This is a genomic window from uncultured Veillonella sp., from assembly GCF_963543145.1.
Taxonomy (GTDB): Bacteria; Bacillota; Negativicutes; order Veillonellales; family Veillonellaceae; genus Veillonella.
The window spans coordinates 1-57,671 of record NZ_CAUTZP010000002.1 but is presented as its reverse complement, the minus strand read 5'-3'; the positions used below and the strand labels follow the sequence as shown (position 1 = coordinate 57,671).

At 38.6% G+C, this 57,671-nt stretch carries 51 protein-coding genes and 1 tRNA gene (1 of these 52 running past the window's edge); 49 read left to right on the top strand and 3 right to left on the bottom strand.

The window, feature by feature from the left end; all coding sequences use genetic code 11:
* From pheT to RWZ05_RS01895, 3 genes are all read left to right on the top strand, one after another.
* Positions 1-1,822 carry the 3' portion of a phenylalanine--tRNA ligase subunit beta gene (gene pheT, locus RWZ05_RS01905; RefSeq protein ID WP_314641562.1) on the top strand. Its footprint begins 623 nt before the window's first position, so the window shows 1,822 of its 2,445 coding nt (coding positions 624-2,445); the start codon falls outside the window, past its left edge; it ends in the stop codon at positions 1,820-1,822.
* Positions 1,823-1,910: 88 nt separating this feature from the next.
* Complete coding sequence (locus tag RWZ05_RS01900; RefSeq protein WP_314641559.1) at positions 1,911-4,334, top strand: DUF3656 domain-containing protein; 2,424 nt, start codon at positions 1,911-1,913, stop codon at positions 4,332-4,334.
* A 13-nt stretch (positions 4,335-4,347) separates the two neighbouring features.
* A complete protein-coding gene (locus RWZ05_RS01895) occupies positions 4,348-6,726 on the top strand; it encodes an endonuclease MutS2 (protein ID WP_314641556.1) in 2,379 nt (792 codons plus the stop codon).
* Between the two features lie 177 nt (positions 6,727-6,903).
* Here the strand turns inward: RWZ05_RS01895 and RWZ05_RS01890 are convergent, their stop codons facing one another.
* Entirely contained in the window at positions 6,904-8,994 is a 2,091-nt protein-coding gene (locus RWZ05_RS01890) for a penicillin-binding protein 1A (protein ID WP_314641553.1), read from the bottom strand.
* 162 nt (positions 8,995-9,156) lie between these two features.
* Here RWZ05_RS01890 and tyrS point away from each other — a divergent pair, with 162 nt between their 5' ends.
* From tyrS to RWZ05_RS01860, 6 genes are all read left to right on the top strand, one after another.
* Positions 9,157-10,365: a tyrosine--tRNA ligase gene (gene tyrS / locus RWZ05_RS01885; RefSeq protein ID WP_314641551.1), complete on the top strand. Its 1,209-nt coding sequence runs from the start codon at positions 9,157-9,159 to the stop codon at positions 10,363-10,365.
* Between the two features lie 216 nt (positions 10,366-10,581).
* Complete coding sequence (locus tag RWZ05_RS01880; RefSeq protein WP_314641548.1) at positions 10,582-11,223, top strand: CoA pyrophosphatase; 642 nt, start codon at positions 10,582-10,584, stop codon at positions 11,221-11,223.
* Positions 11,224-11,299: 76 nt separating this feature from the next.
* Positions 11,300-13,681: a phosphoenolpyruvate synthase gene (gene ppsA, locus RWZ05_RS01875; RefSeq protein WP_314641545.1), complete on the top strand. Its 2,382-nt coding sequence runs from the start codon at positions 11,300-11,302 to the stop codon at positions 13,679-13,681.
* Positions 13,682-13,778: 97 nt separating this feature from the next.
* Positions 13,779-14,408, top strand: coding sequence for a helix-turn-helix transcriptional regulator (locus RWZ05_RS01870; RefSeq protein ID WP_314641543.1), 630 nt, complete (start codon positions 13,779-13,781; stop codon positions 14,406-14,408).
* A 10-nt stretch (positions 14,409-14,418) separates the two neighbouring features.
* Entirely contained in the window at positions 14,419-15,240 is an 822-nt protein-coding gene (locus RWZ05_RS01865; RefSeq protein ID WP_314641541.1) for a pyruvate, water dikinase regulatory protein, read from the top strand.
* Complete coding sequence (locus RWZ05_RS01860) at positions 15,237-16,226, top strand: deoxyguanosinetriphosphate triphosphohydrolase (RefSeq protein ID WP_314641539.1); 990 nt, start codon at positions 15,237-15,239, stop codon at positions 16,224-16,226. Before RWZ05_RS01865 ends, RWZ05_RS01860 begins: the two co-directional genes overlap by 4 nt.
* 95 nt (positions 16,227-16,321) lie before the next feature.
* Here the strand turns inward: RWZ05_RS01860 and rpmB are convergent, their stop codons facing one another.
* On the bottom strand, positions 16,322-16,510 hold the full coding sequence (gene rpmB, locus RWZ05_RS01855; RefSeq protein WP_008601135.1) for a 50S ribosomal protein L28: 189 nt from the start codon (positions 16,508-16,510) through the stop codon (positions 16,322-16,324).
* A 222-nt stretch (positions 16,511-16,732) separates the two neighbouring features.
* On the opposite strand from rpmB, the gene recG reads away from it, so the two are divergent.
* The 32 genes from recG to RWZ05_RS01695 all read left to right on the top strand — a co-directional run bounded on the left by recG (position 16,733) and on the right by RWZ05_RS01695 (position 46,552).
* Positions 16,733-18,775, top strand: coding sequence for an ATP-dependent DNA helicase RecG (gene recG / locus RWZ05_RS01850; protein WP_314641536.1), 2,043 nt, complete (start codon positions 16,733-16,735; stop codon positions 18,773-18,775).
* A gap of 132 nt (positions 18,776-18,907) precedes the next feature.
* A complete protein-coding gene (locus RWZ05_RS01845) occupies positions 18,908-19,093 on the top strand; it encodes a 4-oxalocrotonate tautomerase (RefSeq protein WP_004696087.1) in 186 nt (61 codons plus the stop codon).
* A 76-nt stretch (positions 19,094-19,169) separates the two neighbouring features.
* Positions 19,170-20,624 carry an IMP dehydrogenase gene (gene guaB, locus RWZ05_RS01840; RefSeq protein ID WP_314641533.1) on the top strand — a complete coding sequence of 485 codons (1,455 nt, stop codon included), beginning with the start codon at positions 19,170-19,172 and terminating at the stop codon, positions 20,622-20,624.
* A 15-nt stretch (positions 20,625-20,639) separates the two neighbouring features.
* Entirely contained in the window at positions 20,640-21,362 is a 723-nt protein-coding gene (locus RWZ05_RS01835; RefSeq protein WP_314641531.1) for a WecB/TagA/CpsF family glycosyltransferase, read from the top strand.
* A gap of 13 nt (positions 21,363-21,375) precedes the next feature.
* The gene (locus tag RWZ05_RS01830; protein ID WP_314641529.1) at positions 21,376-22,017 is read left to right on the top strand and encodes a phosphatidylserine decarboxylase family protein; all 642 of its coding nucleotides are present in this window, start codon (positions 21,376-21,378) and stop codon (positions 22,015-22,017) included.
* On the top strand, positions 22,010-22,681 hold the full coding sequence (pssA, locus tag RWZ05_RS01825) for a CDP-diacylglycerol--serine O-phosphatidyltransferase (protein ID WP_314641526.1): 672 nt from the start codon (positions 22,010-22,012) through the stop codon (positions 22,679-22,681). The genes RWZ05_RS01830 and pssA overlap by 8 nt, the downstream gene beginning before the upstream one ends.
* 19 nt (positions 22,682-22,700) lie before the next feature.
* A complete protein-coding gene (locus RWZ05_RS01820; protein ID WP_314641524.1) occupies positions 22,701-23,963 on the top strand; it encodes a glycosyltransferase family 2 protein in 1,263 nt (420 codons plus the stop codon).
* Between the two features lie 17 nt (positions 23,964-23,980).
* Positions 23,981-24,742 carry a 5'/3'-nucleotidase SurE gene (surE, locus tag RWZ05_RS01815; RefSeq protein WP_314641523.1) on the top strand — a complete coding sequence of 254 codons (762 nt, stop codon included), beginning with the start codon at positions 23,981-23,983 and terminating at the stop codon, positions 24,740-24,742.
* A gap of 54 nt (positions 24,743-24,796) precedes the next feature.
* Positions 24,797-24,880: transfer RNA gene (locus RWZ05_RS01810), tRNA-Leu, on the top strand.
* Positions 24,881-24,972: 92 nt separating this feature from the next.
* Positions 24,973-25,764, top strand: coding sequence for a hypothetical protein (locus RWZ05_RS01805; protein ID WP_314641521.1), 792 nt, complete (start codon positions 24,973-24,975; stop codon positions 25,762-25,764).
* Positions 25,765-25,831: 67 nt separating this feature from the next.
* The gene (gene acpS, locus RWZ05_RS01800) at positions 25,832-26,203 is read left to right on the top strand and encodes a holo-ACP synthase (protein WP_314641519.1); all 372 of its coding nucleotides are present in this window, start codon (positions 25,832-25,834) and stop codon (positions 26,201-26,203) included.
* Position 26,204: 1 nt separating this feature from the next.
* Positions 26,205-27,776 carry an NAD(P)H-hydrate dehydratase gene (locus RWZ05_RS01795; protein WP_314641518.1) on the top strand — a complete coding sequence of 524 codons (1,572 nt, stop codon included), beginning with the start codon at positions 26,205-26,207 and terminating at the stop codon, positions 27,774-27,776.
* A gap of 2 nt (positions 27,777-27,778) precedes the next feature.
* Positions 27,779-28,723 (top strand): ComEC/Rec2 family competence protein, encoded by a 945-nt coding sequence (locus RWZ05_RS01790; protein WP_314641516.1) that lies wholly within the window; start codon positions 27,779-27,781, stop codon positions 28,721-28,723.
* A 245-nt stretch (positions 28,724-28,968) separates the two neighbouring features.
* The gene (locus RWZ05_RS01785; RefSeq protein ID WP_314641513.1) at positions 28,969-30,066 is read left to right on the top strand and encodes an N-acetylmuramoyl-L-alanine amidase; all 1,098 of its coding nucleotides are present in this window, start codon (positions 28,969-28,971) and stop codon (positions 30,064-30,066) included.
* A 3-nt stretch (positions 30,067-30,069) separates the two neighbouring features.
* Positions 30,070-30,630: a GerMN domain-containing protein gene (locus RWZ05_RS01780; RefSeq protein WP_314641511.1), complete on the top strand. Its 561-nt coding sequence runs from the start codon at positions 30,070-30,072 to the stop codon at positions 30,628-30,630.
* A gap of 114 nt (positions 30,631-30,744) precedes the next feature.
* Entirely contained in the window at positions 30,745-31,725 is a 981-nt protein-coding gene (gene thiL, locus RWZ05_RS01775) for a thiamine-phosphate kinase (RefSeq protein ID WP_314641510.1), read from the top strand.
* Positions 31,715-32,209, top strand: a complete 495-nt coding sequence (gene tsaE / locus RWZ05_RS01770) for a tRNA (adenosine(37)-N6)-threonylcarbamoyltransferase complex ATPase subunit type 1 TsaE (protein WP_314641508.1) — start codon at positions 31,715-31,717, stop codon at positions 32,207-32,209. The genes thiL and tsaE overlap by 11 nt, the downstream gene beginning before the upstream one ends.
* Positions 32,193-32,951, top strand: coding sequence for a tRNA (adenosine(37)-N6)-threonylcarbamoyltransferase complex dimerization subunit type 1 TsaB (gene tsaB, locus RWZ05_RS01765; RefSeq protein ID WP_314641505.1), 759 nt, complete (start codon positions 32,193-32,195; stop codon positions 32,949-32,951). The genes tsaE and tsaB overlap by 17 nt, the downstream gene beginning before the upstream one ends.
* On the top strand, positions 32,951-33,400 hold the full coding sequence (gene rimI / locus RWZ05_RS01760) for a ribosomal protein S18-alanine N-acetyltransferase (RefSeq protein WP_314641701.1): 450 nt from the start codon (positions 32,951-32,953) through the stop codon (positions 33,398-33,400). The genes tsaB and rimI overlap by 1 nt, the downstream gene beginning before the upstream one ends.
* Positions 33,397-34,428, top strand: coding sequence for a tRNA (adenosine(37)-N6)-threonylcarbamoyltransferase complex transferase subunit TsaD (tsaD, locus tag RWZ05_RS01755; RefSeq protein WP_314641504.1), 1,032 nt, complete (start codon positions 33,397-33,399; stop codon positions 34,426-34,428). The genes rimI and tsaD overlap by 4 nt, the downstream gene beginning before the upstream one ends.
* A gap of 2 nt (positions 34,429-34,430) precedes the next feature.
* Positions 34,431-35,819 carry a sensor histidine kinase gene (locus tag RWZ05_RS01750; RefSeq protein WP_314641500.1) on the top strand — a complete coding sequence of 463 codons (1,389 nt, stop codon included), beginning with the start codon at positions 34,431-34,433 and terminating at the stop codon, positions 35,817-35,819.
* Positions 35,820-36,386 carry a response regulator gene (locus RWZ05_RS01745; RefSeq protein ID WP_314641499.1) on the top strand — a complete coding sequence of 189 codons (567 nt, stop codon included), beginning with the start codon at positions 35,820-35,822 and terminating at the stop codon, positions 36,384-36,386.
* Positions 36,387-36,588: 202 nt separating this feature from the next.
* Entirely contained in the window at positions 36,589-36,870 is a 282-nt protein-coding gene (groES, locus tag RWZ05_RS01740; protein WP_004696047.1) for a co-chaperone GroES, read from the top strand.
* A 113-nt stretch (positions 36,871-36,983) separates the two neighbouring features.
* Positions 36,984-38,609 carry a chaperonin GroEL gene (gene groL / locus RWZ05_RS01735; RefSeq protein WP_314641496.1) on the top strand — a complete coding sequence of 542 codons (1,626 nt, stop codon included), beginning with the start codon at positions 36,984-36,986 and terminating at the stop codon, positions 38,607-38,609.
* 335 nt (positions 38,610-38,944) lie between these two features.
* Positions 38,945-39,361 (top strand): DoxX family protein, encoded by a 417-nt coding sequence (locus RWZ05_RS01730; protein ID WP_314641493.1) that lies wholly within the window; start codon positions 38,945-38,947, stop codon positions 39,359-39,361.
* A 58-nt stretch (positions 39,362-39,419) separates the two neighbouring features.
* Positions 39,420-40,676, top strand: a complete 1,257-nt coding sequence (locus RWZ05_RS01725) for a diaminopimelate decarboxylase (protein WP_314641491.1) — start codon at positions 39,420-39,422, stop codon at positions 40,674-40,676.
* Positions 40,677-40,969: 293 nt separating this feature from the next.
* Positions 40,970-41,713, top strand: a complete 744-nt coding sequence (gene sufC, locus RWZ05_RS01720; RefSeq protein WP_314641489.1) for a Fe-S cluster assembly ATPase SufC — start codon at positions 40,970-40,972, stop codon at positions 41,711-41,713.
* 8 nt (positions 41,714-41,721) lie between these two features.
* On the top strand, positions 41,722-43,131 hold the full coding sequence (sufB, locus tag RWZ05_RS01715) for a Fe-S cluster assembly protein SufB (RefSeq protein ID WP_314641487.1): 1,410 nt from the start codon (positions 41,722-41,724) through the stop codon (positions 43,129-43,131).
* 9 nt (positions 43,132-43,140) lie between these two features.
* Positions 43,141-44,187: a SufD family Fe-S cluster assembly protein gene (locus tag RWZ05_RS01710; protein ID WP_314641484.1), complete on the top strand. Its 1,047-nt coding sequence runs from the start codon at positions 43,141-43,143 to the stop codon at positions 44,185-44,187.
* Between the two features lie 11 nt (positions 44,188-44,198).
* The gene (locus RWZ05_RS01705) at positions 44,199-45,428 is read left to right on the top strand and encodes a SufS family cysteine desulfurase (protein WP_314641482.1); all 1,230 of its coding nucleotides are present in this window, start codon (positions 44,199-44,201) and stop codon (positions 45,426-45,428) included.
* A 13-nt stretch (positions 45,429-45,441) separates the two neighbouring features.
* On the top strand, positions 45,442-45,867 hold the full coding sequence (gene sufU, locus RWZ05_RS01700; protein WP_296003641.1) for a Fe-S cluster assembly sulfur transfer protein SufU: 426 nt from the start codon (positions 45,442-45,444) through the stop codon (positions 45,865-45,867).
* Position 45,868: 1 nt separating this feature from the next.
* Entirely contained in the window at positions 45,869-46,552 is a 684-nt protein-coding gene (locus RWZ05_RS01695) for an HAD hydrolase-like protein (RefSeq protein WP_314641478.1), read from the top strand.
* Between the two features lie 106 nt (positions 46,553-46,658).
* On the opposite strand, the gene RWZ05_RS01690 is transcribed toward RWZ05_RS01695, so the two are convergent.
* Positions 46,659-47,165 carry an S-adenosylmethionine decarboxylase gene (locus RWZ05_RS01690; protein WP_314641477.1) on the bottom strand — a complete coding sequence of 169 codons (507 nt, stop codon included), beginning with the start codon at positions 47,163-47,165 and terminating at the stop codon, positions 46,659-46,661.
* 328 nt (positions 47,166-47,493) lie between these two features.
* On the opposite strand from RWZ05_RS01690, the gene RWZ05_RS01685 reads away from it, so the two are divergent.
* From RWZ05_RS01685 to gltX, 8 genes are all read left to right on the top strand, one after another.
* Positions 47,494-47,973, top strand: coding sequence for a CtsR family transcriptional regulator (locus RWZ05_RS01685; RefSeq protein WP_005386381.1), 480 nt, complete (start codon positions 47,494-47,496; stop codon positions 47,971-47,973).
* 6 nt (positions 47,974-47,979) lie between these two features.
* Positions 47,980-48,519 carry a UvrB/UvrC motif-containing protein gene (locus tag RWZ05_RS01680; RefSeq protein WP_005386382.1) on the top strand — a complete coding sequence of 180 codons (540 nt, stop codon included), beginning with the start codon at positions 47,980-47,982 and terminating at the stop codon, positions 48,517-48,519.
* Between the two features lie 9 nt (positions 48,520-48,528).
* Complete coding sequence (locus RWZ05_RS01675) at positions 48,529-49,590, top strand: protein arginine kinase (protein WP_005386385.1); 1,062 nt, start codon at positions 48,529-48,531, stop codon at positions 49,588-49,590.
* Between the two features lie 109 nt (positions 49,591-49,699).
* Positions 49,700-52,147, top strand: a complete 2,448-nt coding sequence (locus RWZ05_RS01670) for an ATP-dependent Clp protease ATP-binding subunit (RefSeq protein ID WP_314641474.1) — start codon at positions 49,700-49,702, stop codon at positions 52,145-52,147.
* A 163-nt stretch (positions 52,148-52,310) separates the two neighbouring features.
* Positions 52,311-53,684: a DNA repair protein RadA gene (gene radA, locus RWZ05_RS01665; protein WP_314641472.1), complete on the top strand. Its 1,374-nt coding sequence runs from the start codon at positions 52,311-52,313 to the stop codon at positions 53,682-53,684.
* 15 nt (positions 53,685-53,699) lie between these two features.
* Positions 53,700-54,851: a TRAM domain-containing protein gene (locus RWZ05_RS01660; protein ID WP_314641470.1), complete on the top strand. Its 1,152-nt coding sequence runs from the start codon at positions 53,700-53,702 to the stop codon at positions 54,849-54,851.
* Entirely contained in the window at positions 54,835-56,010 is a 1,176-nt protein-coding gene (ispD, locus tag RWZ05_RS01655) for a 2-C-methyl-D-erythritol 4-phosphate cytidylyltransferase (protein ID WP_314641468.1), read from the top strand. The genes RWZ05_RS01660 and ispD overlap by 17 nt, the downstream gene beginning before the upstream one ends.
* A gap of 2 nt (positions 56,011-56,012) precedes the next feature.
* Positions 56,013-57,482 (top strand): glutamate--tRNA ligase, encoded by a 1,470-nt coding sequence (gltX, locus tag RWZ05_RS01650; protein ID WP_314641465.1) that lies wholly within the window; start codon positions 56,013-56,015, stop codon positions 57,480-57,482.
* Positions 57,483-57,671 lie beyond the last annotated feature (189 nt).

Sequence of the window (57,671 nt, the reverse complement as noted above, 5' to 3'; positions counted from 1 at the left end):
AAATGGTGAGTCCATCGGAGGTAAAGCATCTGTATCTATTGAAGCTGATGATCTTTGTACTCGTTTCACTGCTCGCGTAGTGACTGATGTTAAGGTAGAACCATCTCCATTGTGGATGCAAAACCGTTTACGCAATTGCGGCATTCGTCCTATCAATAATGTGGTAGACGTAACAAACTACGTCATGTTAGAACTTGGTCAACCTATGCACGCATATGACTATGACCATGTCAAAGGTCATCAATTAGTGGCAAGACGTGCTAAAAATGGCGAAGTGCTTGTTACTCTTGATGGTTCCGAACGTGAGTTAAATGATTCTATGCTCATTATTGCTGATGCTGAACGTCCTGTAGGCGTAGCTGGTATCATGGGCGGCTTTGATAGCGAAGTAACAAATGAAACTACTACTGTTATGTTTGAAGCTGCTGTATTCAATGGTCCATCTATTCGTCGCACAGCTAAAGCATTAGGTATGCGCTCCGAAGCATCTGGTCGTTTTGAACGTGGTGTAAACCATAAATATACTGCTTATGCTATCGATAGAGCGGCTCAATTATTACAACAAATTTGCCCTAGTTGTAAAGTTGATGTAGGTGTTATCGATGTATATAAAAATCCTGTAGAGCAACATACAGTTACTTTTACAGCAGAACAAATTAACGATTACTTGGGGACCAATATTGAAAAAGACGAAATGGTTCGCATTTTGACAGCCCTTGAATTCGTTGTAACAGAAGACGGTAATCAATTGTCTGCCCTAGTACCAACATGGCGTGGCGACGTAACAGTGATGCCTGATATTGCTGAAGAGGTAGCTCGTATTTATAACTACGATAATATTGCTCCTACAATTCCTGTAGCCGTATTATCCTCTGGTGGTATGACTCCTAAAAAAGCTCTTATTAAACAGGTAACACATGCATTGGCTAAGCTAGGCATGACTCAAATCATTACATTTAGCTTTATGCATAAAGACGGCCTTACAAATATGATGCTTCCTGAAGGGGATAGTCGTTATACGGCCATTCAAATCTTGAATCCTATTTCCGAAGAGTTCCCTTATATGCGTACTACATTGGTACCAGCTGTTATTGACGCAGCAAAACGCAATATTGCGCAACAAAATAAGGATCTTTGGTTATTTGAAACAGCGAATGTATATGAGCCAAAATCATTGCCTTTGACAGAGTTACCTCATGAGCGCCCTATGGCTTGTGGTATTTTGATGGGCAAGGTGAATCAAGTTAGTTGGAATCAAGCAGAACGCTCTACAGACTTCTATGATGTAAAAGGCATCATAGATGCGTTGTTGGTAGAACTTGGCGTTACAGGTTACGATATTAATCGTGGCACTGAACCATATTTCCACCCAGGCGTAAGTGCTCAATACCTTGTAGATGGTAAAATGATTGCTCAATACGGCGAATTACATCCACAAGTGAGCAAAAACTTTGATTTGCCTGGTAAAGTATATATGTTTGAAATCGACTTGGAAGCAGTATTATCCTTGACGATTCCAGCATTCCGCTATACAACTTTCAGTAAATTCCCAGGCACTAGCCGTGACCTTGCTATCGTAGCACCTGCGTCCGTTGCTAGTGGTGAAATTTTATCTATCATTAAAGCGCATGGTGGAGAATATTTAGAAAATGTATCTATCTTCGATGTTTACGAAGGTGAACATATCGAAGCTGGTTATCGCAGTCTTGCGTACAACTTGCAATTCCGCTCTATGGAAGGTACGTTGAACGATGAAGATATTGACGGTAATATTCAAGCAATTATCGATGCATTAGCTGAAATTAACTGCAGATTACGTTAATCTCAAGCAGTATATTGAAAGGGTTTACCGCATGGTAAACCCTTTTAGTACTATAGTTATACCTTTAGTTAGGTAGAAAGGATTGTCCATGGAATTATTGGCTCCTGCCGGTACGATGGAAAACTTTATGGCCGCCTTAGAATCTGGAGCGGATGCGATTTACCTTGGTGGTAAAGGCTTTAATGCCCGTGCTCATGCAGCTAATTTTGGAATTGAAGAATTGGCTGAGGCTATTCGCTTGGCTCACATTCTAGATGTGTCTGTATATGTAACAGTAAACATCCTCATAGGTGACTCTGAACTTACGGCTCTCGAGGCGTATTTAAAAGATTTAGAACGCATTGGTGTGGATGCAATTATCGTTCAAGATTTAGCTGTTGCTAAATTGGCACAACGAGTGGCTCCCAAATTGCATTTACATGGTAGTACGCAAATGACAGCAGCTACACTTGATGCAGTTCGTTTTTATGAAAGCCTCGGTTTTACCCGTGTTGTATTGGCCCGTGAATTGAGCCTCTCTGAAATTGAACATATTTGTAAGAACTGTATAGCTGAAATTGAAGTCTTTGTACATGGTGCCTTATGCGTATGTTATTCTGGCCAATGCTTGATGAGTTCCTTTATAGGTGGTCGTAGTGGTAACCGTGGTGCTTGCGCACAACCTTGCCGTTTACCTTATGAATTACTAGACTCGTCGGGTACTAGTTTATTACCTAAACACGAAGCTTATGTATTGAGCCCTAAAGATCTTAACTATAGTGAGTATATGAATGAGCTTGTAGCAGCTGGTGTAACATCCTTCAAGGTAGAAGGGCGGATGAAGAAGGTTTCATATGTACGTCAAGTTATTGGTACTTATCGACATATTTTAGATACGGCTCATATGGATGCCTCTGATGCTAAGGCATTGGCCTCTGGCTTTAACCGTGGATTCTCGACAGATTATTTAACAGATCATGTAGGGAAATCCATGATGACCGTGGTGGCCCCAAATAATCAGGGGAAACCAATTGGCAAGGCAGAGGTAAAAAAAGGACAAGTTCATTTATACTTAACCGAACCTATTGAAAAAGGCTCACTCTTAAAGGTTATGCAAGCCTCTGGTAGTATTACTTACTATCAGATTGATCAAAACTGGTCTCTTCTAGATGAGAAACATTTTGTAGGGAAACCAGATGAAGGTTTTGCATCGGGACAAGTATTCCTTGCATCACCACCTAAAGCTCAAAAGCAGAGAGGTCTACAAGATTTCAGTGCTAAATTAGAGGTACATGGATATCTATCTATTAATGCAGACCGAGAAAAGCCTTGCACAGAACTTACCTTTGTATTAAATGATGGTCGTACTGTGACCGTATCTAATGAGTTTGAACCTGTTTATGCTAATAATAAACCGACTACATTAGAGAAGGTTACAGATCAAGTAGGTAGATTAGGGAATACATTGTTTACCTTAGGCTCTATGTCTATTCCTGACGGGCCTTATATGTGGCCAGCGAGTGTGTTAAATGCATTGCGCCGCGATGCTGTAGAGGCTCTAGAAAACTTGTTAATTACCGACCATGAAACGGCTTGGGCTGAACTGGCTGCAGAGCCTCAAGATATGTCATCTATGGTTGCAAAGTCAAAGATTCAATATTCTGAGCCTATAGTGAGTGCTCGCGTTGATGAGCTGGATGGTGTGAAAGCAGCAATTGAAGGGGGCGCTAAGAAGATTATCTTCGGTGGTGACCGTTTACAACGTAAGCCTTATGAACTTAGCATATACGAGCAGATAGCCAAGCTTTGCAAAAACCATCATGTGCTTTGTGTATTCGGTACGCCTCGTGTCGTAAAAGATGATGAAGTAGAGTCGTACATGAATACTTTTAAGGCCATGGTTCAGGCCAAACCAGATAGCATTTCTATTCACGTTCCACAAGCTTTATTGTGGCTTCGCGATTTAGGCTATACAGGTGCTATTGAAGCTGATACAGGTCTTAATATATTTAATAGATCTGCACTACAAGTATGGCAAGATTTTAATATGAGTAGTATAGCTCCATCCTTAGAGTTAACATTGACGCAACTAGTAAGCTTACAAAAATCTAGTAATCTCCCATTAGAGGTTATGGTTCATGGGTATACGGAAATGATGATTTCTGAATACTGTGCCATCGCTAGCTTTGTTGGCACTGGTAAAAAGGAAAATTGTCCTATGCCGTGCGTTACAGAAGATTACGCATTAAAGGATCGTAAAGGGGAAGTGTTCCCACTTCGTACTGATCCATATTGCCGCATGCATATTATGAACAGTCATGAAATGGACATGCGTGCCTATGTGCCAGAGTTACATCGAAAAGGGTTACATATTTTACGTATTGATGGACGTCATATGGATCCAAAGAGATTGCGTACTTTTGTAGCTGATTATGTATCCATTCAAAATGGAACTCAACAGGCTCCATCTAAGAGTGTAGGCAAAGATGATACGCCTATTACAAGGGGCCACTATTTTAGAGGTATTTTATAAAAGAGGTAGTACATTGTTTAACGAAGATGTATTAGACTTTCACCATATAAAAGAACAATTACAACAGCATTGTAGCTCTACTATAGCTAAAGAATTGGCTATGAACATTGAGCCAATGATTGACGGGAAACAAATTCAAGAGAATCTTGACGAAACGGCAGAGGCAATGCGGTCATTGCAAACCGAGGTAGAACAACCGCTAGGTGGAACACGAGATATTCGTGAGTCCTGTAAAAAGAGTCGCAAAGACTTTGTTCTTACTCGTGAAGCACTATGGGATATTTACTTGTCCATTGGTGCTTATAAGCGCATGACAAAGTTCTTTAGAACGAAATATATGGAATATCCGTTGCTATCCTTATGGGTGCAGGATATGCCAAATACAGATCGCATTGAGAACCGTTTTAAACGGGTCTTTGATGATAAAGGGGAATTGCTAGATACAGCATCTCCTAAATTGGCGAGCCTTAGAAATACGATTATTAAAACTCGTGAAAAGATTAAAAATGATATTCAAGCTATCTTACACGACAAGGATAATCAGAAGTATTTCCAAGAAACGATCATTACACAGCGTAACAATCGCTATGTAATCCCTGTAAAACAGGAATATCGCCAATATTTTGACGGTCTTATTCACGACCGTTCTGCAACGGGTCAAACACTCTATATTGAGCCGATGCGTTTGGTGAATCTAAATAATGAATTACAAGAGGCACTGATTGGTGAAGAGCAGGAGGTATTGCGCATTTACCGTGAATTATCTGCCCTTGTAAAACAGCATAGTAATGATTTGATGGATGCCTGTGAAAAGGTATCCCATATCGAATTTGTATATGGTAAGGCAAGCCTTGCTATTTCTTATAAGGGTGTACCAGCCATATTGAGTACTGATAGAACAGTTAATCTCATGAGAGCTCGTCATCCATTAATTCCACCGAATGTGGTAGTGCCTACGAATATTTTATTAGGCACATCATATCGTATTTTATTAATTACTGGTTCTAATACAGGAGGTAAAACAGTATCCCTTAAAACATTAGGCTTATTAAGTTTAATGAACCAATGTGGTTTATTTATCCCTGCAGATCACGGTTCTATGTTGCCTGTATTCCATAATATCTTTGCCGATATTGGGGATGAACAAAGTATTGAGGCTAGCCTTAGTACATTCTCCGCTCATATGACGCAAGTGATTTCCATCATTAAACATTGTGGTCCTAATGATTTGGTATTACTAGATGAGCTTGGTTCTGGTACTGATCCAGAGGAAGGTAGTGCTTTAGCGGTATCTATCCTTGAGTTCTTCCGTAAAAAAGGCGCTCTCATGATGGTGAGTACTCATTATAACGAGCTCAAGAATTATGCGTACCATACGGAAGGTATTGAAAATGGCCATGTTGAGTTTGATGAGCGCACCTTAAAACCAACATATCGATTACATATTGGTGTAGCGGGTAGTAGTCATGCATTAAGCATTGCTGCCCGTCTAGGATTGCCAAAAGATATCGTAACTCGTGCGGCAGAATATAAATCTCAATTTGGTAACCATGAGATGGAAGAGGTTCTTTCAGATTTAAATGAACAACTTCGTAAAGCGTCTGAACGTGAAAGAGCATTAAAGAAAGAGCTCGATGAAACACGTCGTATGCGTGGCCAATTAGAGAAAGAAAAGAAACAGTTTAACGAAAAACGTAAACAAATCTTAGCCAAAGCCCAAGCTGATGCTGAAGCTATGAAGCGCAGTTTACGTGTTGAAGGGGAAGCGATTATCAAGCAATTGAAGGCGCAATTCTCTGAAACGAATAAGGATAAACGACAATCTGCTATCAATGCAGCGCGTAAAGGTATCTCTAATGTTCATGTGCCAGATGCACCAGTAGATGACGATCGTAAGACCTTAACGGCGGATGAAGTCAAGGTAGGGCAAGTTGTATTCGTAACGACCTTACGTTCTTTAGGTACCGTATTATCTATGAAAGGCAATCGTGTAAATGTAGATATTAATGGACTAACAGCTACTGTTAAAGTTAGCGAATTACAATCTACTACACGTGAAGAAGGCAATAAACTAGAACGTGAACAAAAAGCAGCTATGCCTAAAACGAGAAAACGTATGGGCGGTTCTGCTGTACAACGTCAAAAAGAGGTGCGTACAGAAATTAATATTCTTGGTCAAACTGTAGATGAAGCGACAGTTTCTGTCGGTAGATTTATCGATCAAGCCTTGCTGGGTGGTGTTAATCAAGTGCGTATAATTCATGGTAAGGGAACTGGTGCATTGCGCGAAGGCGTTCACCAATATTTACGCACCTTACCTCATGTAGCCCACTTTGAAACCGCTGGTTATGATGAAGGTGGTGCAGGGGCTACTAATGTAGTGCTTAAATAACATATAAGGTACATACAATAGTAAGGCTATATGTGGCATATTGTATGGATAAAACAAAAAGGTAGTAAGTTCAAAAAAACTTACTACCTTTTTGTAATGTGTAAAAACTAGTTGGGAGATATAAAAAGAAGGGGCGGAAGAAATTGTTCCGCCCCTTCTGTAAGGACCCTATTAAAGTTAGTTTTCCTTTTTAGATTTTTTGTTTTTCGATGAATTAGATTTAGATTCCGTTACCTCTTCCTTTTGAGGCTGTTCTTCTTCTTTTACCTTTTCATCTTTTTTATCTGCTTTCTCGTCCTTTTTATCAGCCTTCTCATCTTTTTTATCATCCTTTTTAGGTTGTACTTTCGCAGGATTGTAATAACCTTCAGAAACAGCTGATTGAGCGCTAGCAGGAACGGAAAAGTCAGATGCAGGGGTGTTGGCAAGTGCATTAGCCATGAATTGACCCCACATAATAGCAGGTGTGTCACCACCTGTCATACCGTGTAATGTTTCAGAACCGTAGTCGTCACCAATCCAAACGGCAGCTACAAGATCAGGTGTATAACCAACAAACCAAGCATCCTTGGAATCATCTGTTGTACCTGTTTTACCAGCTGCAGGACGACCGATTGCTGCATTACCACCAGTACCACCATTAATAACAGATTCTAGCATACTTGTGATGATGGCTGCATCTTTTTCATCTACAACGCGTTTTTCTTGAATGGAGTTTTCTTCCACAACTTGACCATTGCGGTCTACAATTTTGAGGATTGCTGTAGGTTGAACCTTGATACCACCATTAGCGAGTACACCATAAGCTTGAACCATTTCAAGAGGTGTTACACCATGAGTTAAACCACCAAGTGCAGTAGACAAGTTATTATCTTGATCTGTAAGGGTAGTGATACCCATTTCTTTGGCAAGTTTAATAATCTTAGACATGCCTACTTCATCAGCAATTTTTACGGCAGCTACGTTACGAGAATGTTGTAATGCATAGCGATATGTAATATTACCTACGAAGTCATTTTCATAGTTTTTAGGGCTCCAGCTACCAAATGTAACAGGGCTGTCATCTACGATAGAACCAGGAGTTTTACCAGCCTGAATAGCTGCTAAATATACAAATGGTTTCATAGAGGAACCTGGTTGACGTTCTGCTTGTGTAGCACGGTTAAATGCATCATCGCCACGACCACCAACCATAGCCATAATATAACCATTATGAGGATTCATAGCTACGATAGCACCTTGTGGTTGATGTAAACCATTGCTATCTGTGTAGTAGTTAGGCAAGTTTTGCATTGCTGCTACAGCTGCATTTTGTGCATCCATATCGAGAGTAGTATAAATTTTTAAACCATCTTTATAGATTGCATCATCACCATATTTTTCAGAAACTTGTGCAATAACATAGTTAATGAAGTAAGACGCATTAGATTTTTCATGCGTTTGTTCTTGTTTTGCCACTAAGCCTAAATCTGCTTGACGCGCTTCATCGGCTTGCTCTTGTGTAATGTATCCGTATTTAACCATTTGGCCTAATACAACGGCTTGACGTTTTTTACTAGCTTCTAAATCATTGAATGGAGAGTAGTAGTTAGGACTTTGTGGTAAGCCCGCAATGAGCGCTGCTTGAGCAAGCGTTAATTGGCTAGCATCCTTGCCAAAGTACACATGAGCTGCAGATTGTACACCGTATGCACCTTGGCCAAAGTAAATTTGGTTCATGTACATTTCTAGGATTTCATCCTTCGTGTAGTGTTGTTCAATTTTTAGTGCTAGTAATGCTTCAGAAATTTTACGTTTAAATGTTCTGTCTTGAGACAAGAATGCATTACGCGCTAACTGTTGAGTGATAGTAGAACCACCTTCAGATACGCCACTATGAACAAGGTTAACCCATACAGCACGCAAGATACCAACTGGGTCGATACCGTGATGGGAGTAGAAGCGAGAGTCCTCAGTAGCAACAAAGGCGTTTTGTAAATCCTTTGGTACATCTTTTAAAGGCACTGGCAATCTGTTTTCTGTGGAATGAACCGTTGTGATGAGATTACCATGGACATCGTAAATTTGAGACGATGCGGAAGGACGTACATTGGATACATCTGGTAGGTTAGACAGTGTGGCACTGATAAAACCACAGCCACCTCCGGCTACGATGAGTATAAGGAGAAGGGCACAAATCCAAAATAGACGCTTCGGACTTGTTTTCTTCGGTGTAGAGCCGCTACCGTTAGTACGGCGGCTGCTTCTCGCATTTGAGTTATTACTCATAGAGTCACCTCTTTTTTCTTTTGTTAGTAAATATAACGTAAATTCTATTACCCAGTTATAAATATTATATCATAAATGGCTTAAAACCAATACTATATATATAATTGTGAAAGTTTTTAGATAATGGTATACTAAAACAATAGTATTTCGAGGAGGATTATCATGGTTAGTGCTCAAGAACAAGTGCGCCAAATTAAACACGGCGTAGCAGATTTAATTAACGAACAAGATCTTGTAAAGAAAATAGAGAAATCCATTAAGGAAAATAAACCGTTAGTTGTAAAATTAGGTTTGGACCCAACGGCTCCAGATATTCATTTGGGCCATACAGTACCACTTCGTAAACTACGTTTGTTCCAAGAATTTGGTCATCAAGTAGTGATCGTTATCGGTGGTTTCACTGCGCGTATTGGTGATCCTACTGGTAAAAGTGTAACTCGTCCACCACTTACAAAAGAAGAAGTATTGAAAAATGCTGAAACGTATAAAACACAAATCTTCAAAGTGTTAGATCCTGAAAAAACGATCGTCCGCGACAATAGTGAATGGCTAGAATCTATGAACTTTGCGGATGTTCTACGTTTGGCAAGCTCTTATACTGTAGCACGTATGATGGAACGCGATGATTTCAATAAACGCTTTAAAGAAGGTCGTGCTATTGGTGTTCATGAGTTTATGTATCCATTGATGCAAGGTCAAGATTCTGTAGCATTACATGCTGACGTTGAATTTGGTGGTACAGACCAAACTTTCAACTTGTTAATGGGCCGTCATTTACAAGAATTAGAAGGTCAAGAACCTCAAGTTGTTATCACAATGCCATTGCTTGAAGGCCTTGACGGTGTTCAAAAAATGAGTAAATCTTTAGGCAATTACATCGGTATCGACGAAGAACCTAAAGAAATGTACGGTAAAGCAATGTCTATTCCTGATGAATTGATGATGCGCTACTTCATGCTCGTTACAGATATGCCAATTGAAGAACAAGAGGACATGGAAAAACGTCTTGAAAGTGGTGAATTACATCCACGTGACGCTAAAATGCAATTAGCTCGTACCATCGTTCGTTTGTACCATGGTGAAGAGGCTGCTCTTGAGGCAGAAGAGGAATTCAAACGTGTATTCCAACAACGCGCATTGCCTACAGATATTCCTGAATGCGCTATGGATGCGCCAACAGAACCAATCTTTGTACCACAATTCTGTACAGATGCTGGTTTGACTGCTTCTAATGGTGAAGCACGTCGATCCATTAAAGCCGGTGCTTTCAAAGTAAACGGTGAAAAATATAGCGATGAAAACCTTACCCTTGAAGACGGCATGATCGTTCAAGTTGGTAAACGTAAATTTGTAAAAATTAAATTTAACTAATATAAAACTGTGATGAGATAGAAACCTCATCACAGTTTTTTCTGTCTATTTTCTTATAAGATTTTTTCTCTGTTATATCTACTAAGAGTAATTCCAAAATTGACGTACAAGTTAATGTATAATGAATATAAAAGATAAATATAAAATACAAATTTGATACATAATAGATTTATATGGATATCATATAAATTTTACTATAAAGTAAGAGGACTATATATGGACAAGAAACTATCTAATTTCCTAGAAAAACGAGAACATACTGTTCTCACCGATATTGATGTTATAACTGCGGCCGTAGCCGTACCATTACTAGAAATAGATGGGGAAGACCATGTAGTGTTTACTGTACGCAGTAATAAGCTACGCCGTCAGCCTGGTGAAATTAGCTTTCCTGGTGGCCACTGTGAGCCTAATGATAAAAGCAGTGCTCATGCTGCCATGCGTGAATGCTCTGAAGAACTGGGAATTAATCTAGATCAAATTGAACTTCTGGGCAATTTAGACTGCTTTGTATTTGCTATTGGGGTAAAACTATATGCAGTAGCCGTACGCCTACATACAAGTGATTTAAAACCAAATCCTGATGAAGTAGGAGAAGTGTTTACCGTACCTTTACAATATCTATTAGAGATGGAGCCAACTGTAGGTCATCTAGATATAGCTACAAGACCATTAAAGGACTTTCCATTCCATTTATTAGAAGGCTACAATATCGATTGGAAAATTAGACAGAACTACTCTGTCTATTTCTATCCCTATGAAAAATACACCATATGGGGATTAACAGGACGAGTGCTGAAAAACTTTTTAGATATATATAAGGAGATTTATTTGCATAATAACCCTCATATAAATTGACAGATTTTAAATTAAGGTATACTATTTATGTGTAAAAGGTTTAATGTGTTGCACTAATTGACTAGGAGGTTCTCACATGAATCGCGAAACAGCATACGTACTTTGGTTTGATGAATTACAACGTGAAGATGTTAATTTAGTTGGTGGTAAGTCTTCTTCCTTAGGGGAATTGACATCCTCCACTAATGTACCTGTACCTTACGGTTTTGCTACAACTGCTCATGGTTATCGTGAGTTTATGAAAGCAACAGGTTTGGAAGATAAAATCCGCGCTGAACTTGATGCGTTAGATGATGTAGAAAATTCTGCATTATTGCGTGAAGTATGTGCTAAAATTCGCCGCATGATTTGCGAAGAAGAAATGCCTAAAGAATTGGCAGATGCTATCCGTAATGCTTATGAAGAACTTGGTAAAAAAGTAAACGAAGAAAATCCGTTCGTAGCAGTTCGTTCTAGTGCAACAGCAGAAGACTTGCCAGATGCAAGCTTCGCAGGCCAACAAGATACGTATTTAAATGTACGTGGTGCTGATGTTATCATCGAGAAAGTAAAGGAATGCTACGCATCTACTTTCACAGACCGCGCAACATATTACCGTGTAAAACAAGGTTTCGATCATATGACAGTTGCTTTGAGTGCTGCTGTTCAAATGATGGTATTCTCTAAAGCGGCTGGTGTAATGTTCACTGTTGACCTTGTAACAGGCAATGATAACAACATCCTTATCGAAGGTTCTTGGGGCCTTGGTGAGTACGTTGTACAAGGTACAGTAACACCAGATAATTTCCATGTAGATAAAGCTAAAATGGAAATTACTGATCGCATGATTAATGACAAACATATCCGTTTAGTTCGTAAAGCTGATGGCGATTGCGTCGAAGAGGTCGTTCCAGCAGATGAAGCTAAAAAACAAGTAATTACAGATGCTCAAGTATTGGAACTTGCTGAATACGCTAAAGCAATCGAAAAACACTATGGTTGCTACATGGATATGGAATGGGGCGTAGACGAACGCAATGATAAGATTTGGATTTTACAAGCTCGTCCAGAAACAGTATGGTCCCGTAAAGAAAAACCTGAAACAACTGAAAAAGCTAGCACATTAGATGCAGGCAATCGTGATATTATCGTTAAAGGTTTGCCAGCTTCCCCTGGTAATGCAGCAGGTAAAGCCCATGTTATCATCAACCCTGAAGATATTGATGAGTTCAAAGAAGGAGAAATCCTTGTTACTGCTATGACTGCTCCTGACTGGGTTCCAGCTATGAAAAAGGCAAAAGCAATCGTTACTGATGCTGGTGGTATGACTTGTCATGCGTCCATCGTTAGCCGTGAGCTTGGTATTCCTTGTATCGTAGGTACTAAGAGCCGTAGCCATGAAGCAACAACATCCATTAAAGATGGTCAAATGATTACTGTTGATGCTACAAATGGTATTGTATACGATGGCGTCTTAGAAGATATCGTTAAAAAGCCAGAAGCACAAGCTACTGTAAGTGTTGCTACTGAATATGTTCCTGTAACAGGTACTAAAATTTACATGAACCTAGGCAATCCTGATTTGGCTGAAAAACATGGTGTGTTGCCATGTGATGGCATTGGTCTCATGCGTGAAGAGTTCATTTGGACTACGTTCATTCATGAACACCCATTACACCTTATCGAAACTGGTCGCAGTGATTTTGCTGTAAATACATTGGCAGAAGGTATGCGTAAAGTGTGTCAAGCATTAGCTCCTCGCCAAGTAGTAGTTCGTTTGAGCGACTTCAAATCTAGTGAATACCGCGATCTTAACGGTGGCGATAAATATGAACCACATGAATCCAGTGCATTACTTGGCTGGCGTGGTGCAGCCCGTTACTATGATCCAAAATACACACCTGCTTTTAAATTAGAATTAGAAGCAATCAAAAAAGTACGCAATGAATTTGGTTTCAAAAACTTGCAAGTTATGATTCCTTTCTGCCGTACTGTAGAAGAAGCTGAATTAGTAACTAATTTAATGGCTCAAGAAGGCCTTGTACGCGGTAAAGACTTCAAAGTATGGCTTATGGCTGAGATTCCATCCAATATTATCTTAGCTGATCAATTCAATAAATACGTAGATGGTTATTCCATCGGTTCTAACGATTTGACTATGCTCGTTCTCGGTTGTGACCGTGATAATGAAACTGTTCAACATATCTATGATGAACGCAATTTAGCAGTTCGTAGAGCAATTCGCCATCTCATCGAAGTGGCTCACAAAGATGGTAAAACCGTATCCATCTGTGGCCAAGCGCCAAGTGTATACCCTGAACTTTGCGAATTCCTCGTGAAGAGCGGTATCGATTCCATTTCTGTTAACCCAGATGCGGTTGTGAGCACTAAGAAAATGGTGGCTCAAATCGAACAACGAATTATGCTCGATGCTATGACTGGTCGTGGTCGTCAAGAAACTGATGACTTAACTTGGTAATCATATAGTGGTATTGAAAGAGGAGGCCCTAGGTCTCCTCTTTTTCTGAATGGAAACTTAGGATATAATACAAACAGAGATGAAAGGGGGTTACCGTGTGAAACTGTCGAAACGACAAGAACAAATTGCTCAAATCGTTCGTGAAGAAGGGCCTGTAACAGGTAGTGCCATTGCTGAGCATTTAGAGGTTACGCGATCTGCATTGCGTTCAGATTTATCTGTATTAACTATGCTAGGTGTTCTCGACGCGCGTCCAAACGTAGGGTATTACTATGTGGGACTTTCAAAGGAAACACAAACAGCAGAGCGATTAAAATCATTTCTGGTAAGTGATGTATTATCTCAAGCAGTCGTAGTTAATGGGGATACGAGTTTGTATGATACAATTGTCACTATCTTTACAGAGGACGTAGGGACAATTTTAGTGTGTGATGACTCGTATTTAGTAGGTGTTGTATCTCGAAAAGATTTATTACGAGCATCTATGGGGCAAACAGATTCGCACGCTATGCCTATATCTATGATTATGACCCCTGTTAGTAAGGTTATAACTGTGGAGCCTACCGATACCTTGGTAGAGGCAGCACAGAAGATGATAGATTATGAGGTAGATTGTTTACCTGTTATCGTTCGTGAGGACGTAGGTAACAAAAAGCGACTCAAGGTTGTGGGCCGCGTATCTAAAACGACGGTAGCAAAAGTATTTTTAGAATGTAGCATACATTGAGGTTGATAGAATGGCAGAAAAAATTATTTATGCAATATCGGATTCCTTGGGGGAAACCGCAGAGGCTGTAGCACGTGCTACGGCGAGTCAATATGATAAGGAACAAATTGAGATTGTGCGCATTCCTTATATCGATAGTGAAAGTCAAATCGATGAAATCATAGATGATGCAAAACGTGGCCATCACGTTATTTGTCATACTATCGTGTCCGAGTCTTTACGCAAATATCTTCATGAGAAGGTAGCAGAATATAAAATTCCAGCTGTAGATATCATGGGGCCTGTTCTCGATGCAGTAGGTACTGTAGCGACTACAAAACCACGTATGACAGCAGGCATGGTTCATAAACTTGACCAAGAGTATTTCAAAAAGGTAGAAGCTATTGAGTTTGCCGTAAAATATGACGATGGTAAAAATCCATCTGGCTTTGAAAAGGCAGATGTAGTTATTATTGGTGTATCTAGAACAAGTAAGACACCATTGTCTATGTTTTTGGCGTATAAAAAGATTAAAGCTGCCAACTTACCATTAGTTCCAGAGGTACCATTGCCAGAGGAGCTATTTAAGATTCCAGCAAAGAAAATTGTGGGCCTTATTATTGACCCATTCAAATTAAACAATATTCGTAGTGAACGTTTGCGTGCTATCGGTCTTGAAGATGAAGCAAACTATGCATCTATTGAGCGTATTCAATCTGAATTGGAATATGCAAAAGCTATTATGCGTCGTTTGCATTGCCAAGTGCTAGATGTTTCTAATAAATCTATCGAAGAAACAGCATCTTTAGTTATGCAATTGATCGATAAAAACCGCGCTTCGGAGGGTAAATGAATATACGGGAACAAATAGAGGAACGGGAGTTTTTACTCCTGTCCCCCTATGCAGCTAAAAGCCGCGATGCCATCCGTGATACAGCAGAAGCTCCTGATCCTCTTAGAACTGCATTCCAACGAGATCGGGATCGCATTATCCACAGTAAATGTTTTAGACGGTTAAAGCATAAAACACAGGTGTATATTGCACCAGGTGACCATTATCGGACGCGTATGACTCATACCCTTGAGGTAGGTCAAATTGGGCGTACTGTGGCTCGTGCGTTGCGTTTAAACGAAGATTTAGTAGAGGCTATTGCTATGGGTCACGATGTGGGCCATACGCCTTTTGGTCATGTTGGAGAATACGCTTTACGTGATATGGTGGGTCATTTTAACCATAATGAGCAAAGTTTGCGCATGGTTGAGGTCTTAGAAAAGCATGGTGACCAACAAGGTCTTAATTTAACCACTGCTGTACGTGATGGCATCTTAGGCCATACGGGCTCACATATTCCAGTTACTTTAGAAGGTCAAATCATTCGTATCGTAGACCGCATTGCTTATTTGTGTCACGATTTTGACGATGCACAACGGGCAGGGATGTTGACTGCTGAGGAACTACCTTTTGAAGTACGCGAACATTTTGGTATGACTCCATCTAGTATGATTACAGCCATGGTTGAAGATATGGTACGGGAGTCCTTAGATAAACCAGTAATTTCTATGTCCGGTGATGTGGAAATGACTATGAATCTATTCCGCCAATTTATGTTTAAAAACGTTTACTTGGCGCCAGCGTTAATTCCAGATCGGAACAAAGCATCTCACGTAGTAAAAAACTTATTTACTCATTTTATGGAGCACCCAGATGATATGGAAGGGTGTGAAAGTGGTAAGGAATTTTATTCTACACTCGATATAGTAGACTATGTGGCAGGCTTAACAGACCAATATGCAATTAAGCTATTTAAACAATACTATATTCCAAACATCACACTTTAATATAGTTAAAGATAACAAAAAAAGCAGTTAGTTCATTTGAACTAACTGCTTTTTTTGGGGCTCTAGAACCCCAAAGAGTACATGTACTTTTTATTTTACGCGCGTGTAACTTTATTAGAACGAAGGCAGCGAGTGCATACATTTACTTTTTTAGTAGCACCGTCTACAACCGCCCGTACTCTTTGAATGTTCGGTTTCCAAGTTTTTCTTGTGCGAATGTGAGAATGACTCACGTTCATACCGCTAGATGTGGATTTGCCACATACTTCGCAAAGGTTTGCCATAGTTTCCACCTCCAAGCTTAATCTATAACATAACAAAAGTATATTATCATAAAGAGTAGGTTAAAGCAAGTGTTTTATCGTACATATTGCTCTTTTTATGAAATATACTACAATATAAGGTATACTATATATCATATTCTATGATATGAGTGGGCTTTTACACAAGGATATACAGAAATTGGATATATCTCATGTGTTTATCGTATATTTAAAGGAGTTTCTATGGATGAACGGTTGACGACCATAAAGGGGATTGGTCCTGGTCGAGAGAAACAATTACATAAGTTGGGAATTACAAATATAACATCCTTGTTGACATATTTCCCGAGAACCTATGAAGACCGCCGTACGATTTATAGAATTGGTGATTTAAAATCAGGCATGACTGGTGGAGTGGTAGGTAATGTTATAGCCGTACAAGAGAAACGTCCTCGCCCTCGATTGTCTATCTTAGAGGTTGTTATTGCAGATGGTACAGGTCCTTTAAAAATTGTCCTATTTAACCAAGGCTATAAGAAGAACTTTTACAAAAAAGGGCAACGTCTATATGCGTACGGCAAAGCGGAATTTCAATATGGCTCAATGCAAATGAATACGCCACAAATAGAAAACTTGGGTGATGGTGGGCAGCCAGATCGAGGTATCGTTCCTATTTATGCTTTGGCTGATGGGGTATCTCAATTTGTTGTGCGTTCATCGGTGCGAAATTGGTTTGCCGCTAATCATGAGTTACCTGAGATTTTACCTAAAGAGGTTCGAGAGGCTCACCATTATATGAGTCGATATGATGCATTTAAGATGATGCATTTTCCCGATTCCTCTGAACGTTACGAAGAAGCTCGCCATCAATTAGCTTATGAAGAGCTATTTGTCATGCAGGCTGGCTTAGCCTTGTTGCGTAATAAAGAGCAGTGCCATAGAGGTCCGAAAATGGGGCCTAATGGAGAATTAATGGCTAAATGTATTGAAAATTTACCATTCTCTTTGACCGGTGATCAACAGCGTGCATTAGAGGATATTCGTATCGATATGGAAGATGAACGTCCTATGCAGCGGTTGTTACAAGGTGATGTAGGCTCCGGTAAAACTGTTGTAGCTACGTTGAGTTTGTTGAAAGCCATCGAAAATGGTTACCAAGGGGCATTAATGGCTCCAACGGAGATTTTGGCGGCTCAACATTACGAAGGAATAACAGAAGTATGTGGTAATTTGGGGATTACCATAGAGCTATTAACGGGCTCTACTACAAAAAAAGAAAAAGAACGTATCTATGAAGGGTTAGTTGATGGATCGATTCATATGGTTATTGGCACCCATGCTCTTATTCAAGAAAGTGTTAACTTCCAAAACTTAGGGCTTGTTATTATAGATGAACAACATCGCTTTGGTGTAGAACAACGGGCTCGGTTGCAACAGAAGGGGACATACCCTCACGTACTTATAATGACGGCTACACCGATTCCTCGAACTATGACCTTATCTGTATATGGTGATTTGGCAGTATCCTTGATTAAAGAGATGCCACCAGGTCGTAAGCCTGTAAAAACCTATGCTGTAGATAGTTCTTATAAAGATCGACTACGGGCGTTCTTTGGTAAGGAGATGGCGGAAGGACGGCAAGTCTACGTAGTGTGTCCACTCGTAGAAGAGTCTGAGAAATTAGATTTACAAGCTGCAGAAGAATTGTATTTAGAACTAAAAGAGTACTTTTACAAGACCTATGAAGTAGGACTCGTTCATGGTCGTATGAAACCTAGTGAAAAGGATGAAGTAATGAATGCGTTCCACAAGGGCGATATTTCATTATTAGTTTCCACCACGGTTATTGAGGTTGGGGTCAATGTACCTAATGCGACCATCATGTGCATTGAAGGGGCTGAGCGATTTGGCTTGTCTCAATTGCATCAGCTGCGTGGCCGTGTAGGTCGTGGTTCTGATCAGTCCTACTGTATTCTTGTAAGTGATTCAAAAAATGATGTAAGCCAAGAGCGTTTGAAGCTGATGGAACAAACGCAAGATGGTTTTGAATTGGCGGAGCAAGATTTATTATTGCGCGGATCCGGTCAATTATTTGGATTAGCTCAATCGGGTTTACCTGATTTACGAGTTGCTAACATCATCAAAGATATCGAAATTCTAGTAGAGGCTCGCAAGGATGTACTAGACTTTGCAAGTCAATTTGGGATGGAAACATTAGAATCTGTAATGAAAGAAGAATTAGAAAAAAGATTTGGTGAAAAATTCCTTAGAATATTGTATAATTAAGAGGCAGGAATAATAAGTACATAAGTATCGATAATATTAGATTTTATCTAGCTTTTTCCCTTGTGTATATGTTCCTCATACCGTATAATAGAACAAACAATTTATTTCATTTTTTCATCTATGGAGGTCAATATGCCAATTATCCATGTAGAGCTCGTTGAAGGGCGTACAAAAGAACAAAAGAAACAATTAGGTGAAGCTATCACTAAAGCTGCGGTTGATATCGTAAATGTTCCTGCTGATGCAGTAAAAGTTATCTTCGTAGATATGAAAAAAGATGATTATATGGAAGGCGGCATTTTGCGGTCTGAACGCTAAGCTACGACTGACCGCCTAGTCCCTATGGACTAGGCGGGTCGTAGTTTTGTTTTATTATACGGAAAGGAATTAAATAATGAGAGACGATAAATTCGGTATGCGTGGACTAACTTTTGATGATGTATTATTAGTACCAGCGGCTTCTGATGTGCTGCCAAATCAAGTGGAGTTAAAAACTCAACTGACTCGCGACATAACATTAAATATTCCTATGATTAGTTCTGGGATGGATACGGTTACTGAATCTCGTATGGCGATTGCTATGGCTCGTGAAGGGGGCCTTGGTGTCATCCATAAGAATATGTCTATTGAAGAACAAGCCCATGAAGTTGACAAGGTAAAGCGCTCTGAACATGGTGTTATCGTTGATCCTATTTTCTTAAGCCCTCAAAATTTACTATCTGATGTAGCAGAAATTATGGAAAAATATAAAATTTCTGGTGTACCTATCACAGAACATGGTAAACTAGTAGGGATCATAACAAATCGCGATATGCGTTTTGAAACTGATTTAACTCGCCAAATTGGAGACTGCATGACAAAGGATAGCCTTGTTACTGCGCCAGAAGGTACGTCTCTAGAAGCGGCGAAAGCTATTTTAAGTGAACATCGCATTGAAAAATTACCTCTCGTAGATAACGATGGTAACTTAAAAGGTTTAATTACTATAAAAGATATTGAAAAAGCGACAAAATATCCAAATGCAGCTAAGGATGTTAGCGGTCGATTATTAGTTGGTGCCGCAGTAGGTGTATCTCAAGATATGTATGATCGTCTGGATGCCCTTGTATCTGCTAAAGCTGACGTAATTATCGTCGATACTGCTCATGGTCATTCTGCAGGTGTACTACGTACATTGAAGGAAATCAAACAAGCCTATCCTCACATTCCAGTAATTGCTGGTAACGTGGCGACTGCAGCAGGCACAGAAGCCCTCATTGAAGCGGGTGCTGATGCTGTTAAGGTTGGTATTGGCCCTGGCTCTATTTGTACAACGCGCGTCATTGCTGGTATTGGGGTACCTCAAATTACAGCGGTCTATGAATCCGCTCAAGTAGGTCGTCGCTATGGCATTCCTATCATCGCTGATGGGGGCATTAAATACTCTGGCGATATTGCTAAAGCTATTGCAGCTGGTGCCAATGTAGTTATGATGGGCAATATTTTAGCTGGTACTGATGAAAGCCCAGGGGAACAAGTGATTTATCAAGGTCGTTCCTATAAAGTATACCGTGGCATGGGTAGCTTAGGGGCTATGAAGCTTGGTAGTAAAGATCGATATTTCCAAACAGAAGCTAAGAAATTAGTTCCTGAAGGTATAGAAGGTCGCGTACCATATAAAGGTATGTTGGCCGATACAATTTTCCAAATGGTTGGTGGTTTGCGTGCAAGTATGGGGTATTGCGGATGTCATAACATCCAAGAAATGATTGAAAATACTCAATTCATTCAAATTACAGCGGCTGGTTTGAGAGAAAGTCATCCGCATGATGTAAGCATTACCGTTGAGGCACCAAATTATAGTGGTTGATAATGGAGTATTACATTGAATAAACGTATTTCTGTTTTATCTGTGCCTATCGATTGTGTAACAATGGATGAGGCAGTCCAACGAATTTTACAATTGACTGAACAGCCGGGGCTACACTTAGTAGCCACGGCTAATGCAGAAATGGTTATGTTGGCTAATAAAAATCCTACATTGCACACCATATTGAATAATGCTAGTCTCGTCGTCCCTGACGGGGCTGGCATTTTGTGGGCTGCAGAACGTCAAGGTGAACATGTACCTGAACGTGTAACAGGTGTAGACGTAACTAAGGAGTTATTCAAAGTTGCGGCTACCCATCAAATTCCTGTATACTGCTTAGGGGCGGCACCTGGTGTTGCTCAGCGTGCAGTTGATAATTTAGTGGCTCAAGTGGGTGAGTTAAATATAGCAGGAATTCATGATGGATTCTTTGATAGCGCAGAGGAACAAGAAATCATTAACAATATTGGCGAATCTAAGGCAAAATTAGTATTTGTTGCCTTAGGTGTACCAAAGCAAGAGCAATGGATTGTAGAAAAATTGAGTCATCTTGATGGCGTTGTGGCCATCGGTATTGGTGGTTCCTTTGATGTCTTGGCAGGTAATATTCCTCGGGCTCCAGAATGGATGCAACGGAATCGACTTGAATGGTTGTATCGATTATATTTAGAACCTCAACGTCTTGGCCGCATGTTGGCTATTCCAAAGTTTATGTGGACCGTTATTAGAAATAAATAGGGAGTGTTGAATTGTGCCTACAGGACCAATTATTAAGGAAGGATTTCCGCTGATAGGGGCTATGCTTGTTATTACAGTGGTATTAGGATTTTTAGGACATTATGTAATTGCGATTATTTCATTTATTTTGGCATTATTTTTCGTCAATTTCTTTAGAAATCCTAAACGTGTAATCCCTCAAGATCCAGAATTGATTTTATCCCCTGCAGATGGGAATATCATGGATATTTCTGATGTATATGAAGATATTTACTTACATAAAGAATGTAAAAAGGTGACTATCTTCTTATCTGTATTTGACGTACATGCTAATCGTGCGCCTATTGATGGTAAAATTACGTACCGTCATTATACGATGGGCAGTTTCTTACCTGCCTTTAAAGATGATGTAGGCTTTGAAAATGAACGTCATACTATTTGTATCGAGAATGGTCGTACCTCAGTTTTGGTAACACAAATCGCAGGACTTTTAGCAAGACGTATCGTATCTTGGATAGACCTAGATAGCGAGCTTAAACGCGGTCAATTGTACGGAATGATTAAGTTCGGTTCCTGTACTGAGCTCTATATGGATAAGAATGTAGAGTTATTCGTGGAAAAAGGTCAACATATTACAGGTGGTGACACTGTTATCGGGAGGTTACGTCATGAATAAATCTATAATTCCAAATTTATTTACTAGTGCTAATTTAGCCTTTGGTGTAATAGGTATTACCTTATCTGCTACAGGAAATACTTTTTATGCTGCTATTTGCGTATTATTATCTCTCGTAGCGGACGGATTAGATGGTCGTGTAGCAAGAGCGTTAGGTGTTGCAGGTCCCATGGGGCGTGAACTAGACTCTTTGTCTGATGTAGTGGGCTTTGGTGTAGCACCGGCTTACATGCTCTTTATGAAAGAACTCTACGGTTTAGGCTGGGTAGCCTATGTACCATTACTAGCTTTTACTGTCCTTGGTGCATTCCGCCTTGCTCGTTTTAATATTAAAACCGACGAAGTACATGGTTATTTTGAGGGGTTACCAATTCCAGCTGCAGGCTGTTTGGCAGCAACGTACGTATTGTGTGGCGTACCAGTTCCTCAATTTGTGTTGGTAGTTTGTATGATTGGTGTAGGCATCCTCATGGTTAGTGGTATTAAATATCCTGACTTTAAAGGTAAGAGCGAAATTTACATTAATAAACTTTCTTATGTGCTTACAGCAATTTTCGTAATAGCCTGTCTCGTGTATGATTGGCATACTTGGGCTGTTATGATTTTTGCAGGCTATGTAATGTTTGGTCTCATAAATGGGGCTTTAAATATAGTGCGTAAATAGGTGTGTGGAGGAAAATAGTATGAATTACCTACTGGATCTACTACTGATCCCTATGCAGGTAATAATCGTAATCTATACGGTTTATTATTTTATACTCGCCGTTGTTGGTATGTGGCGGTCGCGAGTACATAAAAACTATACCCCTAAAAATACCTTTGCCATCATTGTATGTGCTCATAATGAGGAAGCTGTAGTTGGTGAGTTAGTTAAAAACTTACGTGGCTTAGATTATCCTGATGAGCTGTACGATATCTTTGTAGTAGCAGATAACTGTACAGATAAGACCGCAGAAGTGGCTAGTGCTGCTGGTGCTAATGTGCATGTGCGCGAAAACAAAAAAGAAGTAGGTAAAGGTTATGCCATGGGGTGGATGTTCGATCGGGTAGAGAAAATGGAAAGGAAATACGATGCCTTTCTTATCTTTGATGCCGATAATTTAGTACATCCACAATTTATGTTAGAAATGAATAATCACCTTGAAAAAGGTGAGTCTGTCATTCAAGGTTATTTGAACTCTAAAAATCCAACTGACTCTTGGGTAGCAGGTACGTTTTCCATTGCGTTTTGGACGGTAAACCATATGTGGCATTTAGCAAAATATCGCATTGGTTTGTCTACAGCTTTGGGTGGTACAGGTATGTGTATCCGTACGTCTATCATTCGTGAGTACGGTTGGGATTGTAATAGCTTGACTGAGGATATGGAATTCTCTATGAAGTTATTAACTCATGATATTCGTACGTGTTGGGCCCACGATGCCATCGTATACGATGAAAAGGTAACGACCATGATGGCCTCCTGTAAACAGCGTTTACGTTGGGCTCAAGGCCAATTTGATTGTGCAGGTCGATATATTCCTAAATTGTTTGCTACAGGCATTAAGACAGGGAATATTATGATTTTGGATGGTATTTTCCAAGTGAGTCAACCGTATTTCTTGTTGTTGACTACTGTATATTTAGTGTTGTCTTACATTAATGCGTATACTCCAATTTATACAAACATTTTGTATCAAATCATGCCAATGTCTGTTTGGACGATTATTGGTGTTGGTCAATATTTATTCCCATTAATCGTGTTATTGAAAATTAAGGTACCACCAAAGATTTGGTTCTACTATTTACTATATCCATTATTTGTATATTCTTGGATTCCAATAAATATTTTAGGTTGGTTCCGCCGTCATAACAAAGTATGGTCTCATACAGTTCATACGAAAGCTGTTGGCTTACATGACGTAAAATTAACACGTATGGGAAATATGAATAAGAATAGAAAATAGAATCTGTAGGAGTGACTATGCATATTTTAATGTGTAATGATGATGGTATTTTAGCAGATGGTTTACGCCATCTTGCATCGTACTTAAGTCAATATTATCGAATTACCGTTGTAGCACCTGCGAATGAGCAAAGTGCTAAATCTCATGCATTGACGACCGAGGTTCCGTTAAAACTAGATGCGTACAATGGCGAGGATGAAAATCCTCGCCTTTATGCTCTAACGGGAACACCGTCTGATTGTATGAAGTTTGGCCTTAGTTATTTATTGACCGATGATATGCCTGACCTTGTAATTTCTGGTATTAATCACGGTTTTAACTTAGGCTCTGATGTATTGTATTCTGGTACTGTATCAGCTGCTATGGAAAGCTGTTTTTACGGTATTCCAGGATTAGCTCTGTCTGTAGAGCGCTATTCTGCTGAACGGGGCGATGAAATGCATCCCTTTATTCATAAATTGATTGATAAAATTTATGTTAAGGGCCAGTTTAGTGGTTTGCTTAATGTGAACTTCCCATTGCGTGGCATTTGCGATTGGGATCATTTTAAAATGGTGAGCCAAGGCTTGCAGACTTATAGTAATATTATTGATGCTCGTATCAATTCGAGAGGGCAGGATTATTATTGGCTAGCAGGTGAATTAGATTATGGTGCTGAAAGTGTGCCTACTGATGTAGAATATGCCCGAAAAGGATATATAACAGGGGTAGCACTTACGTGGAAACAACAATGTGATTCCGATATGGAAGTTGTTAAAAATATTTTAGAGAAAATATAAAAAATAGGTTGACATTGTTTAGGGATATCTGTATAATAACAAATGTTCCGAGACGCCGGAGTGGCGGAATGGCAGACGCACTTGACTCAAAATCAAGCGGGTAACACCGTGTGGGTTCAAGTCCCACCTCCGGCACCAACTTTAGGCGGTAAGACTTTTGTCTTACCGCCTATTTTTATATTTATTGAATTTATATACTTAATATACATTTTTCTTTTTGAGGTGATATTATGGATCAAGGTGTAATTGATTACATTGCTAATGTCTTTGACATTCCAAAGCTAACACAACATGTGAGTGCTGTTCAAATGCCATTGCCTTTATCTCGTTTAGCTGAAATCCCATTAGATGCGGGCGTAAATCAATGCCAAGGATTTTGTTATAACTCTAAAAAAGATGTCTTTGTGTTAGCTTGTATTAACTCTGAAAATACAAAACAAATCATTTATGAAATTAATCCTACAACCTTTGAGGTGGTTGAAAAATATGAATATAGTCACAAAAAGCTGTTAGGTCATATGAATACCTTAACTTATAATCCTAACAATAATCGCTACTATACGACCAATGCCGTTGTAGATGGTTATATTGTTACGCCTATAGAGGCGGATAGTATGATTGTAGAAGCACCTATTAGATTAAAAGAAAAGGTATTTAATTTTGCCTTTGATAAGGAACGTAATGAATACGTATCTATTGTGCCGTTAACAAATTCTCATCGTACGATTAATTTTTATGACTCTAATTTTAATAAGATTAAAACTTATAAAATCGACGCAGAGCATACAGATTTAAACAATAATGGTGCTTATGCTAGCAATGGGAATACTATTTTTACAACCTTAACGACCTTTGTTTTTGTCGATGAAGAAGGGGTTGTAAAAAATATTAGTCCTTATACATCTGGTATGGAGGTTGAGGATATGGATTATCGGAATGGTCAAATGTATATGGCTGTAAATCGTAAGGGGAAAGTTGAAATTTACAGCTTGCCTAGTTTACCATTCTCTGTAAACGCCTAGATATTATCATGTTTTTATCCCTTTTAAGAGTGTATAATAATAGTGTTAAGGTATTTTAGGAGCTATTATGAAATTAGGGAATGATATTATAGAAATTGAACGCATCCGCCAAGCTATAGAGCGGTCTAGTTCATTTGTAGAGCGTGTTTATACGCCTCATGAGATAGATTATTGTAAAAGTCGCAATAAAGGACGTTATGAATCTTTCGCAGGTATTTATGCCGCAAAAGAGGCATTTATTAAAGCCTTAGGAACGGGGATGCGCCATGGATCTTGGCAAGATATAGAAATTTATCATAATGAGTTGGGTGCACCACTGATAAAATTACAAGATACTTTCAAAAATATCTATGAACAGTCTGGATGTACGCAAATTCATGTGTCTATTAGTCATTGCAAGGAGTATGCAATGAGTACGGTTATACTTGAAGGAGCATAAGATGAATATTTTAACAACTGAAGATGCTCGATACATAGATAAAGAGGTGCCTAAACAGATAGGCGTTTCTTTAGAAATTCTAATGGAAAACGCAGGACGTGGCATTGTAGATGCTTTGTGGGGCGAATATGATTTGTTTTCGTTAGATACTGCCCACTCTATTAATAGTTTTGTTCTATTTATCTGTGGTACAGGAAATAATGGAGCAGATGGTCTTGTAGCAGCTCGTCATCTATTAGAGCAAGGCGTATCTGTACAGATTGCAATAGTAGGGAATACAAGTAAATGTAGTGACCTATTTAGGGTTCAATTAGAACGTTGTGAATCAATGGGTTGTATCATTGATATGTATGATGAATTCAATGATTGGTCAAATGTATCCATCGTTGTAGAAGGCATTATGGGAACAGGATTAACTGGACGTCTTCGAGATATGACGATAGACATATTACACGATATAGATACTATGCGTAGTCAATATAATTTTGATTTATGGGCCATTGATGTACCTGCAGGCCTAGATGCATCTTCTGGTCAAATTTCAGAAGGCACATTGACGTATGATTATACGGTTACATTTGGCGCTATTAAACAAGGCTTATTATTATATCCTGGTAAGGCTGTAGGGGGAACAGTTATTGTGGCACCTCTAGGAGCGCCTTGGCAACAAGTTTTAGTTAATCGTGATAGTACTGTAACTATTGATTCAGATTTAGCAAAAACACTTATAAATTATCGGATTCCTATGGCTCATAAAGGTGTTAACGGTAATACCTTAATTATTGGGGGCTCAAAGGATATGATTGGTGCTGCCATTTTAGCAGCGGAAGCAGCCGTTCATAGTGGTGCTGGTAAGGTGACATTAGGTGTTCCAGAATCGATTAAACAGACTGTACAAGGTCGCATCATACCGGAAGTGATGGTTACCTCTACAGAGGCTAATAAAGCTATGTTAGAAGGGCGCCAAGCGGTAGCTATAGGACCCGGGTTAGGTCGCACATCTGATATTCCCGAAATAATAAACGATGTGCTAGCTGGTTATGATGGACCGTTAGTCATTGATGCAGATGCTTTATATGCATTAGGTCATGTAGGCACTGTAGATAAAGATGCATTGCGAGATGGTGAAGTTGAGTCCATGTATAAGGTGGAACAACATTTACCATATTGTGTGATGACGCCTCATTTAGGTGAGTTTAGTAGGCTCATTGATTTGCCTATTAAATGGATTGAGCGTCATTACATTACGTTAGCAAGAGAATTTGCTAAGGCACACCAAGTTGTTTTAGTATTAAAAGGGATTCCTTCTGTTGTAGCATTACCGGATGGAACAGTATATATTAATACAATTGGCAACGCCGGTATGGGGACCGGCGGCATGGGGGATGTGCTTACTGGTGTAATCGCGGGATTCATTAGCCAAGGCTATACCTTACAAGATAGTGCTGTTCTCGGTGTGTATGTACATAGTCGAAGTGCAGATATATTAAGCGATACTAAGAGTTGGGGATATACACCTAGTGATGTAAGTGCCTCACTAGGCTGTGTCATTAGTGAATTATTGGGAGAGTAAGAATGACAAATAAGATACAACGGTTTATAGCCTTTTTATTAGTGCTCTGTATTCCGCTCTTTGCCATTGCAGGGTGTACGAATAAAGATGTAGCTAATGCTGCTAATCAAGCAATGTCAAGTGCTAATGGAGGGTACTCCATTGAAACTAAAACGACTACTCCTGAAGGCAAGTTAGATGTATATATGCTAGATATTGGCCAAGGGGATGCTATATTGCTTAAGGTAGGCGATGAATATAGCATGATCGATACTGGCGATATTGAACATCGAGAGAATATTGTAGCTCAGCTAAAAGCTATGGGTGTTACAAAGTTAAAAAATATTATTATTACCCATCCTCATGCAGATCACATGGGTGGTTTTTATGCCATTGCTAAAGCAATGCCTATTGAAAATGTATATGATAATGGTATTTCTGTTGATAATAATATGTTCAAAACCTATGAAAAGTGGATTGAAAAAAATAAAATCAAACGTTCTACTTTGAGAAGTGGTGATGTAGTTGATTTTGGTCATGGAGCCGTATTTGTTGTGTATGCTCCTTGGACGGAGGTCTTAACTGATAAAAAAGGGGAACCAGACCTCAATAATAACTCTATTGTAGGAAAATTAATCTTTGGTAAATTCTCAATGCTCTTTACGGGGGATGCAGAATTACAAGAAGAGAAAAAACTGGTAAAAGAGCAGAACTCTAAACTGTTTGCCCGCGTTCTTAAGGTAGGTCATCACGGTTCTCGTACAAGTAGTTCTGAAGATTTTTTGAAATCTATTAAACCAGAAAGTGCATTAATTTCAAATGGCATGTATAATAAGTATGGTCATCCTCACGATGTAACATTACGTCGTTTACAGGAAAATAATATTGCCATTTACCGTACGGATACGATGGGACGTATTCACATTAGTACGGATGGGAATGAATGGCAGATTACAACTGAACGATAGTATCGATTATATAGCATATAAAATAATTTTAAGCAACTGTTTTTTATGTGTTTAATATAAAGACTTTATATAGTAATATGTATAATCGGCATACTTATCTTCATGTTTGTATGAAATAATCTATTTATAATCTAACATTAGTTTATGGATAGATTGGAACGATGAGATTTTGATAGACAAAGATATCATCGACTCATCTCTATGGTTTGGACACTACGTATGTCAGTTAGATTGGAGTGAATGTATTGCGTAAACTTTTTTTTATGTGCCTTGCAGTCTTGATGGCGATACCTTTATTACTGACTCAAGCGAAGGCCGCTAATCTTGATGATGCCCGATGGGTGACGAGAACAGATGCACCTGTACCATATGTTCGTATGGTTATGGATTTGTCAGCGCCGGTGAAAGCGTCCGCATCGATTAGCAAAGATGGGAAAACGACGACTGTTACCTTGAAAAATACAAAGCTAAAAACTGCAAAAGAGAACATTACAATGGACTCAAGCATAGCTAGTTCTGCTAAACTCTCACAAGACGGCAGAGATGTTAAGGTTACAATCAAGACACCTTCATCTATCGATACGAGTGATATAAAGGTATTTTCCTTGAAAAAAGATACGGTTACTAAGAAACCATATCGCATCGTTGTAGATGTTCAGAAAAAAGGTGTAGCACTTAAACCTGCTTACTATGGTAAACGACCATCTCCTTCTGCACATCCTGCAAAAAATGTACCGCCTGGATCTGGTAAATACTCTAGTAGCGGTGGTCTATCTGGAAAAACAATCACTATCGATCCTGGTCATGGTGGTAGTGACTCTGGTGCTATTGGACCAAATGGTTTACAAGAGAAAAATGTAACATTACCAATTTCTAAGTATTTGAAATCTGCTTTGGAAAGCCGTGGTGCTAAAGTAGTTATGACACGTACTACAGACGTAGACGTATATGGCCCTAATGCAAGTGGTGTTGAAGAATTAGGTGCTCGCGTTAATATTGCGAACCAAAACAGTTCTGATGCTCTTATAAGTGTTCATATCAATGCTTTCACTAACCCAAGCGTGGGTGGTATTGCGACATACTACTATAGTAAAACTGGTAATGATGCTAGATTGGCACAAAAGGTTCAAACTCAAATTGCTAATACACCTGGTTTCAATGGTGACCGTGGCATTCAAGAGGGCAACTTATATGTGTTGAGACATTCTAATATGCCTGCAATTCTCGTAGAGCTTGGCTTTATCTCCAACCCTAGCGAGGAACGAGCATTACAATCTGCTCAAACACAACAAGACTTTGCTAATCGCATTGCAAATGGTATTGCAAGTTACTTTGGAGGTTAATCGATGAAATTACGTAAACAAGTTCTTTCGATCCTCTGTGTAGGTATGCTAGCATTTGCAGCAGGTTGTACACCTAATCAAGCTCCTACAACAGGTAAAAGCGAGCCTGTGCAAGAGGTGAAAGTCAATAAGGATGCAGAAACTACAAAGGTATCTCAAGAAAAGGTTAAGATGGTATTCTTTGTACCAACAGATGATGGTTCTGGGGTAAAACAACAGACCGTTGAGATGGAGGCGGATAAAGTAACGCCGAAAGTAGCTCTTCTAGCGATGTTAAAAGCTGATAGAGCTCAAAAATATCCAATATTCACTAAGGATATTGAAATTACATCTGTTACTGTGAAGGATGGCATTGCTTCTGTTGAAGTAAACAATGCCTTCGTAAAAGGTAATGGTGGGGACTTAACTGTTAAATTGCAAATGGCTGCCATTGTAAATACATTGACATCCTTTGATAATATTAATGGTGTTCTCTTCGTCAGCGATGGTAAAAAGGTTCCTACAGTAGGCTCCTTTGATACTAAAGATCCAGTTAAACGGATGACGAACTTAATTAAAAAATAATTCCCTTAGGAACATTGATAGCAGATAGTTGATATATCAACTATCTGCTATTTTTGTTGTCTTTTATATATGTTACAATACAATGAGTATAATAATCAGAAACTAGGTGATCAGATGCAATTAAAAGATATAGGGGAATTTAATTTCATTCGCCAAATTCAAGATAATACAATATATGACTCTAGTACCGTAGTGTATGGTGTTGGTGATGATTGTGCAGTATATACTGCGGCGCCAGATATGGATCAACTCATTAGTACGGATACGATGGTGGAAGGCGTTCATTTTAGCTTTCACTATATGATGCCTTATGATGTCGGATATCGGCTCATGACTGCTAATTTAAGCGATATTGCGGCTATGGGGGGAAGCCCTAAACAAATTGTTTTATCTGTTGCAGCTCCCCAACATATAGACACAAAAATTTTAGATGAAATATATAGAGGTATTAAAGCTCAATGCCAACGATATAAGCTAAATATATTAGGTGGTGACACGGTGCGCACGGAAGGCCCTATGGTGTGGACCGTAACGATTATTGGTGAGGTACCTAAAGGAACTGCGGTTATGCGTAGTGGAGCTCAAGTAGGTGACGTTGTGGGCATAACTAATTATGTAGGCTATGCTGCCACTGGATTAGGCGCACTTTCATACAATCTAGAAGGCTATGATATGACTAAGATAGGTCATCAACGACCAGATCCTCAAATTGAATTAGGGGAACAGTTGAGACAGTTAGGTATTCATAGTATGAATGATATTAGCGATGGTCTTGGTAGTGAATTAAATGAAATTGCATCGGCTAGTAATGTATCGATTGTGATAGAGGAGAAAGCTATTCCTCTTCATGAGGAAACGTATGAACTCGCTAAGTATTTGCAAACTAATCCAGTGGATTATGCATTATATGGTGGTGAGGACTTTCAACTGGTATTTACGGCACCTAAATCATTAGTTCCAAAGTTAGAACAATTAGCAGGCATTACATTAATTGGTGAAGTTGTATCTGGTTCCCCTAAGGTGCAGATGGTAACACAGGATAGAACGATTAAGACCATAGAAGCGAAAGGATATAATCATTTTCATGAATCATAAAGCACAGGTCCAATTAGAGACACATACAGTAGAAGATACACAACAATTTGGACAGACACTAGGTAAATGGGTACAACAGCATGGAGATCCTTTATGTATTGCCTTAATTGGTGATTTAGGAACGGGTAAAACTCATTTATCCCAGGGCATAGCTAAAGGCTTTGGCGTAACAGAAGAGATTACGAGTCCTACCTTTGCCATTATGAATACCTATGATGTGAACCGAACGCATTTATACCATTTTGATGTGTATCGCTTGGATGATATTAGTGAACTAGAAAATATTGGCTTTTACGAATATACAGAAGATTGTGTATCCATTGTGGAATGGGCAGATAAATTCCCCGATGAATTGCCTGATGAAACATTGTGGATTTATTTAACGTCCGTTGATGATACAAGCCGATCTATAATTTTAGGTAGTGATTACCTTACAGAGGACGATTTAGCAGAGATAGGAGGTCCATATGTGGTTGGGAATTGAGACGAGCTCACTCGTATCGAGTGTGGCCTTGATGGACGAACATAACCTTATTGGGGAATTGACCATCCAATCTGGATTGACTCATTCCGAGCAATTAGTTCCTCATATCGATATGTTGTTACGTGCCTCTCAAGTTGAAAGAAATGAGTTAAAAGGCATCGTAGTTAGTATTGGTCCTGGTTCCTTTACAGGCTTACGTATTGGCATGGGTACAGCAAAAGCAATGGCTTACGCCTTACAAATTCCTTTATATGGTGTGATGACCATGGATAGCTTAGCACGTAATGTATCCTATACGGACCGTACAATTTGTACCGTTATTGATGCGCAGAAGAAACATGTTTATGCGGGTATGTATCAATATGAAGGTAATGAACTAGTGTGTGTGGAAGAGCCATTTGTTATACCTGCAAATGATTTGATAGACCGTTTTAGACAAAATGGAGACAAGGTGTTATTCCTTGGCGATGGCATTAAACGTATTGAAAAGCTGTTAGAGGAAAGGGATACGAATTTAACAATTCTAGATATATCACAACGTATTCCGAAGGCTAGTTCGTTATTGTTAGCTAGCCGTAAGTTAATCGATGCTAATGAAGTATCTGATCCTATGGACATGGTGCCATATTATATTCGCCGATCAGAAGCGGAAGTATTATGGGAAGAACGGCATAAGGATAATCCTCACATGTTGAGCCAAAATCCTACCGTAGTAGTGACAGAGGCAGCAGGTGCAGAATGATAGAGATACGTTTAGCCACTATTGATGACGGTCATGCCATTTATGAGATTGAGCAGCAGTCCTTTTCTGTTCCTTGGAGTTTAGAATCTGTTCTCGCTGAGTTGGAAGGTTCATCCAATAAACTATATATGGTAATTTGTGAAGGGAACCACATTGTGGGATATGCAGGTGCTTGGCTTGTATACGATGAAGGTCAAATCACGAATATCGCTATTTTACCTTCTGTCCGTGGTAAAGGATACGGATCAAAACTTACAAAGCAATTAATTGATGAATGTTTTTCGCGAGGCATGCACGAAATCTTTTTGGAGGTGCGCACATCTAATTTAGCCGCATTGGCTATGTATAGAAATTTAGGTTTTTCTGTAAAAGGAATCCGTAAAGAGTACTATTCAGAGCCTACGGAAGATGCGTATATTATGTCTCTTGTTTCAGAGGAAATAGAATGAGTATATACACATTAGCCTTGGAAAGTAGCTGTGATGAAACATCAGCCTCTGTCTTAAAGGATGGGCGAACTGTTTTATCTAATGTTATTTCTAGCCAAGTGCCGATTCATAGAAAATTTGGTGGCGTTGTGCCAGAAATCGCATCGCGTCACCATATAGAACAAGTTATACCTGTTATAGATCAAGCACTGCGAGATGCGAATGTGACCTTACAAGATATCGACCACATTGGTGTTACCTATGGTCCAGGGCTTGTTGGTGCACTATTAGTAGGTGTAGCAGCAGCAAAGGGGTTATCCTTTGCTACAGGCATTCCTTTGGTTCCCGTTCACCATATGGAGGGTCATATATTTGCTAATTTCTTAGCTAATCCAGAACTAGAGCCTCCATTTTTGAGCCTCGTCGTATCTGGTGGTCATACAATGTTAGTCCATGTAAAAGGATATGAAGAATTTGATATTCTTGGCCAAACACGAGATGATGCAGCTGGTGAAGCTTTTGATAAAATTGCTCGTGTTATGGGCTTCCCATATCCAGGTGGTCCTCATATTGATGCTCTCGCTATGGAAGGAGATGCTGATGCTATTGAATTTCCAAAGGCTTTGAGCGAACCTGGTAATTTTGAATTTAGTTTTAGTGGCTTGAAATCTGCAGTTCTAAACTATTTAAATAGCAAACAACAAAAGAATGAGCCTATCAATCAAGCCGATGTGGCGGCGTCCTTTCAAAAGGCTATTGTCGATGTACTTGTAGAAAAAACAAAAGATGCAGCTCATACATTAGGCGAAACGCGTATTACTATTGCTGGTGGCGTATCTGCTAACAAGGGGTTACAACAAGCATTAGAAGCTATGTGCGAAGAAGAAGGCTTTACGTATTACAAGCCGCATAAAATTTTGTCTACCGATAATGCGGCTATGATTGGTTGTCGAGCTTATTATATGGCACAAGCTGGTAAATTTGGCGATTTAACATTGAATGCAAAACCAAGTGTAGAAATTGGTCATGTATCTTGGAAAGAGGATTAATTGTGGATATTGGTCAAGATATTTTAAATTCAACACCATTAGGACCATTACAAACCTCATTACTTGAGCACATTAGTAAACTTATATCCTTTGGCGAGTCTTTGACCCGTCAAAGGATACAGATTTTTACGCCCTTGCTTAAGAAATCACAAGGTGATGTACAGCAGCGTGCTGATATGTTATGTATAGAACGCAGTGAAAGTGGAATTGTTACACGTCACTTAAAAGGCAATCATACTTGGCATGTGATGATGGAAAGTGGACAGCCACTCATTGGGGTAGATAATGAGTTTAGGCAGCATGTTTTTCCTGTGGTAGATAATGGAGGACGTATTATTGGTGGTATTTCCTTTACACTGTCTCCATCGATTAAGGTAGAGCAATATGAACAAGAATATACTTTATCTGATACGATGCAACGTCTTATGCTGACTGCTACGGATGAACAAATTCAATCTTACGAACCTATTTCTTATTTTGATGGTTTAATTATCTTTGATGATTCTCATAAAATTCTATACGGCAATGATGCTGCCTTACAATTGGTAGATTTGTTAGGCTTTGATAGACGATTAGTAGGTTCATCTATTTATAGCAGTACTTTAAAAATATCGGCTATCCAACAAGTCTTGGCAGATCGGACTATATATACTAGTGAAGAAATATATCAAGATATGGTGATTCGCCAGCATATGATTCCTATTGCCATGGGCCGCAATGAAACGAGATGTTTTTTAGTGTTACATGATTGTACTCGTGAAAGTAAGCAACAACAAGAATTATTGGTGAAAAACTCGATTATAAAAGAGGTCCATCACCGCGTAAAAAATAACTTACAAACTGTAGCTGGGCTATTGCGTATGGAGGCGAGACGTTCAAGCTTACCAGAGGTAAAACAAGCTCTTCAAGAGGGGATTAATCGTATTGAAAGTATGGCTTTAGTTCACGATATAGTGTCGCATTATGATGAGGACTACATTGGTATACGATCAATTTATGATGAGTTATGTCGATTATTGCGTATGAGTATGGTCAGACAAGATCAAAATGTTACCTTTACTTATAGTGGGGAAGATATATTGATTTCTTCTCATATGGCAAGTTATGTATCACTTATTATTAATGAATTAATCACTAATAGCTTAGAACATGGCCTAGACGGGGAGCATGGAGCAATTCATCTTCATGTTTATGACATCGGTGGAAACATTAAATTAGCTTTCACAGATAATGGAAAAGGATTGCCCAGTGATTTTTCTATTTCCTCTAATAAACGATTGGGGCTTACAATTATAAATAATTTAGTTACTCATGAATTAAAGGGAAGTTTATCCATAGAGAATACTGATCATGGTGTATTGGCCACAATACATATGAAGAAGGAGGCGTAAATGCGCGTTTTAATCGTCGATGATGAATCCCTTATACGCATGGATTTGCGAGATATTATTGAGTCTTGCGGTCATGAGGTCGTAGCAGAGGGCACCAATGGCGTTGAAGCTATACAACTCTGTAAACAGCATAAACCAGATATTATTTTGATGGATGTAAAAATGCCAGAATTAGATGGTATTGAAGCTGCTCGGCAGATTGGCTTTCACCATGAAGCACCTGTTGTGTTATTAACTAGTTATAGTCAACAAGATTTAATCGATAAAGCTAGAGACTCTGGTGTATATGGATACCTAATTAAACCGGTACGAGAGGAACAATTGGTACCTACTCTAGAAATGGCGTTAGGTCGTTATACAAGCGATGCTCAGCTACGTGAGAAGATGGCTGAATTAGAACAGTCCTTAGAAGATCGTAAAATCATTCAAAAGGGGACGGGACTATTAATGGAGCTATATTCTATATCTGAAGAGGAAGCCTATAATCGCATTCGCGCCCTAAGCATGAAGAAACGGGATAGTATTGTTAATATCTGCAAAGCCTTGATTCATCAAGTTTCAAAATAGTAGAAAAGACTAGTATGAGGATTAAAACTTTATACTAGTTTTTTGGCTTCTAACATCATATAAAGACTAAAAAGTCAAAAAATCAAAAATTTTACTTGCAATTATTTTGACATAGGTTATAATAATACATGTGATTAGCACTCAATCGGTTAGAGTGCTAATAGAGTATAAAGAATATCTAGTACATAAGGAGTGACATCATATGTTAAAACCATTAGCTGACCGCGTTCTTATCCGTTTAGAAGCAAAAGAAGAAAAAACTAAAAGTGGTATCTTCCTTCCTGATACAGCAAAAGAAAAACCTCAAGAAGGTGTTGTCGTAGCTGTAGGTGCTGGTAAAGTATATGACAATGGTCAACGTGTAGCTCCAGAAGTTAAAGTTGGCGACACTGTTATGTTCGCAAAATATGCTGGTAGCGAATTAGAAATCGATGGCGCTACTCACTTGATTATTAGTGAACGCGATATTTTAGCAGTACTATAATAGGCAATCTGTAGTCTATTAAGACTATAGACACTGATGATACATTCTATATTGCTTAAGAACACATATATTTCGTTACATTCGATAGTGTTACTATCTAGGAGGTAATACATATGGCAAAAGAAATCTTGTTTAATGAAGAAGCTCGTCGTGCTTTAGGCCGTGGCGTTGATCAATTGGCAAATGCTGTAAAAGTCACATTAGGTCCAAAAGGTCGTAATGTTGTTTTAGATAAAAAATTCGGTTCCCCTACAATTACGAATGATGGTGTAACTATTGCTCGTGATATCGAACTTCCAGATCCATTTGAAAACATGGGTGCACAATTAGTAAAAGAAGTTGCTACTAAAACTAACGACGTAGCAGGTGACGGTACTACTACTGCAACTGTATTGGCACAAGCTATGATTCAAGAAGGTATGCGCAACGTAGCAGCTGGTGCAAACCCAATGATCTTGAAAAAAGGTATTGAAACAGCAGTAAAAACTTTGGTTGAAGAAATCAAAAAACGTTCTATCAAAGTTTCTGGTAAAGCTGAAATCGCTCAAGTTGCTAGCGTATCCGCTGCTGACGAAGAAATCGGTGGCTTAATTGCTGAAGCTATGGAAAAAGTTGGTAACGATGGCGTTATCACTGTAGAAGAATCCAAAGGCTTGCAAACTGCATTAAATGTAGTAGAAGGTATGCAATTTGACCGTGGCTACATTTCTCCTTACATGGTAACTGACCCTGACCGCATGGAAGCTGTTATGGACAACCCATACATCTTGATTACTGACCGTAAAATCAGCGCCATTGCTGATATGTTGCCAACACTTGAAAAAGTGGTAAAAGTAGGTAAAGAACTTCTTATTATCGCTGAAGATGTAGAAGGCGAAGCATTGGCTACTTTAGTAGTTAACCGCTTGCGTGGTACATTCAAAGCTGTAGCTGTTAAAGCTCCTGGTTTCGGTGACCGTCGTAAAGCTATGCTTGAAGATATCGCTATCTTGACTGGTGGTACTGTAATCACTGAAGATATGGGCCGTAAGCTTGATTCCGTAGAACTTGAAGATCTTGGTACAGCTCGTCAAGTACGCATCACTAAAGATGAAACGACAATCATTGATGGTGTAGGCGATAAAGACGTAATCGCTAAACGCGTTAGCCAAATTCGTGCACAAGTAGAAGAAACAACTTCTGAATTCGACCGTGAAAAATTACAAGAACGTCTTGCTAAATTGTCCGGTGGTGTTGCAGTTATCGAAGTAGGTGCTGCTACAGAAGTTGAAATGAAAGATAAAAAACTTCGCATCGAAGACGCATTGAATGCAACTCGCGCTGCCGTTGAAGAAGGTATCGTAGCTGGTGGTGGTACTACTTTCATCGATATTATCCCTGCATTGAATACATTGGAAGCTACTGGTGATGTTCAAACTGGTATCAACCTTGTAAAACGTGCTGTAGAAGAACCACTTCGTCAAATCGCTTACAATGCTGGTCTTGAAGGTTCTGTTGTAGTAGAAAAAGTTAAAAACACTGAAGCTGGCGTAGGTTTCAATGCTTTAACTGAAGAATATATCGATATGGTTAAAGCTGGTATCGTAGACCCTGCTAAAGTTACACGTTCTGCTCTTCAAAATGCTGCATCTATCGCATCTCTTGTATTGACTACTGAAACAATCGTAGCTGACAAAGTAGAAGAAAATGCTGCAGTTCCTGCAATGCCTCCAATGGGTGGCATGGGCGGTATGATGTAATCAACTGCTTAGAACTTAATATATAAGATCTATAATAATCCTAATGAATTACGAATTATATGTTCTCACATTCATTAGGATTATTTTTGTAAGTCTATTATCAACAAATATAGTAGGACATCACACTATATGGTACGATGTAATCATCTGTTTGACATTTATATATTAGTTCGTGACTTTTTATTCACATCGATAAAATTGATTTTTGTATATAATTTATGATATAATTCTATAGAATTTAATAGTGAGTCTTGTTGACATGGTAATTTCTCAGTAGTATAATTCTTTTATCGAATTTATTCGATGTTGTAAGATTAACTGAAAGAAAGGTTACTATGTTGAGTTTTATTTTTAAAAGTAAACCTAATTATGTAAATTTTGGCTTATTAGTTTACCGTTTGGCACTTGGTATTTCTATGTTTTATCATGGCTACCTAAAGTGGTTAAGCGGTCCTGAAGGTCTTTATAAAGTCGGTGCTATGTTAGCACCATTAGGTGTATCTGGTGGTTATGAAATCTTAGGTACTATGGCTGCATTTGCTGAAATGGCAGGTGGTATTCTTGTAGCAGTAGGCCTATTCACTCGAATTGGATCTCTTATGCTCATCAGTACATTGGCGATGGCTACAACTTTAAGTATTAATGGTAGCTTCTTTAGCTGGGATTATCCATCTCAAATGGGCTTTGGTGCGCTTATGTTGTTCTTTGTTGGCCCAGGTCGCTTTAGCTTAGACAAAGCTTTTTTTAAATAATAATTAGGATAAAAGGCTCATCCCTTGATGGGTCTTTTCTTTATTTAGAGAGGTTGTTATGAACAAAAAAACAGTTCCCTTTACGGCAGAACAATTAGAAAATATTATCGCTCAATATCCAACTCCATTCCATATTTATGACGAAGAGGGCATCATTGAGAATATGAAATCCTTCATTAACGCATTTTCTTGGAATAAGGGCTTTAAGCAATATTTTGCTGTAAAAGCAACGCCAAATCCATATATTATGCGTGTATTACAAAAGCTTGGGGTTGGTGCAGACTGCTCTTCCTTAGCAGAGTTACTCTTATGTGAAAAGGTTGGCATTACTGGCCACGATATTATGTTCACATCTAATGACACTCCATATGTGGAGTATAAAAAAGCATTAGATATGGGCGCTATTATCAATCTTGATGATATTACGCATATTGAATACTTAGAAAAAAATCATGGTTCTTTACCTGATACATTCTGCGTACGCTATAACCCAGGCTCCTTAAAGGAAGGTGGTAACACAATTATTGGTCTTCCTGAAGAAGCTAAATACGGTATGACCCGTGACCAAATTTTTGAGGCTTACAAACAATTACAATCTAAAGGTGTAAAACACTTTGGTATTCATACAATGGTTGTATCTAATGAGCTTGATATTGACGGTTTAGTAGGTACTGCAGAACTTTGCTTTAACCTTGCTGTAGATATTAAGAATGAACTTGGTATCAATGTTGAGTTTATTGATCTAGGTGGTGGTGTAGGTGTTGCTTACAAACCAGAACAAACACCTGTAGATTTCAAGGCACTTAGCAAGGGTGTAGAAGAAGCTTATAATAGAATTCTCGTAGCTAATGGTCTTGGTAATGTTGCTTTAGCTTATGAATGTGGCCGTATGGTAACAGGTCCATTTGGTTACCTTGTTTCTACAGCTATTCACAAAAAGGATATTTATCGTAAATATATTGGTTTAGATTCTTGCATGGCAAACCTCATGCGTCCAGCTTTATATGGTTCTTATCATCACATTACAGTAATGGGCAAAGAAAATGCTCCTAAGGATCATGTATATGATGTAACTGGCTCCTTATGCGAAAACAACGATAAATTTGCTATTCAACGTGAGTTGCCAAAAATTGATATTGGCGATCGCATTATCATTCATGATGCTGGTGCGCATGGTCACTCCATGGGCTTCAACTATAATGGCAAATTGCGTTCTGCAGAGTTATTGTTACATAAAGACGGTTCTGTTACACAAATTCGTCGTGCTGAAACGTATGATGACTTGTTTGGAACCCTTGATTTTTCCAACTTATAATTTAATATTGAGAATCGAATAGGATGAGAATGAATATTAAATAAAACCTATCAATATATGTAATACTTGATATTCTTTTAATTCCTGTATATTTTAGTAGGAATATCTTGCTATCATTTAGATAAGAATGTATAATAATTGTAGATTGTTATGCACATACTTGCTAAGTTGGCGAGAATTACGGCGGTATTCACGTTAGTGCGTACCGCCTTTTTATATGTGTCAGTATATACGTTTTACATATAATACATGTATGTTCTTATGGAATATACAAATTAAAAGGAGTGAACATTTTGGCTGAATTACTTCAGATAAAAGATTTAAAGGTATCCGTTGAAGACAAACAAATCTTAAAAGGTATCGATTTAACAATTAATAAAGGTGAAATTCACGTAGTAATGGGCACAAATGGTGCTGGTAAATCCACACTTGCCAATGCAATCATGGGTAACTCTACTTATACAGTAGATAGCGGTTCCATCATTTTTGATGGTAAAGATATTACAGAAGATGCAGTAAACGATCGTGCGAAAGCAGGTATCTTTATGTCTTTCCAACATCCAATCTCCATCCCTGGTATTACTGTAGAAAACTTCATTCGTACAGCTAAATCCACAATTACTGGTAAAAACGTTCGCGCTTTATCTTTCAAAAAAGAATTGAAAGAAAAAATGGATGAATTGTCCTTCGACACATCTTATGCACAACGTTATGTTAATGAAGGTTTCTCTGGTGGGGAACGGAAGAAAAATGAAATTCTTCAAATGTCTATTTTGAATCCTAAATTGGCTATTCTTGACGAAACTGACTCCGGTCTTGACGTAGATGCGGTTCGTATTGTGTCTGAAGGCGTACAACGTTTCCATAACGAAGAAAATGCTGTATTAATCATCACTCACCATAACCAAATCTTACAAAAATTGAAACCTGACTATGTTCATGTATTGATCAACGGTAAAATCGTTAAAACTGGTGATGCTTCTCTTGTACGTGAAATCGAAGAAAAAGGTTACGACGCATACAAAGCATTAGCATAGGAGGCATAATGGAAGAAAGAAAGAAAACCCAAGTCGCGGATATGGACCGTGGTGTCTACGACATTAAGAATGACTTTGAATATTCTTATATCGCTGATGCTGGTTTAACTGAAGACATTATCCGTGAGATTTGGTCTAATAAAAATGAACCGGAATGGATGCTAGAGTTTCGTTTGAAATCTTTAGAAATCTATAATCGTATGGGCATTCCTAACTGGATCCCTGATATTTCTGGCTTAGATATGGCTAATATCCATACCTATGTTAAGCCAAAAGTAGATATGAAAGAAAACTGGGACGAAGTTCCAGAAGAAATTAAAAGTACCTTTGACCGTTTAGGCATTCCTGAAGCAGAAAAAACATCTCTAGCTGGTGTTGGTGCTCAGTATGACTCTGAAGTTGTTTATCACAGTATTCAAGAAGATCTTGTAAAACAAGGTGTTATTTATACTGATATTGAAACAGCTCTTCATGAGCATGAAGAAATCGTTAAAAAATACTGGATGACATTGATTCCTCCAACTGACCATAAATGGGCAGCTCTTCACGGTGCTGTTTGGTCTGGTGGGTCCTTCGTATATGTCCCAGCAGGCGTACAAGTAGATATTCCATTGCAATCCTACTTCCGCTTGAATGCACCAGGTGCTGGTCAGTTCGAGCATACTATGATCATCGTAGAAGAAGGTGCTAAATTGCACTTTATCGAAGGTTGTTCCGCTCCTAAATATGATGTATCTAACCTTCATGCAGGTGCCGTTGAATTGTTCGTAAAAGATAATGCTACATTGCGTTATTCTACAATTGAAAACTGGTCCAAAAATATGTACAACCTTAATACAAAACGCTGTGTTGTAGGTAAAGGTGGTACAATTGAATGGGTATCTGGTTCCTTTGGTTCCAAAGTATCTTGCTTGTATCCAATGAGTATCCTTAACGGTGAAGGTGCACATGCAGAATTTACAGGTGTAACATTTGCTGGTGAAGGCCAATTCCTTGATACAGGTTGTAAAGTGGTTCACAACGCACCATATACGACAAGTAATGTAAACTCTAAATCTATTTCTAAATCCGGTGGCGCAGCTATCTACCGTGGTCTTTTGAAAATTGGTCCTAATGCTGAGCATGCAAAAGCAACAGTTTCTTGTGAATCCTTGATGCTTGATGCTGAGTCTCAATCCGATACAATTCCAGCAATTATTGTTGAAAACGATAATGTGGACTTAGGTCATGAAGCAAAAATCGGTCGTATTTCTGACGAAGCGATTTTCTATCTCATGACTCGTGGTATCAGTGAAGAAGAAGCTCGTGCTATGCTTGTTCGTGGCTTCGTAGAACCAATCTCTAAAGAATTGCCACTTGAATATGCAGTAGAAATGAACAACCTAATCAATCTTGAATTAGAAGGTTCTATCGGTTAAGGAGGAATTATGAGCGAATTACTATTTAATGAACTCCCTAGACCGACGTTCAGATGGTTACGTGTTAACCATACTGTAAGCTCTCTAGTTGGAGAAGATACAGCAGTACAATCTATCGCTGTGGAAGCGAATGAAAATATACTTTCACCATTGCCTGTAGGTACAGCATTATTAGATGACAAGTATGAAGGCGCTAATAAAGAAGCGGTTCAAGGTTTGGTGGAAAAAGCAGAAGGGTATGCTATTAACGTTCCTGCAAATACTAAAGAAGTTGTAGGTATCCGTATCGATGCTACAGCTCGCGTAGCAAATCGACTCCAATTTATCGTTGGTGAAGGTGCTGAATTAGAAGTTCAATTCTTTATTACTGGTTCTGGTGATACAGCAAATAATGTAAGTTACCTTAACGAATACGATGTCAAAGCAACTGGTAAAGTTGTAGTGAAAAAGGTAAATCTTTTACCTGAGCATGTACAACATATCGAGCATCGATACACTAAATTAGAAGATAATGCTGATGTTGAATATATCAATATCGAAATTGGTGGCAGCGAAAATATCTTGAACTACTATCATGATTTAGTAGGTAAAGAATCTCGCATTATTCACGACATTGCTTATCTTGGTAATAAAGAGCAAAAATTCGATATTTCTATGGTTATGAGCCATGGCGGTAAAAAATCTGTCAGCGATATTCATAACTTAGGTGCTCTTAGTGGCAATTCTAAAAAATCCTTCCGTGGTACCCTTGATTTCCTAAATGGTGCAACTGCATCTGAAGGTGCGGAAGAAGATACTTGCTTGTTATTAGACCCTACTGTAAAATCTATTTCTTTGCCACTCTTGTTGTGTAAAGAGGACAATGTAGTAGGTAACCATGCAGCAAGTGCAGGCCAAATTGATCATAATAAATTATTCTACCTTATGAGCCGTGGCTTTAGTGAAGTAGAAGCTAAACATATCATCGTTGAATCTATGATTCGTCCTATTATTGATCGCATTGGTGATGAAACGATTGAAGAAGCAGCATTAGCAGCTGTACGTAATAAGATTTAAAGAGGCGTTTTATGAGACCTATTGCAGAAGCATACAAAGACTTTCCTATACTACATAAAGAGCATAATGGGCACCGCATTATCTATTTAGATAGTGGTGCGACTGCACAAATTCCACAGTCCGTAATTGATCGTGTTGTGGAACATATGACACAACGTAATGGCAATCCACATCGTGGCTCTCATATTTTAGCTATTGAAGCATCTGAGGACTATGAAAATGCACGTGATCGCGTAGTTGAATTTATTAATGCTCGCGAACGTGAAGAAGTTGTATTTACCCGTAATAGTACAGAATCTATGAACTTGATTGCTCATAGCTATGGTCTTCATAATGTGAAAAAAGGTGACAAGATTGTCATTACTGTTGCTGAACATCATGCAAATCTTGTAACATGGCAATACGTGGCAGAACAAACAGGGGCAACCTTAGAATATATGTACCTTGATGAACATGGGCATTTAAAAGACGGCGAAATCAATAAAATTGATGAAACTACTAAGATCGTTGCGTTTGCGCACATTAGTAATGTTTTGGGCATGGAGTTCCCTGTAAAAGAATTGACAGAAAAAGCACACTCTGTTGGTGCTGTTGTCGTTCTTGATGGTGCTCAATCTACGCCTCATAAAAAAATTGACGTTCAAGATCTTGATTGTGATTTCTTTGTATTCTCTGGACATAAAATGTGTGCTTCCCAAGGTATTGGTGTGCTCTATGGTAAAAGAGAATTATTAGAAGCAATGCCTCCATTCTTATTGGGCGGCGATATGATTGAATATGTAAAAGAACAAACTGCTACGTTCAATGAGTTGCCATATAAGTTCGAAGCAGGTACTCCAAATGCTGACGGTGCCGTTTCTTTGCACGCGGCCATTGATTATTTGGAATCTTTTGGTATGGATGCTATTGAAGCCTACGAAGAGGAACTAGTAGCATACATTCTTCCTAAAATGGTTGAATTACCACATGTTCATGTGATTGGTTCCCAAAATCCTAAGGAAAAACATGGCGTAATTGCATTCACTGTAGATGATGTACATCCTCATGATGTGGCTACGATTTTGGACTCTAAAGGCATTTGTGTTCGTTCTGGACACCATTGTGCACAACCCTTAGGTGCATTCTACAATGTATCCGCATCTACTCGTTTAAGTATGTACTTGTACACTCGTAAGGAAGACCTTGATGCCTTCCTCGAAGTATTGAAGACTGTTCGTTCAGTCATGGGCTTTAAAGATTAGGAGATTACCATCAATGGAAATGGATCAACTATATACGGAACTTATTTTGGAACATAACCAAGATAAACGTAATAAACATGAGTTAACTGAATTCACAACTTCTGAACATGGTCACAACCCTAGTTGTGGGGATGATTTAACATTACAAGTTAATGTAGTAGATGGCATTGTAAAAGATGCAGCATATACTGGTTCAGGTTGTGCTATTAGCCAAGCTTCTGCATCTATGATGATTGATATTATCAAAGGTAAATCTGTAGAGGAAGCTCTACGTTTGGTTGAAGTTTTCTTAGGTATGATCAAAAAAGAGATTACTGATGAAAGCGAGTTAGAACAATTAGAAGATGCTATGGCATTACAAAATATTTCTAACATGCCTGCTCGTGTTAAATGTGCAGTTCTTGCCTGGCATACATTAAAAGAGGCTTTAAAGAAGTAATATGAAAAAGACAATATTATTTGACTTAGATGGTACTTTGACGGACTCTCAAGAAGGTATTTTAAAAAGTATTAAGTTTGCCTTAGAGCATTTTGGCTATGACGTACCAGATGAAGAAACATTGCAATTGTTCTTAGGACCACCATTGGTAGATGCCTTCCAAGAACATTGTGGTATGACTTTTGAGCAAGCCGAAGAAACATACTTTAAGTTTCGTGAACGGTATGGAACAATTGGTAAGTTTGAAAATACAGTATATCCAAATATTGTAGACTTATTGGCTAAATGTAAAACAGAACAATACACCATTGCTTTAGCTACGGCAAAGCCAGAACATTATGCTAAGGACATTTTAGATCATTTTGAATTGACACCTTACTTTGATGTAATTGTTGGTGCTAATTATGAAAGTGGATTGTTACACAAGAAGGAGATTCTTGAAAAAGCTTTTAAACTTTGTGGTAATCCATTAACTGATGAAAATGGTAATCGTATGACATTCATGGTTGGTGATCGTAAGTATGATATAGAGGCAGCTAATGAGCTTGGTTGTATCTCTGTCGGTGTTACTTATGGTTATGGTACAGAAGCTGAACTAAAAGAAGCTGATGCTGAATATCTCTGTGATGACGTTGATGAAATTGCTGATGTTCTCGATCTTGAAGCATTAATGGTTCGTAGATAGGATCAACTGTTATTAAGATTATAGTAAAAGGACTGACCTTGTGAACTGCACCCCAAAAATTGTGTCCAATTTTTGGGGTGCGTTCATTATGGTCAGTCCTTTTGTGTTATTTCTTAAAGCCGCTTTTTTTAGCCAATGTTTTAATAACCTTAGCACTTTGTTTTTTCAATTTGCCGCCTGTTTGTTTAAGTTGAATTCTAGTGCGAGAAACGCGACCTAGAGTAGTGATTTGAGTTTTACGACGTGGCTTCATATCTCGTTCGTTACCAAAGTCACCACGTTGTATACTCGTTGCTTTTACCTTTTCTGCTCTGAAAGATTTACGCAATGCTTTCATAATTAATGTGAGCGGTAAGGATTGCTCAAAAGAGTATAAATCAACAGCCACATAGCCTAGAGCAGGATACGTGTGTAATGTAAAGTGAAAGCCTGGTGCAACAGATAGGAGGGCGATCTCCTCGTCCATAACTTGACAACTGATTTCATCAACATCAAGGTCAGCTAAATCAAATGCGGTTGCTACACTTTCTTGTACAGCTGTAGCGGATGAGATTGCATCTTCATCGCAGGAATATAAATCAATTAACAGTTCTTGTCCTAATGCTTCTGCCATAACAACACCTTCTTTCAGAAAAATATATCTTATTTATTATACCTAGAAATTAATATTAAGTCCAATCATAGGAGAATGGATTAAAAAGTAAAGGAAAAGTCAAAATCGTTTAGAGTGATTTGACTTATTAACAATATATAGAAAAACTCATGTTTAATCAAGCTTGTACTAAATTTAAATTATGTAAAAGTACATAATAGGTCAAATGTGAATACAATGAAGTTTGACTTTTATATTGACTAAGGTCAAATAGTCGAATATAATAGAGTTGTATTAAAGAACAAATAGTCAAAAACTATAGTAAATATATTTTAAAGGGGTGTTTTTTATGAGTATGATAGCTGATAAAATAGAAAAGTTTATATTGGATCGTATGCGTGAAGAACAAGAGAAATTAATCTTAAAACGTAATGAATTAGCCGATGAATTAGATTGCGCACCATCGCAAATTAGCTATGTACTAAGCACACGATTTTCTAATGAACGAGGTTTTGATGTGGAATCAAGACGTGGATTAGGTGGATATATTCGAATTACTAAATTAAATCCAGAAAATCCCGGTTCTCTACCAGCTGTAACAACCTATCGTATTTATGAAGGTCAAAATACAGTGGATCCATTAATTGATATTAAAGATGTAGACCAATCATTGTTTCAATTATTGCAAGCTGAAAAAATTACTCGTCGTGAAGCTCAATTGATGCATAATTCTTTTGCTACATTGATCGAGAATACCGATATTGAACATCGTAATGATGCAATTCGTCAGCTCTATGCAACAATGGTGGATACACTACGGAAGGAGTGATGATCAATGATATGTGATCATTGCCATAAGAATGAAGCTACCATTCATATGACTAATATCGTCAATAACCAAAAGACGGAACAACATTTTTGTGGTACTTGCGCTAGCAAGTTACAACAAGAGGGGAAATTATCCCCCTATAGTTCTTTTATGAATGATATGTGGGATAATAGCTTTTTTACTAATGATTTTTTTAAAAACATGATTTATCCAGATAACTTATTAAAATCTCATCAATCAAAACGGTGTCCTCAGTGTGGTATTACTTATGACGAATTTAATCGAGTAGGTAAGTTTGGCTGTGGGCAATGTTATGAGACTTTTAATAGTGAAATAGATCCCTTATTACAACGTATACAAGGTAGTTCTGAATATAAAGGAACTGTACCTAGTCGTGAAACTAATGTATTTAAAGCTAAACATGAAGTGAAGCGATTGCGTCATCAATTAGATACAGCAGTTCAAGCTGAAAACTTTGAAGAGGCTGCTATCTTAAGAGATAAAATTAAAGGATTAGAAGCCATCATCGATGGCGATAAAGAGTAGGAGGTTCTTATGTTAGATACTATATTGGACTCTCCTTTAAGTCAGTGGTTACACCACGATACAGATGTGACAGATCACATTGTAATCTCTAGTCGTATTCGTTTGGCACGGAATTTTGATGGCCTATTATTTACAAATTGTAATGATATATCTGCTTTAGAAAAAGTAAATGCAATTTCTAGAGGGTTGCTGCAACCTTTGAAAGATGCAGACGGACATCAATATTCCAATATTAGTCTAGAGCAGTTAAGTCAAAGTGAGCGGGCTGTATTAGTAGAGAAACACTTAATGAGCCCAGCTCTTGAAGAAAAATTACCATATCGTAACTTAGTCGTATCTGATGATGCATCCATTGTAATTATGGTGAATGAAGAGGATCATTTACGTATCCAATCTATGGCTTCTGGACTTCAATTGCAACAGGCCTATGACCATGCAGTGCAAATTGATAAGGCTATCGAGGCAAAGCATCCCTATGCTTTTGATGAACGCTTTGGCTATTTGACGGCATGCCCTACAAATGTAGGAACCGGATTAAGAGCATCTGTCATGCTACATTTGCCTGCATTAACTATGTCTGGTCGAATTACACGACTCATTCGCAGCATCATTCAATTAGGATACTCTGTACGAGGTCTGTACGGCGAAGGCTCAGAGGCTTTAGGCGCTATATACCAAATTTCCAATCAACGTACGATGGGGATAAGTGAAGAAGCAACGATTGAGCAATTAAGCAAGATTGTAGAAGGAATAATTGCGGAAGAGCGTAAATCTCGTCAATCTTTATTACATAATGATAAAGAAGGTTTAGAAGACGTTCTGTGGCGATCCTATGGTGTTCTACAATATGCACGACGTGTTAATGGTAAAGAAGCATTAACAAAGCTTAGTGATATTCAATTAGGCGTAGATTTAGATATCTTACCACTTTGGGGGAATGATACCTTCAATGAGTTGGTGGCAATAACTCGACCTAATTTCCTTACTAAATATTTAGGTAATGAAGATTTAACAGAGGCCGATCGCGATAGCTATCGAGCTAAAGTAATACGTCAAAAACTTTCAAAATAGTATATATTTCACAAATACTCAATTGATATTCCAATGGTGTTTCCCACCATTGTTCACATATATTTGAAGAGATACAATTACAATTTACATAGATAGAAGAGGTGATAGTATGATGCAACGATTTACAGATGATGCACAGCGTGTCCTTTCTTTTGCTCAAGAAGCTGCATTGGAGTTGGGACATGACTATGTAGGCACTGAACATGTACTCATCGGGCTGACAAAGGTTAAAAATGGTGTTGCGGCTAAGGCCTTAGAAGAGCTTGGTATAGTTACAGAAGATATTTTTGAAGCTGTAGAAGAGCAAGTGGGGCGCGGTAATAAAAAAGCAACATCTATATATATGACGCCACGTGTTAAACATGTACTTGAGTTAGCTGTTCAAGTAGCTAACCGCATGAATCATAACTACGTTGGTACTGAGCATATTCTACTCGGTTTACTCAGCGATGGCGGTGGTGTTGCAGTTGGAATTTTACGGGCTATGAATATTCGTACCGACGATATAGTAGAAGCGATTCGTCATATTCTTGGCTCTAGTAGTAATGGTGATGATGGTAGACAAGAAGGAGCGAATAACAATGGCGATTTAGGTGACTTAACCGATTTTGCGACAGATTTAAATGAGTCTGCGAAACAAGGTAAAATTGATCCTGTTATTGGTCGAGATACAGAAATTCAACGAGTTATTCAAATTCTTAGCCGTAGAACTAAAAATAATCCAGTTCTCATTGGGGAACCTGGTGTAGGTAAAACAGCCATTGCCGAAGGTTTGGCTCAGCGTATTGTTACTGGTAATGTACCGGAGATTTTACGGAATAAGAGAATTATTTCCCTTAGCATTGGTTCTATGCTTGCTGGTGCAAAATACCGTGGCGAATTTGAAGAACGGTTAAAAAAAGCTATCGATGAAGTACAACAACATGATGACATGATTATCTTTATTGATGAAATTCATACATTAGTTGGTGCCGGTGCCACTGAAGGGGCCATGGATGCAGCAAACTTATTGAAACCGGCTTTGGCACGCGGTGAATTCCAAGTTATTGGTGCTACAACCCTTGATGAATATAAAAAGCATATTGAAAAGGATGCCGCTTTAGAGCGTCGTTTCCAACCAGTTCAAGTAGGTGAGCCGAACGAAGAAGATGCTCTTGAAATTCTAAAAGGCTTACGAGATCGCTATGAAGCGTTCCATAAGGCTAAAATAACGGATGAAGCTTTAAAAGCAGCTGTTACCTTATCCAGTAGATATATTACAGATCGTTTCTTGCCTGATAAGGCTATCGATGTGGTTGATGAGGCTGCATCTAAGGTCCGCATGAAAGTATTTTCTGCAGCACCAGATGTTAAGGCCTTAGAAGACCGACTCAATACAGTAAAGAAAGAAAAAGAAGCTGCTGTTACATCACAAGATTTTGAGAAGGCTGCTAAACTTCGTGACGAGGAGCAATCTTTAGTTAAAGAAATTGATGATAAAAAATCTGTAGCAAAAGAAGAAAGTGAGCAAAAGTTAGTAGTTACGGAAGACGATATAGCAGCAGTCGTGGCACAATGGACGGGAATTCCAGTGGCTAAAATAGCAGACGAAGAATCCCAAACTTTACTCCATTTGGAAGAAGAGCTTCATAAACGTGTAGTAGGTCAAGATGATGCTGTTACTGCTGTAGCTAAAGCTGTGCGCCGTGCAAGGGCTGGATTAAAGGATCCTAAACGTCCTATTGGTTCATTCTTATTCTTAGGTCCCACAGGGGTAGGTAAAACTGAACTAGCAAGAGCACTTGCGTCCTCCTTGTTCGGCGATGAATCTGCTATGATTCGACTTGATATGTCAGAATATATGGAAAAGCATACTGTATCACGCTTAGTTGGTGCCCCTCCAGGCTATGTGGGCTATGAAGAAGGCGGTCAACTAACAGATGCGGTGCGTCGTAAACCATATAGTGTTATTCTTCTCGATGAAGTAGAGAAAGCACATGCAGATTTCTTTAATATCTTGTTACAAGTTCTTGATGATGGTCGCCTTACTGATAGTCAAGGTAGAACTGTAGATTTTAGAAATACAGTTATCATCATGACGAGTAACTTAGGTGCTAAAGCTTTACATAAGAACTCTTCAGAGCTTGGATTCTTAGCTCCTAAAAAATCTGAATCTTCTACAAATCAATCTAATAGTATAGATTTTAAAGAAGCTAAGAAATCTGTTATGGATGCTGTAAAACGTCATTTCAGACCTGAGTTTTTAAATCGTATTGATGAAATGATTGTATTCCGGCCATTAACTGAAGAGGACTTAAAACACATTGTCTCTATCTTGATGAGTGATGTTACAAAACGCCTTAAAGAGCGTGAGCTTCAATTAGAAATCACATCTGAGGCGATGCAATTACTCGTTAAGGAAGGTTCTGATTTTACAATGGGGGCTCGACCACTAAAACGAGCTATTCAACGATTAATTGAGGACCCTGTATCAGACCTTATTTTGAAAGGAGATGTTACAGAAGGAAAAACTATAAAAGTAGATGTCAAGGATAACGAGATCGTTGTCAGCGTATAAAAAATATAAAATATACAGTTAATAACTTTCATATAAAAAATATGGGTTAAATGGTATACTATAGAATGATGATAGTTAACCATGTAGTAAAATTATGCATAAAAGGTCATGAATGGTTATCATTCATGACCTTTCTTTTCTTATTAAAATATTTTGAGGCATTATGGGAAAAGCAAAATCAGTATTCTTCTGTCAAAATTGTGGGGCTGAGTCTTCTAAGTGGATGGGCCGATGCCCACAATGTGGTGAATGGAATACATTAGTTGAAGAAATTATTAAAGAAACTAAACATAGCCGTACACCCTCCCGTGGTGTAGGAAATCAAACGACTAAGCCTACAGCTTTACCAGATATCGAAATTTCGTCTATTACACGTGTATCTACAACCTTTAGTGAAATTGATCGCGTATTAGGTGGAGGTATAGTACCAGGTGCATTGATGCTTTTAGGTGGTGATCCAGGTATTGGTAAATCTACACTATTATTGCAAGTCTCGCAAAAGGTAGCAGATACTGTAGGTACAGTTCTTTATGCATCAGGAGAAGAGTCTCAGTTACAACTTAAGCTTCGAGCAGAACGACTACACATCAATAGTGAACGTTTACAAGTTATTGCAGATACAGATTTAGATCATATACTTGAGCAAGCTGATGCAATGACACCATCCTTACTTGTTATTGATTCAATTCAAACCATGTATACTAGTGATATCGATGCTGCTCCAGGCAGTGTTAGTCAAGTTCGAGAATGTACATCTCGACTCCTTCGATTTTGTAAAGAACGCAATATTCCTACAGTTATTATTGGTCATGTCACAAAAGAAGGGAATATCGCAGGCCCACGTATGTTAGAGCATATGGTAGACGTAGTGCTTTACTTTGAAGGAGAACGATCCTATCAGTTCCGTATATTGCGATCCATCAAAAATCGTTTCGGATCAACATCTGAAACTGGTATTTTCGCCATGGTTGAAGAAGGCTTGCAAGAATTATCTAACCCTTCAGCTTCATTATTGGCAGAACGGTCTGATGAGGAAAGCGGTAGTGCTGTCATGATTTACCTGGAAGGGGTTCGCCCAATCTTAGTAGAGGTACAAAGTTTGGTGGTTACCACTGCCTTTGGTATGCCTAGAAGAACAGCAATCGGCTACGATCTTAATCGTTTGATTGTCCTTTTGGCGGTATTAGAAAAGCGTTGTGGCTTTACATTGGGTAATAAGGACGTGTATGTTAATGTTATTGGTGGACTTAAGGTAAACGAGCCAGCTTGTGACTTGTCTATGGCGGTAGCGATAGTATCTAATTTGAAAAATCGTATCGTTCCTACAGATATGGTTATCTTAGGAGAGGTCGGTTTAACTGGAAATGTTCGAAGCATTCCACGCATCGAGCAGCGTATTAATGAAGCCAAAAAACTAGGCTTTAAAAAGTTTATTATTCCTGAAGGCAATTATAAGCAAATCAAGGATAATGATAGTTCTATCAAGATTAGAGGCGTCAAATCTATTCAAGAGGCGATGCAGCTCGTGTTTTCTTAATTAGGAGGTGATTTGATGATTTATCGGATTTTGCGTTATGTAATAGCCATCCTTGTAGGTACAGCTGCCTATGTTGGGATGGATACTTTGGCGCCTATTATCGACCCGTATTTGGTATCTCAATTTGAGTCTTTCGGGGATATGTCATTAACTGTGGCACGTATTGCAGTATTAATTGTTGGTACATTGTTAGGTGTTATTATTGGCTATTTGATTTCATCATTTATTTTGAAACAAGGATTAGTAATTGCAAAACGTTTAGAGCGCGTTCTCACTCATATTCCAAATCAAGAATTGATTGCAGGCACCATCGGTTTATTATTCGGTCTTATTATTGCAAATTTAATTGGTATTGCATTCAATCAAGTTCCTATTATAGGACCTTATATACCTATTATTCTTAGCGCTATCTTTGGATATAGTGGACTTAAGCTCATGGCTCATAAAGGCCCTGAAATGTACAATAACTACGTACAACAATGGGGCGGAGACGGCATTAAAAAAACAAGTCGTTTTAAAATGTTCTCCACCCATAAAACAGATATAGCTTCTAGTACGCCTAAATTACTAGACACATCTGTTATCATTGATGGTCGTATTAAAGAATTATGTAATACAGGCTTTATTGAAGGTCCTTTAATGGTTCCACTCTTTGTATTAAACGAGTTACAAATTATTTCGGACTCTGCAGATGCTACAAAACGCAACCGCGGTCGTCGAGGCCTCGATATATTAAAAGATATGCAAGATGCTAATAAGGTTGCTATAGAAGTTGTAGAAGATGATTATGATGATCTTACAGAGGTTGATTCTAAGTTGATGCGCCTTGCTCTAGACAAGCATTGGAAGTTAATGACCAATGATTTTAATTTGAATAAGGTGGCTCGCGTACAAGGTATTGAAGTGCTTAATCTCAATGAATTGGCCAATGTGTTGAAACCAGCTCTTATTGCAGGTGAGTGGATTCGCGTACAAGTCATGAAAGAAGGTAAGGAAGTACACCAAGGTGTAGCGTATCTTGATGATGGTACGATGATCGTCGTAGAAGATGGTAAACCTTATGTAGGGCAAAATGTTGAGGTTATGGTTACATCTATACTACAAACGAGTGCAGGTCGCATGATTTTTGCTCGTGTAGATGGGGGACAAAATGGACAAGGTAATTAGCTGTATCGTTCTTGCCGCAGGGGCTGGACGCCGTATGGCCTATAAAGAAAATAAAATATTTATACCCCTTGGTCGTTATTCTATTATTCAACGTACTTTGCAGAATGTTGCTAACTTACAAGGCTTAAAGGAAATTATTCTCGTTGTAGCCGATGGTGAACAAGACTATATGGCTGAACATATTAAGGTCTTGGGCCTTACAGTACCAATTCACATCGTTCTTGGTGGTGCTGAACGTCAAGACTCCGTTGCTTGCGGTCTTAAGGCGGTTGATGAATCTAGTAACATTGTCCTTGTTCATGATGGAGCGCGTCCATTAGCTTCTACAGATATGTTTAGTGCTGTCGCTGAAGCAGCTATCACATACGGTGCAGCTACAGTTGGTGTGCCTGCTATTGATACGATTAAACGTGTTGATACAGAATATACTGTAATTGAAACATTAAAACGCAGTGAGCTATACCAAATTCAAACACCACAAGGCTTTCAAAAAGATTTATTTAAAGAGACTCATCAAAAGGCTCATGATTTAAACTATTTAGGGACTGATGATGTATCTCTTGTGGAATATTTAGGAAAGTCTGTACATATAGTAGAAGGTGATTACGGCAATATTAAGGTGACAACGCCAAATGATATTGCCGTAGCAAAACGATATTTAGGAATTGAGGATAAGCGTATGCGCGTTGGATTTGGTTATGATATTCATCAATTAAAAGCAGGCCGTCCATGCATCTTAGGGGGCGTTCAAATTGAATCTGAACTTGGCCCTTATGGTCATTCCGATGCGGACGTTCTCATTCACGCATTAATGGATGCTATGTTGGGTGCTGCCGGTTTACGAGATATTGGTTATTACTTCCCACCTGAAGATGACCAATATAAAGGGATTTCTAGTATGCTTTTACTAGAAAAGGTAAATTCCTTATTGAAAGAACGTGGGTTACAAGCCTATAATATTGATATTATGGTTATTTCTGAGACACCTAAATTAAAACCTCACATTGATACGATGAAGGCTAATTTACAGTCCGTATTGGAAATACCATTAGATCGCATTAGTATTAAAGCGACAACGAATGAAATGCTTGGTGCTATTGGGCGCCGCGAAGGCATTGCTGCACAAGCTGTCGTTTCTGTATATGAAGGAGAGGTATAATCATGAGTTCCATGAAAGTTCGTTTTGCTCCAAGCCCTACGGGTCCATTCCATATTGGTGGCGCTCGTTCTGCTTTGTTTAACTGGCTATTAGCACGTAAAGAAAAAGGTATATTTGTATTGCGCATTGAAGATACAGATTTAGCTCGTTCTACACGTGAAAGTGAAGAAAATATCAAGGCTTCCTTACAATGGCTTGGTATGAACTGGGATGAAGGCGTAGACGTAGGTGGTGAAAATGGTCCTTACCGTCAAACAGAACGTCTTGAATTATATAAAGAAGTAACACAACGTTTATTGGATGAAGGCAAAGCGTACGAGTGTTATTGCACACCAGAAGAATTAGATGCTGTTCGTCAAGAACAAATGGATCGTGGTGAAACACCTAAATATAATGGCCATTGTCAACATTTAGATGAAGAAACAAAGGCTAAATATATTGCAGAAGGTCGTAAACCAACGATTCGTTTACGCGTTCCTTTAAACAAAACATATGCTTTTGATGATATGGTACGTGGTCATGTGTCCTTTGAGTCCAACGGCGTAGGTGACTTTGTTATCGTTAAATCTGATGGCATTCCTGTATATAACTTTGCTGTAGTAATGGACGATCATATGATGGGCATTACGCATGTTATTCGTGCTGAGGAACATTTATCTAATACACCACGCCAAATGGCTATTTACGAAGCTCTTGGTTGGGACATTCCTAAATTTGGTCATATTTCTTTGATTCTTGGTAAAGATTACAAGAAAATGTCTAAACGTCACGGCGCTACATCTGTTGAACAATACAAACAATTGGGTTACTTACCAGAAGCACTTGTAAACTTCTTAGCACTTCTTGGTTGGGCCCCAGAAGGGGAAGAAGAGTTCTTCACACCAGATGAATTGATTCAAGCGTTCTCTATGGATCGCGTAGCTAAAAACCCAGCAGTATTTGATATTGATAAATTAAACCATATTAACTTCCACTATATGAAAAATTTGAGCGATGAAGATTTATTCCATCTTTGCTTGCCACATTTGAAAGAGGTTGGTTTGGCTCCAGATAGCTTAAATCAAGCTGATATCGATTGGTTGACATTGTTATGTTCTACATTCCGCGACCATATTAGCTATGGTGCTCAAATTAAAGATCACGTAGGAATGTTCATGGGCGAAACCGTATTCCTTGAAGAAGGTCACGAAGAGGAATTGTGTGCTGTGTTGAATGAAGAAACAGCCCCAACAGTTCTCAGCACTTTCCGTAATGCATTAGCTGAACTTGACGAAATTACACCTGAAGTTGTAAAAGCAACTATTAAGGCAGTAATGAAAGAAACTGCTTTGAAAGGCAAATTTGTATTCATGCCAATCCGCGTTGCGTTAACAGGTCAAATGCATGGCCCTGATTTGAACAACATCATTACCTTGCTTGGTAAAGAAAAATGCTTGCATCGCTTAGACAATGTTAGCGCTTTAACAAAATAGTCTGATAAGCTAATTTAAAAGCTCTCATAGCTGAGGTTATGAGAGCTTTTTTATGTGTATTGAGATTATTCTATAGAAATGTTATAATAATCGGCGTATTTTTATTTTATATATTATGAAAGTGAGTATTTTTATGGGTAGTGTCAATAATTTTGTGTAAACGTCTTTTTATTCTCAATTACCAAACAT

Coding starts and splice junctions, on each gene's coding strand:
- RWZ05_RS01900 (WP_314641559.1), top strand. CDS start 1,911: ATGGAATTATTGGCTCCTGCCGGTACGATGGAAAACTTTATGGCCGCC.
- RWZ05_RS01890 (WP_314641553.1), bottom strand. CDS start 8,994: ATGAGTAATAACTCAAATGCGAGAAGCAGCCGCCGTACTAACGGTAGC.
- tyrS (WP_314641551.1), top strand. CDS start 9,157: ATGGTTAGTGCTCAAGAACAAGTGCGCCAAATTAAACACGGCGTAGCA.
- RWZ05_RS01880 (WP_314641548.1), top strand. CDS start 10,582: ATGGACAAGAAACTATCTAATTTCCTAGAAAAACGAGAACATACTGTT.
- ppsA (WP_314641545.1), top strand. CDS start 11,300: ATGAATCGCGAAACAGCATACGTACTTTGGTTTGATGAATTACAACGT.
- RWZ05_RS01865 (WP_314641541.1), top strand. CDS start 14,419: ATGGCAGAAAAAATTATTTATGCAATATCGGATTCCTTGGGGGAAACC.
- RWZ05_RS01860 (WP_314641539.1), top strand. CDS start 15,237: ATGAATATACGGGAACAAATAGAGGAACGGGAGTTTTTACTCCTGTCC.
- rpmB (WP_008601135.1), bottom strand. CDS start 16,510: ATGGCAAACCTTTGCGAAGTATGTGGCAAATCCACATCTAGCGGTATG.
- recG (WP_314641536.1), top strand. CDS start 16,733: ATGGATGAACGGTTGACGACCATAAAGGGGATTGGTCCTGGTCGAGAG.
- RWZ05_RS01845 (WP_004696087.1), top strand. CDS start 18,908: ATGCCAATTATCCATGTAGAGCTCGTTGAAGGGCGTACAAAAGAACAA.
- guaB (WP_314641533.1), top strand. CDS start 19,170: ATGAGAGACGATAAATTCGGTATGCGTGGACTAACTTTTGATGATGTA.
- pssA (WP_314641526.1), top strand. CDS start 22,010: ATGAATAAATCTATAATTCCAAATTTATTTACTAGTGCTAATTTAGCC.
- RWZ05_RS01820 (WP_314641524.1), top strand. CDS start 22,701: ATGAATTACCTACTGGATCTACTACTGATCCCTATGCAGGTAATAATC.
- surE (WP_314641523.1), top strand. CDS start 23,981: ATGCATATTTTAATGTGTAATGATGATGGTATTTTAGCAGATGGTTTA.
- RWZ05_RS01805 (WP_314641521.1), top strand. CDS start 24,973: ATGGATCAAGGTGTAATTGATTACATTGCTAATGTCTTTGACATTCCA.
- acpS (WP_314641519.1), top strand. CDS start 25,832: ATGAAATTAGGGAATGATATTATAGAAATTGAACGCATCCGCCAAGCT.
- RWZ05_RS01795 (WP_314641518.1), top strand. CDS start 26,205: ATGAATATTTTAACAACTGAAGATGCTCGATACATAGATAAAGAGGTG.
- RWZ05_RS01790 (WP_314641516.1), top strand. CDS start 27,779: ATGACAAATAAGATACAACGGTTTATAGCCTTTTTATTAGTGCTCTGT.
- RWZ05_RS01780 (WP_314641511.1), top strand. CDS start 30,070: ATGAAATTACGTAAACAAGTTCTTTCGATCCTCTGTGTAGGTATGCTA.
- thiL (WP_314641510.1), top strand. CDS start 30,745: ATGCAATTAAAAGATATAGGGGAATTTAATTTCATTCGCCAAATTCAA.
- tsaE (WP_314641508.1), top strand. CDS start 31,715: ATGAATCATAAAGCACAGGTCCAATTAGAGACACATACAGTAGAAGAT.
- tsaB (WP_314641505.1), top strand. CDS start 32,193: ATGTGGTTGGGAATTGAGACGAGCTCACTCGTATCGAGTGTGGCCTTG.
- tsaD (WP_314641504.1), top strand. CDS start 33,397: ATGAGTATATACACATTAGCCTTGGAAAGTAGCTGTGATGAAACATCA.
- RWZ05_RS01745 (WP_314641499.1), top strand. CDS start 35,820: ATGCGCGTTTTAATCGTCGATGATGAATCCCTTATACGCATGGATTTG.
- groES (WP_004696047.1), top strand. CDS start 36,589: ATGTTAAAACCATTAGCTGACCGCGTTCTTATCCGTTTAGAAGCAAAA.
- groL (WP_314641496.1), top strand. CDS start 36,984: ATGGCAAAAGAAATCTTGTTTAATGAAGAAGCTCGTCGTGCTTTAGGC.
- RWZ05_RS01730 (WP_314641493.1), top strand. CDS start 38,945: ATGTTGAGTTTTATTTTTAAAAGTAAACCTAATTATGTAAATTTTGGC.
- RWZ05_RS01725 (WP_314641491.1), top strand. CDS start 39,420: ATGAACAAAAAAACAGTTCCCTTTACGGCAGAACAATTAGAAAATATT.
- sufB (WP_314641487.1), top strand. CDS start 41,722: ATGGAAGAAAGAAAGAAAACCCAAGTCGCGGATATGGACCGTGGTGTC.
- RWZ05_RS01710 (WP_314641484.1), top strand. CDS start 43,141: ATGAGCGAATTACTATTTAATGAACTCCCTAGACCGACGTTCAGATGG.
- RWZ05_RS01705 (WP_314641482.1), top strand. CDS start 44,199: ATGAGACCTATTGCAGAAGCATACAAAGACTTTCCTATACTACATAAA.
- sufU (WP_296003641.1), top strand. CDS start 45,442: ATGGAAATGGATCAACTATATACGGAACTTATTTTGGAACATAACCAA.
- RWZ05_RS01695 (WP_314641478.1), top strand. CDS start 45,869: ATGAAAAAGACAATATTATTTGACTTAGATGGTACTTTGACGGACTCT.
- RWZ05_RS01690 (WP_314641477.1), bottom strand. CDS start 47,165: ATGGCAGAAGCATTAGGACAAGAACTGTTAATTGATTTATATTCCTGC.
- RWZ05_RS01685 (WP_005386381.1), top strand. CDS start 47,494: ATGAGTATGATAGCTGATAAAATAGAAAAGTTTATATTGGATCGTATG.
- RWZ05_RS01680 (WP_005386382.1), top strand. CDS start 47,980: ATGATATGTGATCATTGCCATAAGAATGAAGCTACCATTCATATGACT.
- RWZ05_RS01675 (WP_005386385.1), top strand. CDS start 48,529: ATGTTAGATACTATATTGGACTCTCCTTTAAGTCAGTGGTTACACCAC.
- RWZ05_RS01670 (WP_314641474.1), top strand. CDS start 49,700: ATGATGCAACGATTTACAGATGATGCACAGCGTGTCCTTTCTTTTGCT.
- radA (WP_314641472.1), top strand. CDS start 52,311: ATGGGAAAAGCAAAATCAGTATTCTTCTGTCAAAATTGTGGGGCTGAG.
- RWZ05_RS01660 (WP_314641470.1), top strand. CDS start 53,700: ATGATTTATCGGATTTTGCGTTATGTAATAGCCATCCTTGTAGGTACA.
- ispD (WP_314641468.1), top strand. CDS start 54,835: ATGGACAAGGTAATTAGCTGTATCGTTCTTGCCGCAGGGGCTGGACGC.
- gltX (WP_314641465.1), top strand. CDS start 56,013: ATGAGTTCCATGAAAGTTCGTTTTGCTCCAAGCCCTACGGGTCCATTC.